At 62.6% G+C, this 57,671-nt stretch carries 46 protein-coding genes and 9 pseudogenes (1 of these 55 only partly in view); 32 read left to right on the plus strand and 23 right to left on the minus strand.

What is annotated here, in order from left to right:
* Nucleotides 1-26: 26 nt before the first annotated feature.
* The 8 genes from QTI68_RS34105 to QTI68_RS34140 are packed head-to-tail and all read left to right on the plus strand — an operon-like array spanning nt 27 to nt 8,058.
* On the plus strand, nt 27-920 hold the full coding sequence (locus tag QTI68_RS34105; RefSeq protein WP_286528282.1) for an amino acid ABC transporter permease: 894 nt from the start codon (nt 27-29) through the stop codon (nt 918-920).
* On the plus strand, nt 917-1,696 hold the full coding sequence (locus QTI68_RS34110; RefSeq protein WP_286528284.1) for an amino acid ABC transporter ATP-binding protein: 780 nt from the start codon (nt 917-919) through the stop codon (nt 1,694-1,696). The genes QTI68_RS34105 and QTI68_RS34110 overlap by 4 nt, the downstream gene beginning before the upstream one ends.
* Before the next feature lie 10 nt (nt 1,697-1,706).
* Entirely contained in the window at nt 1,707-2,621 is a 915-nt protein-coding gene (locus tag QTI68_RS34115) for an ABC transporter substrate-binding protein (protein ID WP_286528285.1), read from the plus strand.
* The gene (locus QTI68_RS34120; protein ID WP_286528287.1) at nt 2,618-3,997 is read left to right on the plus strand and encodes an MmgE/PrpD family protein; all 1,380 of its coding nucleotides are present in this window, start codon (nt 2,618-2,620) and stop codon (nt 3,995-3,997) included. The genes QTI68_RS34115 and QTI68_RS34120 overlap by 4 nt, the downstream gene beginning before the upstream one ends.
* A 33-nt stretch (nt 3,998-4,030) precedes the next feature.
* A complete protein-coding gene (locus QTI68_RS34125; protein ID WP_286528289.1) occupies nt 4,031-4,948 on the plus strand; it encodes an arginase family protein in 918 nt (305 codons plus the stop codon).
* Entirely contained in the window at nt 4,938-6,446 is a 1,509-nt protein-coding gene (gene argH, locus QTI68_RS34130) for an argininosuccinate lyase (RefSeq protein WP_286528291.1), read from the plus strand. The genes QTI68_RS34125 and argH overlap by 11 nt, the downstream gene beginning before the upstream one ends.
* A 15-nt stretch (nt 6,447-6,461) precedes the next feature.
* A complete protein-coding gene (locus QTI68_RS34135; protein ID WP_286528292.1) occupies nt 6,462-7,349 on the plus strand; it encodes a polysaccharide deacetylase family protein in 888 nt (295 codons plus the stop codon).
* Between the two features lie 13 nt (nt 7,350-7,362).
* On the plus strand, nt 7,363-8,058 hold the full coding sequence (locus QTI68_RS34140) for a helix-turn-helix domain-containing protein (protein ID WP_286528294.1): 696 nt from the start codon (nt 7,363-7,365) through the stop codon (nt 8,056-8,058).
* A 131-nt stretch (nt 8,059-8,189) separates the two neighbouring features.
* On the opposite strand, the pseudogene QTI68_RS40235 reads toward QTI68_RS34140, so the two are convergent.
* The 3 genes and pseudogenes from QTI68_RS40235 to QTI68_RS34150 form a co-directional block, all read right to left on the minus strand.
* A pseudogene (locus QTI68_RS40235) lies at nt 8,190-8,438 on the minus strand (M24 family metallopeptidase); the annotation flags it as partial.
* A gap of 10 nt (nt 8,439-8,448) precedes the next feature.
* Nucleotides 8,449-8,622 (minus strand): hypothetical protein, encoded by a 174-nt coding sequence (locus QTI68_RS34145; RefSeq protein WP_286528295.1) that lies wholly within the window; start codon nt 8,620-8,622, stop codon nt 8,449-8,451.
* 84 nt (nt 8,623-8,706) lie between these two features.
* Nucleotides 8,707-9,073, minus strand: a pseudogene (locus QTI68_RS34150) (IS66 family transposase); the annotation flags it as partial.
* Between the two features lie 150 nt (nt 9,074-9,223).
* Between QTI68_RS34150 and QTI68_RS34155 the strand changes: the two are divergent.
* Nucleotides 9,224-9,673: pseudogene (locus QTI68_RS34155) on the plus strand (IS66 family transposase); the annotation flags it as partial.
* Nucleotides 9,674-9,800: 127 nt separating this feature from the next.
* Here the strand turns inward: QTI68_RS34155 and QTI68_RS40365 are convergent.
* From QTI68_RS40365 to QTI68_RS34170, 3 genes and pseudogenes are all read right to left on the minus strand, one after another.
* Nucleotides 9,801-10,517: pseudogene (locus QTI68_RS40365) on the minus strand (Tn3 family transposase); the annotation flags it as partial.
* A gap of 424 nt (nt 10,518-10,941) precedes the next feature.
* A complete protein-coding gene (locus tag QTI68_RS40370) occupies nt 10,942-11,445 on the minus strand; it encodes a DUF4158 domain-containing protein (RefSeq protein WP_503011784.1) in 504 nt (167 codons plus the stop codon).
* 197 nt (nt 11,446-11,642) lie between these two features.
* Nucleotides 11,643-12,497 carry a LysR substrate-binding domain-containing protein gene (locus tag QTI68_RS34170; RefSeq protein WP_286528298.1) on the minus strand — a complete coding sequence of 285 codons (855 nt, stop codon included), beginning with the start codon at nt 12,495-12,497 and terminating at the stop codon, nt 11,643-11,645.
* 156 nt (nt 12,498-12,653) lie between these two features.
* On the opposite strand from QTI68_RS34170, the gene QTI68_RS34175 reads away from it, so the two are divergent.
* The 8 genes from QTI68_RS34175 to QTI68_RS34210 all read left to right on the plus strand — a co-directional run bounded on the left by QTI68_RS34175 (nt 12,654) and on the right by QTI68_RS34210 (nt 19,565).
* Nucleotides 12,654-13,838 carry an NAD(P)H-dependent flavin oxidoreductase gene (locus tag QTI68_RS34175; protein ID WP_286528300.1) on the plus strand — a complete coding sequence of 395 codons (1,185 nt, stop codon included), beginning with the start codon at nt 12,654-12,656 and terminating at the stop codon, nt 13,836-13,838.
* Between the two features lie 18 nt (nt 13,839-13,856).
* Nucleotides 13,857-14,873, plus strand: coding sequence for a GlxA family transcriptional regulator (locus tag QTI68_RS34180; RefSeq protein ID WP_286528302.1), 1,017 nt, complete (start codon nt 13,857-13,859; stop codon nt 14,871-14,873).
* Nucleotides 14,874-14,989: 116 nt separating this feature from the next.
* On the plus strand, nt 14,990-15,730 hold the full coding sequence (locus QTI68_RS34185; protein WP_286528303.1) for an SDR family oxidoreductase: 741 nt from the start codon (nt 14,990-14,992) through the stop codon (nt 15,728-15,730).
* Nucleotides 15,731-15,789: 59 nt separating this feature from the next.
* Nucleotides 15,790-16,695, plus strand: coding sequence for an SDR family oxidoreductase (locus QTI68_RS34190; RefSeq protein WP_286528305.1), 906 nt, complete (start codon nt 15,790-15,792; stop codon nt 16,693-16,695).
* Between the two features lie 82 nt (nt 16,696-16,777).
* A complete protein-coding gene (locus QTI68_RS34195; protein ID WP_286528306.1) occupies nt 16,778-17,278 on the plus strand; it encodes a DUF1097 domain-containing protein in 501 nt (166 codons plus the stop codon).
* Nucleotides 17,279-17,323: 45 nt separating this feature from the next.
* Complete coding sequence (locus QTI68_RS34200; RefSeq protein ID WP_286528308.1) at nt 17,324-17,587, plus strand: hypothetical protein; 264 nt, start codon at nt 17,324-17,326, stop codon at nt 17,585-17,587.
* Nucleotides 17,588-17,640: 53 nt separating this feature from the next.
* Nucleotides 17,641-18,849, plus strand: a complete 1,209-nt coding sequence (locus tag QTI68_RS34205; protein ID WP_286528310.1) for a trans-sulfuration enzyme family protein — start codon at nt 17,641-17,643, stop codon at nt 18,847-18,849.
* Between the two features lie 365 nt (nt 18,850-19,214).
* Complete coding sequence (locus tag QTI68_RS34210) at nt 19,215-19,565, plus strand: hypothetical protein (RefSeq protein ID WP_286528311.1); 351 nt, start codon at nt 19,215-19,217, stop codon at nt 19,563-19,565.
* A gap of 322 nt (nt 19,566-19,887) precedes the next feature.
* On the opposite strand, the gene QTI68_RS34215 is transcribed toward QTI68_RS34210, so the two are convergent.
* Nucleotides 19,888-20,040 carry a hypothetical protein gene (locus QTI68_RS34215; RefSeq protein WP_286528313.1) on the minus strand — a complete coding sequence of 51 codons (153 nt, stop codon included), beginning with the start codon at nt 20,038-20,040 and terminating at the stop codon, nt 19,888-19,890.
* Between the two features lie 2 nt (nt 20,041-20,042).
* On the minus strand, nt 20,043-20,969 hold the full coding sequence (locus tag QTI68_RS34220; RefSeq protein WP_286528314.1) for a hypothetical protein: 927 nt from the start codon (nt 20,967-20,969) through the stop codon (nt 20,043-20,045).
* A gap of 232 nt (nt 20,970-21,201) precedes the next feature.
* Here QTI68_RS34220 and QTI68_RS34225 point away from each other — a divergent pair, with 232 nt between their 5' ends.
* Nucleotides 21,202-21,366, plus strand: coding sequence for a hypothetical protein (locus tag QTI68_RS34225; RefSeq protein ID WP_286528315.1), 165 nt, complete (start codon nt 21,202-21,204; stop codon nt 21,364-21,366).
* 94 nt (nt 21,367-21,460) lie between these two features.
* Here the strand turns inward: QTI68_RS34225 and ligD are convergent.
* Nucleotides 21,461-23,931: pseudogene (ligD, locus tag QTI68_RS34230) on the minus strand (DNA ligase D).
* A gap of 78 nt (nt 23,932-24,009) precedes the next feature.
* Here ligD and QTI68_RS34235 point away from each other — a divergent pair.
* Nucleotides 24,010-24,732: a hypothetical protein gene (locus QTI68_RS34235; RefSeq protein ID WP_286528317.1), complete on the plus strand. Its 723-nt coding sequence runs from the start codon at nt 24,010-24,012 to the stop codon at nt 24,730-24,732.
* Nucleotides 24,733-24,996: 264 nt separating this feature from the next.
* Here QTI68_RS34235 and QTI68_RS34240 read toward each other — a convergent pair whose 3' ends face one another.
* Entirely contained in the window at nt 24,997-25,707 is a 711-nt protein-coding gene (locus QTI68_RS34240) for a hypothetical protein (RefSeq protein ID WP_286528319.1), read from the minus strand.
* A gap of 79 nt (nt 25,708-25,786) precedes the next feature.
* On the opposite strand from QTI68_RS34240, the gene QTI68_RS34245 reads away from it, so the two are divergent.
* Nucleotides 25,787-26,869, plus strand: a complete 1,083-nt coding sequence (locus QTI68_RS34245; protein WP_286528321.1) for an IS630 family transposase — start codon at nt 25,787-25,789, stop codon at nt 26,867-26,869.
* 376 nt (nt 26,870-27,245) lie between these two features.
* Nucleotides 27,246-28,490 carry a hypothetical protein gene (locus QTI68_RS34250; protein ID WP_286528323.1) on the plus strand — a complete coding sequence of 415 codons (1,245 nt, stop codon included), beginning with the start codon at nt 27,246-27,248 and terminating at the stop codon, nt 28,488-28,490.
* A gap of 197 nt (nt 28,491-28,687) precedes the next feature.
* On the opposite strand, the gene QTI68_RS34255 is transcribed toward QTI68_RS34250, so the two are convergent.
* Nucleotides 28,688-30,742, minus strand: coding sequence for a S41 family peptidase (locus QTI68_RS34255; protein WP_286528325.1), 2,055 nt, complete (start codon nt 30,740-30,742; stop codon nt 28,688-28,690).
* Between the two features lie 317 nt (nt 30,743-31,059).
* A pseudogene (locus QTI68_RS34260) lies at nt 31,060-31,820 on the minus strand (DUF932 domain-containing protein); the annotation flags it as partial.
* A 764-nt stretch (nt 31,821-32,584) separates the two neighbouring features.
* Here QTI68_RS34260 and QTI68_RS34265 point away from each other — a divergent pair.
* Complete coding sequence (locus QTI68_RS34265; protein WP_286528327.1) at nt 32,585-33,028, plus strand: DUF6988 family protein; 444 nt, start codon at nt 32,585-32,587, stop codon at nt 33,026-33,028.
* A gap of 142 nt (nt 33,029-33,170) precedes the next feature.
* Here the strand turns inward: QTI68_RS34265 and QTI68_RS34270 are convergent, their stop codons facing one another.
* The 4 genes from QTI68_RS34270 to QTI68_RS34285 all read right to left on the minus strand — a co-directional run bounded on the left by QTI68_RS34270 (nt 33,171) and on the right by QTI68_RS34285 (nt 36,159).
* A complete protein-coding gene (locus QTI68_RS34270) occupies nt 33,171-33,554 on the minus strand; it encodes a hypothetical protein (RefSeq protein WP_286528329.1) in 384 nt (127 codons plus the stop codon).
* Nucleotides 33,555-33,680: 126 nt separating this feature from the next.
* The gene (locus QTI68_RS34275; protein WP_286528330.1) at nt 33,681-34,196 is read right to left on the minus strand and encodes a GIY-YIG nuclease family protein; all 516 of its coding nucleotides are present in this window, start codon (nt 34,194-34,196) and stop codon (nt 33,681-33,683) included.
* Between the two features lie 18 nt (nt 34,197-34,214).
* Entirely contained in the window at nt 34,215-34,997 is a 783-nt protein-coding gene (locus tag QTI68_RS34280) for a phage exclusion protein Lit family protein (protein WP_286528332.1), read from the minus strand.
* Nucleotides 34,998-35,232: 235 nt separating this feature from the next.
* Nucleotides 35,233-36,159: a hypothetical protein gene (locus tag QTI68_RS34285; RefSeq protein WP_286528334.1), complete on the minus strand. Its 927-nt coding sequence runs from the start codon at nt 36,157-36,159 to the stop codon at nt 35,233-35,235.
* Between the two features lie 431 nt (nt 36,160-36,590).
* On the opposite strand from QTI68_RS34285, the gene QTI68_RS34290 reads away from it, so the two are divergent.
* The 4 genes from QTI68_RS34290 to QTI68_RS34305 all read left to right on the plus strand — a co-directional run bounded on the left by QTI68_RS34290 (nt 36,591) and on the right by QTI68_RS34305 (nt 42,760).
* Nucleotides 36,591-37,934 (plus strand): DNA methyltransferase, encoded by a 1,344-nt coding sequence (locus tag QTI68_RS34290; protein ID WP_286528337.1) that lies wholly within the window; start codon nt 36,591-36,593, stop codon nt 37,932-37,934.
* 20 nt (nt 37,935-37,954) lie between these two features.
* Complete coding sequence (locus QTI68_RS34295; protein WP_286528339.1) at nt 37,955-40,585, plus strand: sensor histidine kinase; 2,631 nt, start codon at nt 37,955-37,957, stop codon at nt 40,583-40,585.
* A complete protein-coding gene (locus QTI68_RS34300; RefSeq protein WP_286528341.1) occupies nt 40,582-42,396 on the plus strand; it encodes a hypothetical protein in 1,815 nt (604 codons plus the stop codon). Before QTI68_RS34295 ends, QTI68_RS34300 begins: the two co-directional genes overlap by 4 nt.
* 136 nt (nt 42,397-42,532) lie before the next feature.
* Complete coding sequence (locus tag QTI68_RS34305) at nt 42,533-42,760, plus strand: hypothetical protein (RefSeq protein WP_286528342.1); 228 nt, start codon at nt 42,533-42,535, stop codon at nt 42,758-42,760.
* An 11-nt stretch (nt 42,761-42,771) separates the two neighbouring features.
* Here QTI68_RS34305 and QTI68_RS34310 read toward each other — a convergent pair whose 3' ends face one another.
* A complete protein-coding gene (locus QTI68_RS34310; RefSeq protein WP_286528343.1) occupies nt 42,772-43,437 on the minus strand; it encodes a hypothetical protein in 666 nt (221 codons plus the stop codon).
* Nucleotides 43,438-43,562: 125 nt separating this feature from the next.
* On the opposite strand from QTI68_RS34310, the gene tnpC reads away from it, so the two are divergent.
* Together tnpC and QTI68_RS34320 are read left to right on the plus strand one after the other, a co-directional pair.
* A complete protein-coding gene (tnpC, locus tag QTI68_RS34315; protein ID WP_503011789.1) occupies nt 43,563-45,038 on the plus strand; it encodes an IS66 family transposase in 1,476 nt (491 codons plus the stop codon).
* Between the two features lie 43 nt (nt 45,039-45,081).
* Entirely contained in the window at nt 45,082-45,600 is a 519-nt protein-coding gene (locus QTI68_RS34320; RefSeq protein WP_286528345.1) for a hypothetical protein, read from the plus strand.
* Between the two features lie 249 nt (nt 45,601-45,849).
* Here QTI68_RS34320 and QTI68_RS34325 read toward each other — a convergent pair.
* Nucleotides 45,850-46,572: pseudogene (locus tag QTI68_RS34325) on the minus strand (Tn3 family transposase); the annotation flags it as partial.
* On the opposite strand from QTI68_RS34325, the gene QTI68_RS34330 reads away from it, so the two are divergent.
* Nucleotides 46,572-47,459 (plus strand): IS110 family RNA-guided transposase, encoded by an 888-nt coding sequence (locus QTI68_RS34330; RefSeq protein WP_286528346.1) that lies wholly within the window; start codon nt 46,572-46,574, stop codon nt 47,457-47,459. The pseudogene QTI68_RS34325 and the gene QTI68_RS34330 overlap by 1 nt on opposite strands.
* 550 nt (nt 47,460-48,009) lie before the next feature.
* On the opposite strand, the gene QTI68_RS34335 is transcribed toward QTI68_RS34330, so the two are convergent.
* A complete protein-coding gene (locus tag QTI68_RS34335; RefSeq protein ID WP_286528348.1) occupies nt 48,010-48,483 on the minus strand; it encodes a hypothetical protein in 474 nt (157 codons plus the stop codon).
* A 36-nt stretch (nt 48,484-48,519) separates the two neighbouring features.
* On the opposite strand from QTI68_RS34335, the gene QTI68_RS34340 reads away from it, so the two are divergent.
* Together QTI68_RS34340 and QTI68_RS34345 are read left to right on the plus strand one after the other, a co-directional pair.
* Complete coding sequence (locus QTI68_RS34340) at nt 48,520-51,663, plus strand: hypothetical protein (protein ID WP_286528350.1); 3,144 nt, start codon at nt 48,520-48,522, stop codon at nt 51,661-51,663.
* A gap of 500 nt (nt 51,664-52,163) precedes the next feature.
* On the plus strand, nt 52,164-52,460 hold the full coding sequence (locus QTI68_RS34345) for a plasmid pRiA4b ORF-3 family protein (protein ID WP_286528352.1): 297 nt from the start codon (nt 52,164-52,166) through the stop codon (nt 52,458-52,460).
* 71 nt (nt 52,461-52,531) lie between these two features.
* On the opposite strand, the gene QTI68_RS34350 is transcribed toward QTI68_RS34345, so the two are convergent.
* Nucleotides 52,532-54,304, minus strand: coding sequence for a metallophosphoesterase family protein (locus tag QTI68_RS34350; protein WP_286528355.1), 1,773 nt, complete (start codon nt 54,302-54,304; stop codon nt 52,532-52,534).
* Nucleotides 54,305-54,624: 320 nt separating this feature from the next.
* Nucleotides 54,625-55,655: pseudogene (locus QTI68_RS34355) on the minus strand (site-specific integrase).
* Nucleotides 55,656-55,931: 276 nt separating this feature from the next.
* On the opposite strand from QTI68_RS34355, the gene QTI68_RS34360 reads away from it, so the two are divergent.
* Nucleotides 55,932-57,035 (plus strand): DNA-binding protein, encoded by a 1,104-nt coding sequence (locus tag QTI68_RS34360; protein WP_286528357.1) that lies wholly within the window; start codon nt 55,932-55,934, stop codon nt 57,033-57,035.
* A 150-nt stretch (nt 57,036-57,185) separates the two neighbouring features.
* Here QTI68_RS34360 and QTI68_RS34365 read toward each other — a convergent pair.
* Nucleotides 57,186-57,345, minus strand: a pseudogene (locus tag QTI68_RS34365) (IS5/IS1182 family transposase); the annotation flags it as partial.
* A gap of 99 nt (nt 57,346-57,444) precedes the next feature.
* On the minus strand, nt 57,445-57,671 hold the 3' portion of the coding sequence (locus QTI68_RS34370; RefSeq protein ID WP_286528358.1) for a LysR family transcriptional regulator. It continues 676 nt past the right edge of the window; the window shows 227 of its 903 coding nt (coding positions 677-903); its start codon lies beyond the right edge, outside the window; the stop codon is at nt 57,445-57,447.

A 57,671-nucleotide genomic window follows, 5' to 3' on the forward strand; every position in this document is an offset into this window, starting at 1 on the left:
GTAAGAAACCTGCATCCGGAGCTCATGTGTCCACAACGCCTCCCGTTGCCGCATTCGGCATCCCGCCTGCACATGCCGTGGTGCCCCGGCGACCCGCGGCGCGGCCGGGTCGATGGGTTGCCGCCATCCTTTGCCTGGCCGTTCTGGCCTTTCTGGTGCGGGCCTTCGCGTTCGGCCGCATCGACTGGCCCTACGTCGCCACTTTCTTCGCTGCGCCGGTGATCCTGAGCGGACTCGCGAACACGTTGATCCTCACCGCCGCGGCGATGGCGTTGGGCATCGTGCTCGGCCTGATCGCGGCCTTGATGCGGCTGTCGCAGAACCCGGTGTCCCAGGCATTGGCCGCAGGGTACATCTGGCTCTTTCGCGGCACACCGGTCTATCTGCAGCTGCTCATCTGGTTCAACCTCGCGCTGGTCTTTCCGATGATCGGCGTGCCCGGCCTGTGGGAGGTCAGGACCGTGAGCGTCATGACGCCGTTCCTGGCCGCCTGGCTCGGCCTGGGCATCTGCCAGGGCGCCTACACGGCCGAGGTCATCCGCGGCGGCATCCTGTCGATCGACAGCGGTCAGTTCGAGGCTGCGCAGGCAATAGGCATGACCCGATGGCAACTCATGCGCCATGTGGTGTTGCCACAGACGCTGCGCGTGATCACGCCGCCCGTGGGCAACGAGGTGATCGGCATGCTCAAGACCACCTCGCTGGCGGCGGTGGTGAACTACGGGGAGCTGATCCATTCGGCGTCGCTCATCTACTACGTGAATAGCCGCGTGATCGAACTGTTGATCGTCTGTGCGATCTACTACCTCATCGCGGTCACGCTGCTGAGCCGGCTGCAGCGCATGCTGGAGGCGCGACTGTCCCGCTCCACGCATCGCTCGATGGCCCAGGGCCGCACCGAGGCGGAGGTGGCGCCATGATGCAGGTGGTGATCGCCCGCAATGTCTGCAAGCGCTACGGCGCCACCGAGGTGCTGAAGGACGTTTCGCTCGAGGTCGCGCAAGGCGAGGTCCTCGGCATCATCGGCCCTTCGGGCGCGGGCAAGAGCACCCTGTTGCGCTGTCTCAACCAGCTCGAAGGCATCGACAGCGGCGACCTGTATGTCAACGGCGAGTTCGCGGGCTACCGGGTCGGCTCGGATGCGTTCCACCAGTTGCCCGATGCAGAGGTCGCCCGGCAACGCGCCGCGACGGGCATGGTGTTCCAGCGCTTCAACCTGTTCGCGCACAAGACGGTCTTGGACAACGTGACGCTGGGGCCGATCGTGGTCCGAAAGGCCACGCGGCGTGCGGCCGAAGCACATGCCGTCGAGCTGCTCGCGCAGGTCGGGCTCGGAGGCTTCGAAGCTCGCTATCCCTCGCAGCTTTCGGGCGGGCAACAGCAGCGCGTGGCCATTGCCCGCGCGCTGGCGATGCAACCGACGGTCCTGCTCTTCGACGAGCCGACTTCCGCACTCGACTCGGAACTGGTGGGCGAGGTGCTGGATGTCATGCGGGACCTCGCGGCCTCGGGGCAGACCATGCTGGTCGTCACGCACGAGCTTGCGTTCGCGCGCGCCGTGTGCAGCCGCATCGCCTTCATGGAAGCTGGCCGCATTGTCGAGGTCGGCACGCCGCAGCAGATCTTCAACCAGCCGCTCATGCAGCGCACGCGCGAGTTCGTGCAGCGTGCCACCTCACCCGTATCCGTCCATTGAATCCCTCTCCATGAAACATCCGCTTCTGCCCCGTCTTCCCGTGTTGCTGGTCACACTGGCGTGCGCGGCGCTTTCGATCCATGCCGCGGCGCAAGGCAGCGTCAATCCCGCGTCGCTGGTCCCTGACGCCGTGCGCAAGAGTGGTGTGCTGCGCGTGGGTACGAGTCCGACCTACCCGCCGTTGGAGTTCAAGGACCCGATGACGCAGAAGCTGCAGGGCCTGGACATCGACCTCGCGACCGAAATCGCGAAGCGCCTCGGTCTGCAGATCGAATGGGCCGAGCAGTCCTTTGACCAACTGATCAACTCGCTGGACACGGGGCGCATCGACATGGGCGCCTCCGGCATGACGGATATTCCGGTGCGGCGCGAAAAGATCGACTTCGTGGACTATTTCTCCACGGGCACGCAACTCTTCACGATGGCGGACCAGGCCAAGGGCCTGAGCAAGGCCGAGGACGTCTGCGGCAAGGATGTGGCGGTCAACCGCAACGGCATCTTCTTCGTGCGGCTGCAGGACTTCAACAAGAACGTCTGCGTGGCGCGCAAGCTGCCCGAGATCAAGTACTCGCTGACAGACAAGACCGCCGACGCGCGGCTACAGATCCTGCAGGGGCGCGTGGTCGCTGCGGCGCAGGGCGTCGATGCGATCCGCTACCTCAATGAATCGCCCAAGTCGCCGGACAAAGGCGCCTTCGTGCTGATCGGGCAGCCGATCGCTGTGGACTTGGCGGGTTTCGGCTTCTCGAAGAGCAACGCCGCGCTGCGCGATGCGGTGGCGCACGCACTGACGCTCATGATCGCGGATGGCAGCTACGCCAGGATCTTCGACGCCTGGGCGCTGCCCTACGCCAAGGTGCAGGCGGTCACCATCAATGCGCAGGCCCTGCCCGCGGCGACTAGCAAAGGCACGGTCGCCCGATGAGCGGTCCATCGCTATCCCGGGTACTGGCCGAGTTCACCTCGCAAGTGAGCCTGGCCTCGCTTCCCCCAGAGACCGTCGGCGCCTTGCGACGCCATACGCTGGACACGCTCGGAGCCGCGCTGGCCGGCGCGCTGCAGCCTGAACCGACCGCGGCGTGGACCGCCGCGCGGACGGTATTCGGCGATGCCGGCAGGGCAGCGCTCTGGGGGCGCCTCGAGTCCGCGCCGCCGGGTGTCAGTGCGTTGGTCAACGGCACCGCCGCGCATGCGCTCGAGCTCGATGACGCGAGCGGCTGCGACCATTCCGGCGCGGTGGTTCTTCCCGCGGTCCTGGCTGCGCTGGCGCTGCCATGCCGCGACCAGACTTCGGTGGGCGAAGACGACCTGCTCTGCGCCATCCTCGTCGGTTATGAAGTCGGCCGGCGTGTGATGGAGGCCAGCGGCGGGTACGATGGGCACAACGGCGCGGGCTGGCATTCCACGGGCACCTGCGGCGTCTTCGGCGCGGCGGCAGCGGTCGCACGGCTGCTGAGATGCGACGCCGCGACGACCGCGCAGGCCCTCGGCATCGCAGGTTCGTTTGCTTCCGGCACCTGGGCCTTCCTGGGCGATGGCGCGATGACCAAGCGCATGCATCCGGGCCATGCTGCCAGCTCGGGCCTGCTGGCGGTCGAGATGGCGCGGGCCGGCCTGGTTGCACCCGCTCAGATTTTCGAGGCCGACTGGGGCGGGTTCCTGCGTACCTATGCTGGCGATGCGGCCGAACCCGGACTGCTAACCCAGGCGTTGGGGAAGGAGTGGCGGATCCATCGATCGTCGATCAAGCCCTATGCGTCATGTCGCGGCACGCACGCCGCGGTGGAGGCCGTCATCGGTCTGCGCGGGCGGTTCGCGACGAGCGAGGTTTCCAGCATCACGGTGACGGTCACGCCCACCGTCAGTCGCATGTGCGGCAACAAGGCGATCGGCAGCTTCGTCGACGCGCAGATGAGTCTTCCCTATGCCGTGGCGATCGCCGCCCTGCATGGTGCCGCGGACTTGGGCCGTTTCGACGAGGCGCATCGCCGTGACCCCGCTGTCAACGCGTTGATGCAGAAGGTCGAGGTGATCGGGGGGACGACGTTGCCGAGCAACGTGGCGGCCCGGCTTGCGGTTCATACCGATTCAGGCCTTGTCCACGAACGCGCGATCGATGTGCCATTGGGCTCCCCGGGCAATCCACTGTCCGATGGAAGCCTCCTCGCCAAGTACCACTCGCTCGCCGACCCGATGCTCGGACGCCAGCGCGCCGATGCGCTGGCGGACCGGGTCCTTCACCTCGGCGCCGGCCCCGGGATCCACGGTTTCTCGCTCATGACTCAGCCGAGTTCCGTCTGAAGACCACATCCAACACATCACCAGGAAGATTCCATGACCAAGAAACCACTACGCGGCGCCGACCTGCTCGGCGTGCCCTACGACGGACAGTCGACGCTCGGCTACCCGGGCTCGCGTTATGCGCCGGAGCGCGTGCGCATGTGTGCCGGCTGGATCAACATGCGCATCCAGGACGGCAAAATCTTTTCGCTCGGCGCCAACGAGGACCTCGAGGTCGGCGACAACCTGCTGGTCGACCGTGGCGACGTCGAAATCGCACCCCACGATGTGGCGGCCACCTTCGCGGCCACCCGGGAAGCGGTGCGAGCATCGATCGAGTCGGGCCGCGCCCCGATCGTGATCGGCGGCGACGACTGCCTCCTGTTCCCCGTGGCGCACGGGATGCACCAGGCCCTGCCGGGGCGTATCGGCATCATCCATTTCGATGCGCACCTGGACCTGATGGACAACAGCCCGCAGCAAGGGCGCTACAGCCAGTCCAGCGGAATGCGCCGGGCGCTGGAGCTCGAGCGCATCTCGCCGAGGGACAGCATCCAGGTCTGCGAGCGGCATTTCAACTTTCCGGCCTCAGGCCAGTTCAAGCGCGAGAACGACCTGATCCACCTCTCGGCCCGAGAGGTGCTGCGACTGGGGCCGCAGGAGACGGTCAAGCGGATCCTCGACCGGACCCGCAACGCCGACCACCTGTTCCTTTCCTTCGACATCGATGCGATCGATCCGGCATTCGCGCCGGGTGCGGGCGCGCACGAACCGGGCGGCATCAGTTCGGCCGAGGCGCTGGAAATGGTCGAACTGCTGGCCCCGCATTGCGAGGCGATGGCGATCACGGAGGTGAACCCGACCACCGACGTGAAGGACATGACCTCGATGCTGGCGGCCTACCTGGCCTTTACCTTCGCGGTCTACGGCCGTTATCCCACATCGAGCAAGGAGGCGCGCCATGAGCACTGAACACGCAGGCTACCGCGGCTTTCGCGGCGCTGGCGCACGGCTGACGGAAGAGCCGCTCGCACACCTGAACATGCACAAGTCCAGCCTGCTGGGCGAATCCGTGCACGCCATCCACGCCTTCGACAAGGCGCATGCCCTGATGCTGTCCGAGGAGGGCATCAACACCCGCGAGATCGGCCGGAAGATCCTGCAGGCATTCAGGGAGATCGAGCAAGGCGGTGTCGAGGAAGTGCGTGCCAAGGCCGATGGCGGCATGCACTCGGGCGAGCACTACCTGATCCAGACCCAGGGTGAGGCGGTGGGCGGGCGCCTGCACCTGGGGCGCAGTTCGGGCGACCTGATCGAAGTGGCGCGCCGCATGACATTTCGCAACCACGTCCATGCATTGCTGGACGCGCTGTGCGACGTGCGTGAGGCATTGCTCGATCTGGCAGGGCAGCATCTCGGCACGGTGATGCCGGGCTACACCCATGGCCAGCATGCGCAGCCCACGACCTTCGCCCATTGGGCCACGATGTTCGCCGAGGTCTTCGCACGCGACACGGCGCGCCTGCTGTCTTTCCATGTGCGGTTGAACCGTTCGCCGGCCGGGGCGGCGATCCTCACTGGTAGCGACTTCCCGTTGAATCGCCAGCGTGTCTCCGACCTGCTGGGCTTCGACGAGCCGCTGCCGCACACCATGGACGCGATCCTGAGTCACGACCTCGAGATGGAGTATGCGAGCGTCCTGGCCGTGGTGGCGCAGGGGTTGGGCCGGATCGCCGACGACCTGATCCTGTGGTCGACCACCGAATTCGCGATGGTCGAACTGCCGGACCGGTATTGCGGCACCAGCAGCATCATGCCGCAGAAGAAGAATCCGGACGGCCTCGAAGACATGAAATCGGTGGCCGCGCGTTCGATGGGCGTGGTCGTCACGGTCATGGCGGCCGAGAAGGGCCCCACGGGCTTCCCGATCATGGAGCGCCGCAACAGCCAGGCAATGCTGTGGGACCTGGGCCGTGACCTGGGTGTCCGGTTCGAGAGCATGGGGCCCTTGCTGCGGGACATGACCGTGAACGTGCAGCGCATGCACGCCCTGGCGGGCGCCAACTGGGCACAGGTGACGGACCTGGCCGGGGCGCTGGTGCGCGAGGCCGGCTTCGACTGGCGGACCTCGCACCAGATCGTCGCCGTGCTGGTGCGGCGATGCGCGGCGGCTGGCATCCGGCCCGATGAGGCGACATCTGCACACCTTGACGAAGCCGCAACGGAAGTCGGTGCCAACGCCCCGCACCTGTCGGCGGCCGCGTTCGCCGATGCGATGGACCCGCGTGCCTTCGTGCAACGGCGCGTGCTGTATGGCGGCCCGGCGTCCGGCTCGGTGGCGCGCGAAACGAAAGCGGCAAGAAAGCTGCTGGATGCCGACCGGAGCACGGTCGTGGCACTTCGCGCCCAGGCGGACGCTGCAGCGCAAGAGCTGGATGCCGCCATCGCGGCCTTCATCGAGCAACCTTGAGACCTCGGGCGAACCATGGCTGACGACTACACCACCAGGATTCCGGCTGCGGCCAACCGGGCGCCGCCGGCGCCTGAGTTTCCATGGCCCGAGGGCCACCGCTGCGCGCTGATGCCCGCCTTCGATGTCGATGGCGAATCGGTATGGCTCGCCTTCGACGCCTTGAGCGAACGCCGCCTGGTGAGCCGCTCGTACGGCGGCTACGAAGCGCGGGTGGGAATTCCGAAGATCCTCGAGGCGCTGGCACAGCGGCAGATCAAGGCCACCTTCTTCGTGACGGGGTGGGCGCTCGATGCGCATCCGGCGCTGTGCGAGTCCATCGTCAAGAGCGGCCACGAAGTCGCGCATCACGGGTACTGGCACCAACGACCGGAGCCGGGCCAGGTGGAGCTGATGCGCGAGGAACTCGAGAAGGGGCTGGACGCCATGAAAAGGGTGCTCGGCGTGACGCCGGTCGGCTACCGGGCGCCCTACGGCGAGAACGTGGCCGAGTTGCTGGCCATGCTCGCCGAGCGGAGCTTCCTGTATTCGAGTTCCTGGCGCGACGACATTCGTCCCTACCGGCATCTGCTGGACAACGGCGAGGCCGGGCCGATCGAGATCCCCGTCAACTTCAGCTTCGACGACTGGGGCTATGGCCTGACCCATCGGCATTCTCCCCGCACCCTGATGCCGCGCGGTCATGTGATGTCGATCTGGAAGGACGAGATGGACCAGACGCGCGAATGGGGCGGCGTGGTGTCGATGGTGATGCACCCGCAGGTGTCCGGAAGACCCAAGGGCTACATGATCATGACCGAGTTCCTCGACTATGCGCTCAGTCAGAAGGACATCTGGATCGCTACGGGCGAGCAGATCGCCAGGCATCATGCGGCCTGCGAGCAGATGGCGCGGTCGACCTGATTAAACTCGTTCCATGGCGCGCACCACCCCTCGACCAATTCCCAAGCCCACGAAGATCGTGCCCAATGCGGCGGAACTGGAGGTCGTGCCGCTGCCGCGCCGGCGGGGTGCAGCCAGGGTCGCGAAGAAGGCCGCGGTGCCATTGCAGGTGATCCGCCCGCCTCAAGACGACATCCACCTGGGCGAGCGTCTGCGGGCTGCCCGCAAGGCGCGCAGCCTGTCGATCGAGCAGGTCGCCAATGTCGCTGGCATCACCAAGTCCTTCCTGAGTCGCCTCGAGCGTGATGCCGTGGCCGCGTCGGTGGCAACGCTGCTTCGGGTCTGCAATGCGATCGGCATCCGGCCCGGCTCGCTGTTCGACCCGCCCGCGACGAATCTGGTGCGTGCGTCTGAAGGCACGCCGATCAGCCTCGGCGGGCAGGGCATGTCGGAGTTCCTGATCTCGGGTTCCAGCAATGAGCACATGATGGCGCTGCTGTCGGTCATCGAGCCCAACGGCGGCTCGGGTTCCGAGCCCTATACGCTGAATGCGGCCTCGGATCTCGTGCACATCAAGCAGGGCGAGCTCATCATCGTGGTCGACAACGTGTCGCACCATCTCCATGCGGGCGACACCTTCACCTTTCCGCCTTCGCTCTCGCACATGTGGTTGAACCCTTCGGCGAAGGAAAAGACCGTCGCCATCTGGATCATCGTGCCGCCGCCCTGAGAAAGAGGCTGCTTCACCGCTGAGCGCGGCCTGGCGACTCGGGACGGGTCCCCTGCAAGGGACGGTCCGGCGCGCATCTGCATCCTCCGCTCGACGTCGCCCAGCGCTCGGTAGCCGGTTTCGGTGATGGCCACCGTTTCGCTCACGCCCACGGTGAATTCGCCGTAGATTCGCAGCGCGGGCGGGATGTGGAAGGCCATGCCGGGCTGCAGTTCAGTCGTCACGCCGGCACGCAGGCTGAGGATCGCGCCTTCGCCCCAGTCAGGCGCGAAGGTGATGCCCACCGAGTAGCCGGCGCGCTTCTTGAAGGCATCGGTGTAGCCGGCGCGGTCGATCACGGCCTGGCAGGCGAGATGTGCGGCTTCGCAGGGCTCGCCGGGCTTGAGCGCATCAGCGCGGCGTGGTAGCGGTCATGGCTGGCTGCCATCTCGAGGAGACCGGCTCGCCCTGCGCGATCTTGCGGCGGCGCCAGGTGCCGTGCGGGATGCCGCTGCGCGGGTCGCAGGACACCAGCGGTTCCATGCCCATGTACTCCGACCCGGCCGCGATGGAAGCTTGCAGCATGGCGGCGACGAAATCGTTCGTAAGCACGCGGCAAACACATCTTGACGCTGGCCGCAGCACGCGACGGTGTTCTCGAGTGGGTGGTCAGCTGTGCTGCCAGCGATGTGGCAGCAGTTCGTCGATGCGGCTGTGCGGCTGAGTCGGCAGGCGCAAGAACACGTCCTTTAGATAAGCGCGCGGATCGTGCCCATTGAGCTTCGCTGACTATGCCGACCACCGAACTATGCCGAGCGGGCTCGCTGCTGGGCCGGATCTGGTTCTCCACCCAGTTGTTGTCCGCGGGCAAGTTGCCGTCGTCTAGGTAGCGCGTCAGCGCGGCCCAGCGTTTCAGGCTGTAGTTCAACGCTTTCGCGGTGCCTGATCCCTCCGGGACCTTGAGCCGCTGCGCGATCAACCAGGCATGCAGGGCTTCGGCGATCGGCCGACCCCGCGCTTGACGGATACGACGCCGCTCATCAGCGTCCAGGTCCTTCACCTCGCGCTCGACTCATAGAGCCGGGCGAAGTACTGGATGCCTGCCTCTGCGAGGTGACTCTTGTTGGCCGTGTGCAGTTCGACGAACTTGCGCCGGGCATGCGCCTTATGCGGAGCTCCGCATAAGGCGCACGCGCGTCGCCCGTTCATCAAGGCCGAGGAGGCCATACCGAAGGCAGCCCGCTCGCCCGATCAGATCGCGACCCGGTTCGTGCGGCTCATTGGCAAGCTGTACCGTGCGGAGTCCTTGGCCAAGGACTGGACACCCGCGCGTCGGCTGCGGCTGCGCTCGCGCTACAGCGCTGCAGTCGTGCGCGACATCGAGCGGTTGTTGCTCACGCACCTGCACGCCGTCGCGCCATCGAGCTTGCTGGGCGAAGCACTGCACTACCTGCACGGGCAGTGGCCCAAGCTCGTGCGGTTCCTGGAGAACGGCACTTGGCCACTAGACTCCAACCCGGTAGAGAACGCGATCCGTCCATTCGTCGTCGGAAGACGCAGCTGGTTGTTCGCTGACACCGTCGGCGGCGCCAACGCGAGTGCCAACCTGGGGTTGTTGTACTTTTCGTGCAAATCGGTGCGTTTTGCCCCAAAAATCCTTTGCCGACAGGCACTTACGAATCCGACATTTCGCCGAACTTTGCGCTTTTCGTGCAGAACGGTGCGCGCTTGGCCCGCGGAGATGGGGGAGGGCGCTTGCGCCGTCAGCGTGACGATGGTGCATGCCTCGTATTGGGTCGCCGCTGAACAAGCGTGTCGGCGTACTTCTCGACGTTGAACTTCATCGTGCCGCGAAAGTTGATGTGCGAGAAGTGCGCTGGTCCAATGCGGCGCAACCAGTCGTCCTCGATTCGGGTTCCCTGACGCTTCAGCCTCTCAACGACCTCGTGCATTCGGCTCGTGTTCCAGGCCAGCACGATGTTCGTCAGCAGTGCATGCGAGCCCGAAATCGCCAGCATCTCGTCGCGCCGCCGGCCGCGCTCCGGCGCAACCTTGCCGCTGTACACCGCGCGCTGGAGCTGATGCACCGATTCGCCCCGGTTCAGTAGCGTGTGAATCTCGCGCCGGAAGTCCTCGATGGCGATGTAGTCGCAGAGGAAGACGGTGCGCAGCAGCCGTCCCAGATGTTCAGCTACTCGATGCAGGGGGTCTCCTTGCGCAGCCGATCCGAAGCGCTGCAGGGCCAGCGTGGCTGACACGCGCCCGGATCGAATGGACGCCGCCAGGCGAAGGAGCTCGTCCCAGCCGCGCTCGATGGCGCCGAGCGAGACGCTCCTCACGGTGACTGCTTCGAGTCCTTCCGGGATTCTGAAGACGCGAGGCAGGTGCAGCTTTCGCTCCGCCAAATCACGCAGCCGCGGACACAGGTCAAAGCCCAGCAGCTTGGCGATGGCCATCGCCGGATTCGTATACCCATGGGTAGCTTCGCGAAACAGTTGCTGGCTACGTCGACTCGATTGAAGCAGTGCCACGTCGGTCAGTTCGAGAAGCGTGATCCGCAGAAAGCACACCAACTCGATCATCTGCCGGGATGGTTTGATCTCGCGTGTCCTTGCCGGGCATCGTGCCTGCACCTGCCTGGCGTACGCCTGCTGCTTGGCCAGCGTCACGCCACTCAGGTCCCAGGTGTCGGCTCCGAGCGCCTTGAGAAAGCGCACCTTCCCCAGCGTTTCGGCCAGGCTTGCCGGTCCATGTCGCCGCGGGGGCGTCTTCAGCCACTCCAGGTGGGTGGAATCCGTCTCGGACCGAATGCAGTAGGCGAGGGCGCTCAGTTCGCGCGCCCTCGCGACCGGAACAGCGGCGCTGACATGGGCGAGAACGCTTGCCTCGATGACGGCCAACGCGTCACGGGCCCAGTCCTTGAGGCGGCGCGGCCCGGGAATCACGATCCGGCGGGTGTACAGCCACTGGCAGGCCGACCGTACCAGTTCGTCGGGGTGAGTAGCCTCCTGGGCGTGAACGCGAAGCGCATCGGCCAGTTGGATCATCAGCCCGCTCAAGATCTCGAAGACCGAGGTATCCCTTGGCCCAAAGCTGGTGCTTGAAAAGTGTCTGGCTACGTCCGTAGATGGAGCGCAGGGTCGCAATGGATGGCGAGGAGATCCCCAACAACTCGGCAGTGCGCCGCAGCAGATTGCGCGGCAAGACGTTGAAGCCGTCGAGCGGTCTACCGGTAGCGCGCATGAACAGCACCATCAAGGCAGCGGGCAGGCGATGGCTGACTCGAAATTGCTGCGTGATCGCTTCGATGTCTGCCGACCCCAACTCGAAGAACTGCTCACGGTTAAAGTCGCTCAGCCGAGATGGTAGGGCCTCCTGGCCGACGAAACGCAGGGCAAAGGAAGGCATGGCTGGCTCCAGAACGCAGGGCCGCCAATGTACCGGCTCGGTTCCGGTCAGGGCGGGGCGCGTCTAGCACCTGCGCGATCCAATGGAGACCTGCATGCCCGCGTGGGTGCCGGGCTCGCAAAAAGCGCACCGATCTGCACGAAAAGTACGACAACCCCAGCACTGAGACGGCGTCAGCGCAACAACGAGATTGTTCGTTAATTGAGCGAAAGCTCGGCACGAAGCGCTTGAAAAGCTGCCGAACTGTATCCGCGTCGGTGCACGAGCAGAGTGTCGATCGAGGCAAGTGGCTGACTTCGCACCCCCTTCGGTGCGCGTTGCAGCTCCAACACCGACTGCGGCGCCACGCCAATGCTCGTGCCAGCTGCTACGCAGGCGAAGATGGCGTGGTACGACCCGAGCTCAAGGACCTTGAGCCCTGGTTTGTTGCTCAGCCACTGCCGCGCAAATCGCCGGTACGTGCACCCCGGCTCAAGCGCAGCCAAGCTGTCGACTTGAAGTTGACTTGGATCTTCGACATCCGGATGGCTTGTGGGCAGTAGCAGCATGAGTTCTTCTTGGTAGACAGGCTGTGCCTCCAGCTGCGTGTCCATGACTTCGCCGATCGACCCCATGTCTGCGAGAAAGGCGCAATCCAACTGATGCGCCAGAAGCTGTTCGACCAAAGTCGCCGAAGGCGCCATCCGAAGCTCGATCGCGACCTCCGGCCATCGCTTGTGATATCGCGAGAGCGGTCCCGGGAGACGGCTCGCCGCGGTACTTTCCATCGTCCCGATCCGAAGCTTTCCTTTGGGACTGCCAGGGCGAAGCGCGTCTTGAGCCTCCGACGCGAGCAACAGCAGGCGGTGAGCGTAGTCCTGAAAAACAATGCCCTCAGGCGTCAGCGACATGCGCTTTCCCTCGCGCAGAAAGAGCGCAACGCCCAACTGCTCTTCCAACTGACGCAGACGAGTGGTCACGTTTGACTGAACGCGTTGCAGCCTCTCGGCCGCACGCGTCACGCTCAACTCCGTTGCCACCGTGACAAAGATTTCAAGCGACGAAAGATCCATCTGTTATCTCCAACAGAGATTGATTGTATCATCATCAATCTCTCCTATAAAATTTGGCTGACTATGAAGCCCCGGTCGTCCATACCCAGCCACGCCCCAACTCCGACCGCGGAGCCCCATGTTGAATCTGGCTCCCTTGCTTGGAGTACTCAAGCTATGAACACGTGGCGCGATCACCGCATCCTTGATCTGTTCGGCATCGAGGTGCCGATCTTGCAGGCGCCAATGGCAGGTGCTTCCTCGCACGAAATGGCAATCGCAGTCGCCAAGGCCGGAGGCCTTGGTTCATTGCCATGCGCCCTCTTGAACGAGGCACAGGTGCGAAGCGAGCTCGCGGAGATCCGAGCGCAAGTACCAGCGGCGCCCTTGAGCATCAACTTCTTCTGCCACCGCCCACCAGAGCCTGACCTGGTGCAAGAGCTGCAATGGCGGGAGCGTCTGCGCTCCTACTATTTGGAACTCGGCTTGGACCCGACAGGGCCGCACCCGAGCTCAAGCCGCAACCCGTTCGACGCGGCCATGTGCGCTCTGGTCGAGGAGTTTCGGCCGGCGGTTGTCAGCTTCCATTTTGGGCTGCCTGCACTGGACTTGCTCTCACGCGTCAAGGCAACGGGGGCCAAGGTGATCTCATCTGCAACGACAGTGGCAGAAGCGCGCTGGCTCGAAGGGCATGGCGTCGATGCGATCGTTGCGCAAGGCTCCGAGGCCGGCGGTCACCGGGGCATCTTTCTCCAGGAAGAAATCACCACTCAGTTGGGGACCTTCGCACTGGTGCCCCAGGTTGTCGATGCGGTCAGCGTACCCGTCATCGCGAGTGGCGGGATCACCGACGCGCGAGGCATCGTCGCCGCGATCGTGCTCGGCGCTTGCGCAGTACAGATCGGCACTGCCTATCTCTACACGCCAGAGGCCAAGCTTCCCAAGCTTCCCAAGCTTCATCGTGCCGCGCTGAGAAGTCCTCTGGCAGAAACGACGGCGCTGACCAATCTCTTCACAGGTCGGCCCGCTCGCGGAATGGTCAATCGACTGATGCGCGAAGTCGGACCGATCTCCACCCTGGCACCGAGCTTCCCCCTGGCTGGCGGAGTGCTTGCACCGCTCAGGGCGGCTGCCGAGGCAGCCGGATCCGACGACTTCATGTCGTTGTGGGCCGGCCAGGCCGCCCCTCTCGCGAAAGAGATGAGCGCCGGCCCTTTGACGCGCTTGCTGGCAGAGCAAGCGCTGGAACAGTTTCGAAGCCTTGGTGAATGCATCGGTTCAGTCAGTCGGCCAAGCGCGCAGTGCGCCGTCGGCGATGCACCCCAAAGCGGCTCTCGGCACGTTCATCGCGGCGCATCCTAGCTCTTGAGAGAACATCGAATGCTTGTGGAAGCCGGGCCGACGCGCCCCATCCGAAGGGTTGTCTTCGTCGCCGTAGCGCCCATCGTCGAGATCGATCTCGTCGGCCCCCTTCATGTCTTTCAGGCGGCCAACGAAACCTCGCAGGAGAATGGCGAAGGTCCGACATATGACATCTGTGTGGTGTCCACGGAGGCCAAGGGGCGGATTCATGGCGCCTGCGGACTCGAGATTGTCGTTGGCGGGGGGCACTACGGATCGTTGCGCGCGTCGATCGACACGCTGGTCATCGTTACCGGCAAGAGCGTGTTCGACTTCAGCGATCCTGAGCTGTGCGAATGGCTGAATCAAGCAGCGCGTCGCACGCGGCGCATCGCATCGATCGGGCTCGGGTCTTTTGTTTTGGCCGCAGCGGGCTTGCTCGACCAGCAGAAGGTGGCAGCGCACTGGACCGTTGCCAGGCAACTGAGCGAGCGCTATCCGGCGATCGACGTGGATGCCGAGAGGGTGTGGGCGAAGAGCGGTTCGATCTACACCTCCGCTGGCGTGACGGCGGGCATCGACTTGGCCATGGCACTGGTCGAAGAAGATGTGGGAAGCCGCGTCGCGCTGCACATCGCACGAATGATGGTCGTCTTCCTGAAGCGACCCGGCGGCCAATTGCAGTTCAGTATCGCCCTGAAGGCCCAGATGCCCAGCACACGATCGTTCGCCGATCTGGCCGCATGGGTCGCGGAGAACTTGGACAAGCCGCTCTCCGTCGAAACGCTGGCCGAGCAGATGGCGATGAGCTCGCGCAATTTTTCGCGTGTCTTCCGGGAAGAGACCGGCGTCACGCCTGCGCGCTACGTGCGCCAAGCCCGGCTCGACGCAGCCCGCGTGATGCTGGAGCAGACACGGCGTGGCCTGGAGCAGGTGGCCTCGCTCTGCGGCTTTGGCAGTGACGAGGTGATGCGCCGCGCCTTCGTCGAGGACCTGGGCGTTTCTCCAGCCCAATACCGCGCGACGTTTGCAACGGGTCCTCTGGAACAGCGCTGAATGGCAGAGATCGTGGGGCGTTCGTCATTTCGATTTTTGCCTCCGCTCTCTAAGCTTCGTTTTGTCGAATGAGAGTTCGACGAACCACCCCCATTACTTGCTCCAGGAGAAACCGAATGAACCCGTCCAAGCAGAGGATCGCCCTCGTTACCGGCGCCTCGCGTGGCATTGGCGCTGCCATTGCACGCCGTCTCGCAAACGACGGCTTTGCCGTTGTCATCAACTATGCCAGCCGTTCCAGGGAAGCCGATGAACTGGTGCTGACGCTGGAAGCCAAGCAGCAGACATCCGTCGCCGTGAAGGCCGACGTAGCCAACGCTGCGGACGTCAGGGCAATGTTCGTCGAAGTCGAAAAGACGCTTGGCAAGGTCGATGTGCTGGTCAACAACGCTGGCATCCTGAAGACGATCCCGCTCGCGCAGACCAGCGACGACGAATACGACCGCCATTTCAACGTGAATGCCAAGGGCACTTTCAACACGATGCGAGAAGCGGCCGCGCGTCTGAACGAAGGTGGCCGAATCATCAACTTCTCGAGCACGACGCTCGCACTCAATATGCCGGGGTACGCCGTCTACAACGGCACAAAGGCAGCTGTGGAGGCCTTCACCCATGTCTTCGCCAAGGAACTGCGTGGCCGCAACATTACCGTCAACGCGGTCGCGCCCGGCCCCATCGCCACGGACCTCTTCCTCACCGGCAAGAGCGACGAGCTCATCGCGCAGTTCGCCAAGATGCCCCCGCTCGAGCGCCTGGGCCAACCGGACGACATCGCCAACGTGATCTCCTTCCTTGCAGGTCCGGATGCGGGCTGGGTCAACGGCCAGGTCCTCCGCGCGAACGGCGGCGTGGCCTGAGAGCCGCAACCGAACCGCTCCCTTCGCACAGGCACCCATCACACCTCGAGGAATCCATCATGAACAAGCAAGTCATCGTCATCACCGGCGCCTCCAGCGGCTTCGGGGCTCTCACGGCGCGGGCACTGGCCAAGGCCGGCCATATCGTCTATGCGGGCATGCGCGCCACTGAAAGCCGCAACGCGCCGGCGGTTGCAGCTGCGGCCGCGTTCGCCCAAGAGAACGATGTCGATCTGCGCTCCGTCGAGCTCGACGTTGCATCCGATGCCTCCGTCAATGCAGGCATCGCGAAGGTGATCGCGGACGCTGGTCGCCTCGACATCGTCATGCACAACGCGGGCCACATGTCATTCGGTCCCGCGGAGGCCTTCACGCCCGAACAGTTCGCGCAACTCTTCGACGTCAATGTGTTGAGCACGCAGCGCGTCAACCGTGCCGCATTGCCGCAACTGCGCAAGCAGGGCAAGGGGCTGATCGTCTGGGTCTCGTCATCGAGCACCCGTGGCGGCACGCCTCCCTACTTGTCGCCCTACTTCGCCGCCAAGGCGGCAATGGATTCGCTGGCCGTGTCGTACGCGGCAGAACTGACGCGCTGGGGCATTGAGACATCGATCGTCGTGCCGGGCGCGTTCACCAAGGGAACGAATCACTTCGCGCACTCCGGTTCGCCGGCCGATGCGGCACGCGCAGCGGAATACAACGACGGGCCGTACGCGGGCGTTCCCGAGAAAGCGCTGCAAGGCCTGGCGGCACTCGAGCCCGCAGATGCCGATGCAGCCTCGGTGGCCGACGCGATCGTGGATGTCGTGGGCCTGCCGTTCGGCAGGCGCCCTTTCCGGGTGCACGTCGATCCGTCGCAGGACGGCGCGGAGATCGTGAATGGCGTCGCCGATCGCGTGCGCGCCGAGATGTTCCGCAACATCGGACTTCAAGACCTGCTGAAGCCTGCCTTCATCGCGGCCTGACGCTATCGCAAGCATGTCGTTGCTGCCCCGAGTGCGGGCGGTAGTGACCTCCTGCCCCCTTCACTTGACGAAAGATTCGACCATGTCCAACTCGACCGCGGGCGCTATCGCGCCACTGTCCATCAAGTTCAACGCCCTCACTCTGGTTGCCGCAACGACCGCAGCGATCGCGGCCTCGACATCGGCCAGTCTCGGCTGGTCCGTCTGGGCCATGTTCGTGGGCTGGGTGGCGTTCTTCACCCGCGGACACTCCGCGAGGGATGCGCTCTTCAGCTATCTCTGCCTGGCTATCGGCATCGCGTTCGGCACTGTGGCAGCTCTCGCCGTTGGCGCGCTGCTCCCGTTGATGGGACCGCTGGCATTCGCGCCCGTCGTCTTCGTCGTGGCCATGGTCGTGGTATCGCTCCGCGCCGCCGCGCCCTTGAACAATATTCCCGCCTACTTCCTGGGGCTCATCACGTTCTTTGCGGCACACCTGCCGCCCAGCCTTCTTGCGTTCGGCGAACTTGCGGCTGTCAGTGCCCTCGGCACCCTGGCTGCCTGGCTCGCGCACCGCTGGCAGACGCGCATCCTGCAAAAGTAGGACGCCCGAACCATCGATCCACCCCACGTTGCCCAGGAGGAAATCATGCGAACCACCATTCTTCTTGCTGCCGCCGCCCTGCTGCTCGCATCTCTACACGGTGTGGTTCGACTACTCCATCTCTCGAGCGCTCTGGCCAGTGTTGTCTTTCTCTTCCTCTGGCTTGCTGCCTCCACGTTCAACATGTGGTTCGGCATGGTGGAGGCGGGCTACACGCTCGCGCAAGAGTGGCCCGTCTTCATGGTGCTCTTCGGACTGCCGGCAATCTGCGCACTTCTTCTTCAATGGCGCCTGGCGAGTTCCACCTGACGGACACCTACAGGCCCAGCGAGCTTGCAGGCGACGCAGCTTCGAGGAATCACATGCTCACCCACACGCGCCCGATCCCCGGCAATCTCGCGAGCTGCGGCATTCGGACTTTGGCGGTTCACGCCGGCCAGCATCCTGACCCCGGTTCCGGCGCGATCGCGACGCCGGTGGTCAGCACGTCTTCGTTCGCCTTCGACGACTTCGACGCGGGTGCGGCGCGCTTCGCAGGCGCGGAGCCGGGATACCTCTACAGCCGATTCGCGAATCCGACCGTGGCGGTTTTCGAGCGGAAGATGGCCGCGCTGGAAGGAGGCGACCAAGCCATCGCCTTCTCCAGCGGCATGGCGGCGATCTGCGCCACATTGCTCGCCGTTCTGAAGGCTGGCGATGAAGTCGTCTATGTCGGAACGCTCTATGGCGGGACCGACGGCGTCATGCGGCAGATGCTGCCGCGGCTCGGGATCCGTGCGGTGCATGCATCCGCCGTCGAGGACATCCCTGGCTGCGTGAACGAGCGCACGCGGGCTGTGTATGTCGAGACGCCGTCAAATCCGACCCTCGGCATCTGCGATCTCGCGAAAGTGGCAGCGTTGACAAAGCCAAGGGGCCTCATCAGCATCGCCGACAACACCTTCGCCACGCCAGTTCTCACCCGCCCCATCGGACTGGGCATCGATGTCGTGGTCCATTCAGCCACGAAGTACATCGGCGGCCACGGTGACGCGACAGGCGGCGTGGCGGTCGCCGGCCTGTCGCATGCCAACGCGATCCGCAAAACCGGAATGAAGGAGCTCGGCGGCTGCATGAGCCCTCACGATGCGGCGCTGTTCATCCGCGGGCTCAAGACCCTTCCACTGCGGATGGCCGCCAGTTGCGACAACGCGCAAATGATCGCGGAGGCTTTGCGCCGCCATCCGGCGGTGGCGAAAGTGCACTACCCCGGACTGCCCGAGCACCCGGGTCACGACATCGCGGTGCGGCAGATGCGTCGCTTTGGCGGCATTCTGTCCCTCGAGCTGGCTGGCGGCCAGCCGGCTGCCCGAGTTTTCCTGGACAAGTTGAAGCTCGTCACCCAGGCCGTTTCCGTAGGAGACACGGATTCGCTGGCCTGCCACCCTGCGTCCACGACCCACAGTGCTGTCGACCCTGCAGCGCGCCTTGCCGGCGGGGTCACACCCGGACTGGTGCGCATGAGCCTCGGGATCGAGGATGGCGACGACTTGCAGCGTGACGTGATCGCTGCTCTCGAAGATGCGTCTTAGTCGGCCCGAGCGGGCTGGCACTGGAGGCTGACATTTCGGACTCCGTATCATCCCAACGCGCCTACCAGCGAAATAGCCACAATACGGAGGAGGGCAGACGACAATTATGTTTATCGACCTGTCGAGCCCTCCTCAGAGGCCGCGGGGAAAGGGCGGCAGAGCGGGGAGGGTAGTAGGGGTTTTGATGCAGCCCCCAGGGGGGATTTGAGGTTTTACGCGCTCTTCATGGCCCGGAAAAAGCCCGCATGGCATGGGAAGAAGAGGGCGCCGCGGGGCGGCATGGGACTGCGACAAACTGTCGCGGTCTTGGCGGGGTCGGCATCGCCGGGTCTCGAACATGTGGAACCTTTTGCAGGAGCCCTGACATGCCCTTCCTTGCACCCTCGTTCGCCCGCCTGCCGCCCCTGGCCTACCTGCTCGCCGACCAGGTCGAGCCGCGCAAGAAAATTGCTCGGCATCTGGGGGTGAGCTTTCGGACGCCGCAGCGCTACCAGGCCAGCGGCAACGCGCCCCGCGCGGTGTATTTAACTCTCTGGTTCGAGAGCCGCTGGGGCATGGCCGCCCTCCACACGCAGGCCTACAACGAAGCCCAACACGCCCGCGCCTGGGTCGCCGCCCTGGAGCGTGAATGCGAGCGACTGCGCGGCGTCATCCGCGCGTACGAGAACGCGCAGGCCCACCCGGCGGCCAACGCGCCGGCCTATCACTTGGTTTGAAGCACGGTGGGTGCAATGACGGGACGTAGAGCCCTGGGTGCTTCGCACCCGCCCCTTATCACGCAGGCCACAGGGCACGTTCAGCCGGCTGAGCTTGACCGCAATCAAGGGATGAATATCGAGGGCAACGCGCCATCGAACTGACGCGATTTCCGTGATTTTGTTGTGCTCGACTCGCCCGAGGTGGCCGTTACACTAGGTTTCAACAAGCGACAACGAGATCTTGCGTTGCCTGAACTTGGCGCGTGCGGTGGAGGCGTGACCACCCTTGTGGAGGAGTTTGGGTGTCCGCCGGGGTCGCCATTCGCCCTGTGCACCAGCGTCAGGCAGCGCGATGCACGCCCGGCGCGACTGCCAGGAGTTCTACCTCGTCAGCGGGCGACTGCAGCGCCGGGCCGTGAACACCCGGCACGATGCCAGCGTGAACCCAAGCGCTCAATACGAATGCGGCGACGGCAACAAGTGTCTTCTTCATGATTATTCCTTTGGGAAATCCGAGAAATTGATGCGCCCGACGGCGCCGGTGCGGTCGCGCTGCGTGAGCGCTTCGAGCTTCTTGTAGATCTCGCGTTGGCGAATCTCATGCAGCGCACGGTCTTCCACCTCGTGGAGCAGATGCAGAACGTGGTTGGCCGGCTGCCCATTGAACTTGCCCACGAGCCGACGCAAGGCGGTGTCCAGTTCCTTCTCCATGGCTCGCTGGCCAAGCGAGACCAGCATCGCCGTGTACTCCGTCGCATCGCGGAACGCATTGATCCATGCGGGCACCTTGTCCGCCCCGTCCAGACAAGCGAGGCGGCCAGCCTCGCAGATATCTAGTAGTTCGACGCCTTTAGCCTTCTTGGCCATGACCAACTTCTGCCACCTGAACGCTTCGTGGTTTGCGCGAGCTACGACTGCCAATTGCGGCCGAATCGCCTCGCATGCATCGACTTCTCTCAGGAGCGCTTTGCTCGTCTCGATGAGATGCCAGCATTTCACGCTCCCGTCCTTCAACCGACGGAACTGCGCGACGCTCTTGCAGTAGAGCAGCCCAGCCCGGCGAGCGTGGTCGTCTTCTCGACACGCTTTGAGCAGGGCCTCAATGTGTGCCAGCGGTGCGTCAAGTCCCGTGGCATCTAGGCCGATGACAGCGGAGCGGATCATGGGTAGCTCGGTGTCGCCGGGCGCGAAGAACTTGTCATCGGGAAACGTTCCGAAGTAGGCCTCGTGCTTGAGCCTGAGCTCCACCTCCAAGGGAAGCGGCTTGCCAGCTTTGATCAATCCCCACAGGTACTTGGGATCGTAGAGATCGGCGAACCGCTCAAGTACTTTTTGAACCGATTCGCCTTCTTTCCTCAATACCTGCAGGAACGCCAACAAGGCGCTCTGCCCAGGTTCGCCAAGTGTGAGGGAATTACTCAAGGCAAACTCCTTGGAGTGGAAGTGAAGATTCGATTCTGAATTGATCGATCGGTTCCAAGGGTTGAGGATTTCACCCTTCCGAACCACCTCAGCCTCCGTCGCGGCGGCGCCACAGCTAGCCGGCGAGGGTGACGGTTTCACGGTTGATCTGCGACGGTGACTGGCGCGCTTCCTGGCTGGCCATCGCCTTCGTAAGGTGACGCCATGTCCAACAGCGTCGTGAAAGGTCGCCATGAAAAAGCCCACCGGCTACTACGAGCTCATCGAAAAGCTGATCGCCATGATTGCTACGCTGCCGCCGCGCGAGCGGGCCGTTGTCCTGATCGTCATGACCGCTGGGGTGCTAAGCCTCACTTCACCGTGGAGCGATGTGATCCTGGGCTTGGTGCAGCGCTAAAGGCGCGGGCGCCCGCGCCCTAAGGGGAGCGGCTGATCCTGCCGTGTACGGACCCAATATATCGAGCCTTCGTCGCCGCTTTCATGCGAGGTGCTTACCGAAATCCCAGCGTTCGCATCGCTCCGGTGAGTGCCCCTGCAGACTTGTTGTACCCGCTCCACGCGACATTCCCCTTGTCCAGACGCGCATAAATGTTCCGCACGTTCCAATGAGCCCCGCTGGTGACCTTCGCCAGCTCGCTCCATGCGATTGGTACCGACACGCCCAGCCCAGGCCGCGCACGTGCCGACCAGGCGCAGGCCGTCGTCGCGCCGAAGCCGTTGCGCAGGTAGTCGATGAAGATCCGGCCCACCCGGATTCTCGGGCCGCTCCTGGCCACGAACAGTTGCGGAAGCGTGCGCGCGAGGTGCACAACGATCGCCTGTGAGAAGTCCTTGACGGTGTCCCAGTCGTAGAGCCGTTTGACCGGCACTACCACGTGTAGCCCCTTACCGCCGCTGGTCTTCACGAAAGAAGCGAGGCCGAGCTGCTCGAGGAAGACGCGCACCAACTCGGCGGCCTGCTGGATCTGCGCTCATTTCACCCCTTCGCCCGGGGTCGAACGTCATGCGGTCTGGCTTGCCGATCGCGGTCTTGACGGCATTCCAGGTGTGGAACTCGACCCCGTTGAGCTGCGCGGCCGAGAGCAGCCCCTAGCCGGTCGCCACCTCGAGTAGCTGGGCGTGGCCAGGGTGGAGCGCCGGGTCGAGCTGCCGCACCCCGGGGATCTCGCCCTTGTCCAAATGCTTCTGGAAGAAAAGCTCGCCGGTGATGCCCTCCGGCGCCCGTACAAGCGACACAGGGCGGTTTTTCAGGTGTTCGAGGATCAGTGGACCCACCAGGCCGTAGAACCGCACCAGCTCGACCTTGGTGACGCCTGTGGACGGGTCGATCACGCGGTCTGGGTTGGAAACCCGGAACTTGGCCGGCAGGGTGTGCTGGACCTCGGCGCCGGCGGCCGGCCGAAGGTGAAGCGGCACCTCCCGAACGACCGCCTTGGCGGGCTTGTCCTCGCGCAGCCCATTGAAGACTGGGTGTCGGACGTGGCCGCTCTTCGTCCACTCCGCGAAGCTCACCTCGACCACGAGCTCCGACTTCACCCACTGTGCGCCACGGGCGGCAGCGTCCGTCGCACCCTTGAATGGACTGGCGGGCGCGGCCAGCGGCGCGAGCTTTTGCTGGAGCGGGCCCACCAGCTTGCCGCTCAGGCCGGACCCGACGCTGCCGGCGTAGACCAGGTCGCCGGCGTCGTCGTGCACACCCAGAAGCAGGGCACCGATCCCGGCCTTGGTGCCGCGCTGGTAGGTCCACCCACCCACCATGAACTCTTGGCGCTGACGGCACTTGAGCTTGATCCAGTCGGGGGAACGGCTCGAGGTGTACGGGCTGTCCTTTCGCTTCCCGATGATCCCCTCCAGCCCAAACTTGCAGGCCGAGGCAACGACGTCTCGCGGCGCGCCGACAAACGCCTCGCTGAAACGCAGCGAGTCTAGGGCGTCTTCGAGGAGTTGCTTCAGCCGCGCGCGCCGCTCGACCAACGCTACCTGGCGCAGATCCAGGCCGTCGTGGTGCATCAAGTCGAACAGGTGGAAGGTGATGTCCTTGGTCGCTGCCTTCTCGAATCCGGCCTGCAGGGCCCCGAAGCCGGGGAGCCCCTGCTCGTTGAGGATGACGATCTCACCGTCGAGCCAGCACGGTGCCAGCTTCATCGCGGCCAGGTCGCGCACCAAATGAGGCAGCTTTTGCGACCAGTCGTGGCCGTTCCGGGTGAAGAGCCGCGCGCCAAGGTCGTCCACCCGCGCAAGCATCCGGTACCCGTCGAATTTGATCTCCAGCACCCAGTCGTCCCCCGTGCTGGGCGGCCCGTCGACCAGAGTGGCGAGCTCGGGCGCAATCTTGGCGGGGAGGGCGCCCTTCTTCGCTCTGACCAGATCGTCAGTCGACTGGGTGGGCGCGGTCGCGCCAGTTGGCGGCGGCAGGCCGGCAACGCTGTCCGGCATCTCGTCGACCACGCTGAAGTCGCTCGCCGGGCGCACAAATTAGTCTCGCTCCTTGATTAGCAGCCACGCGTCCTGCTTTTCCTCCCGACTCTTGATCTTCACGAGAACCCATTCGGCCCCGGAGTTTGTGGCCGTAGAGATCGAATTTCAGGTCGCCCTTCTCTAGACCCTTGCGCGGGTCGCCGACCGGCACCCAGATGCCCTTGTCCCAAATCATCACCTTGCCGGCCCCGTACTGCTTCGGGGGAATCGTGGCCTCGAACGCGTTGTAGCTGATCGGGTGGTCCTCGACGTGCACCGCCATGCGTTTGTCGGCCGTTTCGTAGCTGGGGCCCTTCGGCACGGCCCAGCTGAGCATCACGCCGTCGAGTTCGAGGCGAAAGTCGTAGTGCAGCCGGCTAGCCCAGTGCTTCTGGATCACGAACTGCAGGCCGGCAGCCGCGGACTCGCCGCCCTCCGCCGGCTCGGGCGTGACCGCGAAGTTGCGCTTCGCCTTGTACTTTGCGAGGGGAGGGGGAATCGCCATCCGTGAACTGTACGATCGAAGGACCATCGCCTTGGCATCAACTTCCGGTCAACAATGTGTCTGTAGCTAGGAATGGACATGAATGATCTGGCATCGAACTCGCGAGAGGATGACGGGGCTTTGCAGCCCTGCCCCATGTGTCAAGAGCCCATCAGCCCGGCTGCAAAGCTCTGCAGGCATTGCAAGTCAGACTTCACATGGAAGAGATTCCTTCCCCTGGGAAGCACAACGATGGCGATGGCGACGGCGCTTATCGCCGTGGTTGCTGCCGTTGGCCCGCAGATCATCCGGATGTTCGAGGTCCCTAACTCGCACCTCTCTGGGAGCCTGATCTTCAACGGCCGGAGCGGTTCTTCGAAGGCAACCGCTTTGATCACCAATTCCGGGTCTCGATTGGGGGCTGTCACAGGCGGTCGGCTATCCATGCCTCTGAAGAAGGCATCAGGAAGTGGCTGGATTGGCGTTCAACTTCACGTTTCCGGCGATGACGAAGATCACATCGTTTTCGTGCCTCCCAATAGCACCATGAAGGTCGACTTTCGATTGGGTCGAGTCGGATTGGTCGATGGGCTCGTCGATTCCACGGGAATCCTAGTGCTCCGGGACCATCCTGCTCACTCCGAAGCCACCCAGGAAGAAATCGCAGCAGTCGAAAATGCGCCAAAGGGCACTAGATGTCGCCTGCGCTTGTTCGTTGCCAACGCTGACAGCACCTTCGAAAGCGAAGTCTCAACATTTGAATGTTCCGCCGGACACCCTTTCCAACAGATGATGCTCAACCTCGCCAAATTTCCTAGATAAGCGGCGCAGCGCAGCTCCGCTGGCAACCTGGCTAAGATGCCCACGCCTTATCGTTCGTGGCCTGCATTTTCTGAAGGCGATTGATCAGGGTCAGGAGCTTGGCCGGCACGTCATGGCGGCGTCCATTGGCGCGAAGTGGCTTCCTGAACTCGGTGTGGACGTAGAACAGTTCCCCCGTCCGCCTCACCGGGATGATCTCACCGCCCAAGAGGAGCCAAAGGCGGTCAGCCTTTCGCTGATCGCTCGTGTGGACGGGAGGCGGGTTCATCGAACACCCCGTTTCATGTCGCGCTTGAGCGGCTTCTCCTTCGTCGGGTTGCCGAGGATCTCGTCCCACAGCTTCTGTGCTCCCTTGTTGGCCTTTGTCCCTCTCACGTCCTGGTCCTCGAGGTAGCACGCGGCCCACGCGAAGGTGGAGGGGAGCTGTACTCTATAGAGGCCGCAGTCCCAGTTGTCCTGCACGTGAGCTCGCAGATAGTAAAAGGGATCGTCGCGTACGGCCTCGATGGCCATCAATGGACTGGTGGGCATATCCTCCAAGCCCAAGCTGCGGCCGGTTGCAGATCCCAGGTATGGCGCGACGCGTGTGGGTACGCCTAGGTGCTTCAGCAGTGAATCGGTCGAGCGCAAGAAGATCACCACTCGACAAAGGAAGGCATCGCGAACGAGGTTGTGGGCCTCGACTGCCTCGTCCAGCGCGCTGACGGTCGACGGCCTAACCCGAATGTTGACATTGGGCGCTGGCCCCGCAGTGTCTCTGCCGGTGAGCTTCTTCAGTTGGCCGGAGATGTATCGCCTCGCCTGTGCGGAGAGCACTGAGGTGCCCAGGTCAACGCGCAGTTGCGGAAGCTCTCGCGCGATGACGTAGTCGAGCAGAGGGCCTGCGTTGAGGAATAGGGAGTCGGTCTGCGACTTGAAGTTTTGCCAGAGTGGCTGTGGGACGCGAAAGCTGATCTTTTGAGTGGCCTTGTCCATGGGAAATGCTCTAATGTAGTGCGCTCGAAATAGCGGAACTTAATCGATACGGCACACTCCGACCTCGACGGAGGTCGTCATGCGCATTGCCCCAAGGATCGAACTGGATGCTGCTGTTCAACGAGAGTTGACGGCATTGGCGCGGCGAGGCCGCGTCGAGGCCCGTGTGCAGCAACGCGCCAAGATTGTGTTGCTCGCCGCTGAGGGCTGGCAGAACAAGGACATCGCAGTGGAGGTCGATCTCGATCGGCGCCAGGTGGCCTTGTGGCGCCAGCGCTTCCTGGAAGGCGGGGTGGAGGCCCTGAAGCACGATGCTCCGCGCCCCGGGCGCACCCCCAGCGTGACCACCCCCGAATTTGAGTCGAGCATCGTGGACAAGACGCTTCACGAAAAGCCCATCGCGGCCACTCACTGGAGCACGCGCACGCTGGCCGCGCAGCTTGGTGTAGGTGCGACAACCATCCGCCGGGTGTGGAAGCGCAACGGCCTGAAGCCGCATCGCCAGAGCAGCTTCAAGCTCTCGCGGGATCCGCGCTTCGAGGACAAGCTGCTGGACGTCGTCGGGCTGTACTTGAATCCACCCGAGCGCGCCCTGGTTCTGAGCTGCGACGAGAAGAGCCAGATCCAGGCGCTCAACCGCACCCAGCCGGGCTTGCCGATGAAGAAAGGCCGCGCCGGCACCGTCACGCATGACTACAAGCGCCACGGCACGACCACACTGTTTGCCGCCTTGAACACCCTGGACGGCACCGTGATCTCGATGTGCCAACAGCAACACCGGCACGCGGAGTGGTTGCAGTTCCTGCGCCTGATCCAGCGCAAGACGCCCAAGCACCTGCAGCTGCACCTGATCGTGGACAACTACGGCACCCACACCCACCCCGACGTGCAGGCCTGGCTCGCCAAGCACCCGCGCTTCGTCATGCACTTCACGCCCACGAGCGCGTCGTGGTTGAACATGGTCGAGCGCTTCTTCCGCGACATCTCGGAAAACCGCATCCGACGAGACAGCTTCACCAGCGTGCCTGAGCTGGAATTGGCCATCGATCTGTACGTGGCCCACCACAACGCCAACCCCAAACCGTTCATCTGGACCAAGAGCGCGACCGACATCCTCGCCAAGGTTACGCGAGCTAAGGCGGCGCTGGCGCTGAATAGATAAGTACATATTTAGGTGGCGCACTGCACTAAATAGTGGTTTGGTAGGCATATGCTCGCGGAGCAAACGCTCTGTGGCAATGGGCCTTTCACAGAGCATCAAGGAATAAGTTTGAGCTCGGTGACGCGTCGTGGGGCACGCAGCCGAATTGCCGCCGCCTGCGATGGAGGCTGTGCGTCACGGCAGGCCGGAACCGTGCTCCCCCGAGTTTCATGGATTGACGGAACAATCCGCCCTTCTGCGAGCCGCGCTGACAACTGGGGCTAAGATCACTGCGCTTTGTGGGACACCCCGAGGCCCGCATCGGTCCGCTCGATCAGGATTGGAAAGACTCGCTCTAACTCCCCACGGCGTACCCCAACACATGGAGCAATTCAGTATGGCAACCAATGCGACGATGCAACTAGCCGATGGCGAAGGTTTGATGTCGGTGGTGATTTTCTCGGGTCTATCGCACTCGATGATCATGCATCCAGCGATACACGGCGAACCTGCGCTCACGGCTCAAGCCTTCTACTACTTAGAGGAACTCGATGCAGTAGCTCAATTGCGCTTTGAAGCTGAGGAAGAGCATCTGTCAGATGAGGCGATCGAGTACCTCGTCGACAACTACCTCTTCGAGTACAGCAAGCGTCACCCGAACGCCAAGATCAGTTTCAAAGTAACGCGAGGAAAGTTCGTCGAGGACGATGCGAGTGAGCACTACATCGGCGTGGACCTCGGGCACACACTTGCCTTGGCCATAGATTCGCAGAATGATCAATACGTTGGGTACGTCAAGGCGGTTGATGCAAGCGACCGGATCGACCTAACAGATTGGAATATCGGGATGAACTACGTCATGGATCGTGTCGCTCCCTACGTCCACGATATGGGTGCAGTACTGGGCAAGCGAATCCAAACATTGATTGCCCCCGGCCCTGACCGCGACGGCTACGTCGGCAAGATGCGTGTCCTCAAGACGGATCACGGGTTGATCGACTATTGGCAAGCCGTCGGGTTGTCCAATATCAGATTGCACTCGATCTCCACAACTGCAACGACGGTTCCTTTGGCGCACTCCGCCTGCGCGGAGACGCTCGACGCGCTCCCGATCGAACGCATCGACGCGCATCACCAATACACGCCTGTCCTGCTATCTCACTACTTCTCTGGGCTGAAGGAGTTCCACCCGCTGAAGGCTTTTGTCGGCTTCTATAACGTCTTGGAGTACTACTTCGAGGAAGCTCCGTTGCTGCTTGGCCGTGTTGCGACCAGCGAGCTCAATCAGTTGCACTGCATCATTGAACTGTTGGTAAGCGATGCAGATGTGACAACCTACTTTGCCACTCTGCGGCCGAATGCGCGCTTGATCGTGACGGCTGACTTGCCCACGGCATTCGGTGTAAGGATTCGCGCCTTCGATCCCACTGCGTCAAGTCCACGGACGGAGTTGGCGCGTTGGTTGTACGAGATTCGCTGCGCTGTCGTTCACTCTAAGAAAACCCGTCGCGGACATCCCAGTGCAACCTTCGAGCCGTATTCCGCGCCGTCAGATCGGTTGCAGCACGTAGTACCCTTGCTGCGATGGCTAGCGATTGCGTGCATCGAGAAGGACGCTGCATTGCGCGCAGCACATCCTTAACTGACGGGCGGTCTAGCTTCGCGGAGGGTGATTTACCTCCACCTGCGCGTTTCGCCGAAGGCTCGTCCGATAGAATCAGTAGTCCTTCGCAAGCGTCCCACTAAAAATGCTGGCCGCGTCCTTCGCTGAAGCAATGTAACGCACGGTGAAGTCATATTGATGCCTTGAGTGTCCGCGCCGATCCGAATCTGAGTGGCTCAGTTTTCGGTCGGCGCCAATAAGGCACGTTGCCATTCGACTTCGGACTGTTTCAGCCCGCCACCACTCAACTCTTGGCCGGCCCGTTCGAAGAGATCCTGGTTGTGCTCCATGACATCCCGTACCGTCATCCGATAGAGGACGTCCGGCACGATGCCTACATCTTCCAGCACGCGACCCTCATTCGCCCGAACACGCAGCGCGCGGCGCATCGTCAGACTCAGGTGGACGCCGTTCGGCAAGTCGTCGAGACCGGAAGAGCCGCGGCCAAGATAGACGTTGAGATCGGAGCTCATCCACGGCTGGTCGCGCACAACATGGGACAGAGATCCATCATGGATGGTCCATGCAGTATCTCCATCATCCACCCGCCCGGGCAACAGCGTCGCCGTTGCCGACAAGGATACGCCGGCGGTATTGAAGGCATCGATGATTTCCACTGACAGGCTGCCGGCAACGAAGTCGACCTTCAGTTTTCCGTCAAGGCGGAAATCTGGATTGAAGATGCGCACGACATCCCATGTCCAGTTGTTTCCGCCGGCTGCGGCCATGTTTCCATCGGTGCAGATGACCTTGCCGATCTCGTTGTCGATGAAGCCGGCAGCGAACATGTCCGCAGTGCTGAACGCCAGCGCGTCGCTGATGAGAATGACGGGTCCGCTGTACTTGCGGCCGACCTTGTTGTAGTCAGCATCTTCGCCTTCGATCGGGATACCGCGCGTGTAGGCCTCGCCGGTCCTGTATGCCTCGACAAACGAAGGGCGCCACTTGATGAACCTATCACTCGCATCCACCATTGCGCGAGTCAAATCGGTCACGCGAAACTGAAACCGCGTTGGCACGACTGGCTGTGCGCTGAGCAGTTGGAGCACGCGTTCGCCCGCGGCGATGTAGCCTCCGGTGTTGCCTCGGATATCGAAGACTAGGCCGTTCTGCGGCAGTGTTGCAAGCACAGGGGCCAGGGCATTGACCAGGTCATCAACGTCGTTCGCACGGAAGGACCAGAAGCGCACATAGGCAAAAGTGCCGTGGCTCGTCGTGACGGAGCCGTAGTCGATCACGCCGCGCGCGATGCTGCCGAGAATGACAGGGACGCCGAGCGAGGGCGGCACAGGTGCTTTTGGGGGTGCCGCATCGAAGGAGTGTGGTGCGGTCAGCACCCGTCGCGCATTCTGCAGATCCATCAGCAGAAGGTCGCCACCGAAGCCGGTGAGATTGCGCCCCACACCGGGATAGCTCGGCGCGGCGGCGGCGTCGAAGCCGATCCACATGAAGCGCTCTTGCAACTCAACGCCATCGAACGAGAAGCGGAGGTCGACCCAATCTTCCAGTGGCGGTCCAAACTGCGTGAGCGGGCGTTTCGTGAGGAAGGCCAGACTCCGGGCAAGCGCCGCGGCCTCGTTTCCGCCGTCGAAGACATTGGCGGTGAGGCGGACATAACGATCAATCGGTATGCCGTTCCAGTGACTGACGCGCGCCCCCGGCCGGAGGGACTTGAACACTGTGTCCGCATCGGTCTTGGTCACGAGGTAGATCTCGCCTTCGCCATCCCAGCACGTTTCAATTGTGAAGGGAAGAACGGCCGCGATCCCATAGGTCGCCCGCCCGAAGAACATGACATGCCGATCCCTGACTCGCGCAAGGATCTGGACCAGGTTCTCGTGGAACTCGGCATCCGAAAGAGCCGGGGTCTGTAAGCGCAGAAGGCCCAATGCCCGGACAGGATCGAAACCATAGATCGCCTTTTTGCGCTCGAGATGCACATAGAAGCTGTCGAGGGCAACTGAGAGTTGATCAATAAGACGCAGCCGATCGGCGAGGGGATAGACGGGAGCTACCGCGACTCCTGGAGTTGGCAATGCAAACGTCTTTGCGAGAAGCTTGCCGCCTGGTGAGTGGATCAAGCCTCCACCAGCGCCTTCAGCCGCTCTTGTTCCCACTCCACGCAGGCGCTTCTTCGAAGCTTCCTTCTTCGCAGGGGCTTTTGCAGTATTTCCCGTAGCGCGGGCGAAGTCCGCTATACCGATGTCTGCAGGCGTTCGAAGCAGCGTCATGGATCCTCCTCCGGCCGCCCCTCTCGTCGACACCCCATTCATCTATGCGGCTCGTGTGCTAAATGCTAGCACTGGTGTCGTTGGCGCCCGTCTCCAGCGAACGTGTTGTGATCCTCTGAATGGAGGATGCGCAAGATCGCTGCTGGCTATATGGGGGAGCGCGGCGATTGCTCAGTGGATGGCCCGGGTCGATCGGTTTGATCGCCGCAATCCACAGCGGCCGTCGCTGTTAAATCCGGCGCCACGCGCGAGCAGTTCGCGCGACGATGCGGATATGCCCTCGAACACCAGATGTCGCGGAAGAAGCGCTCGACCATGTTCAGCCGCGACGCGCTGGTGCCTTGCACGAGGCGGGTGCGCTGGCGGCGGCCACTGCTGGCGCGGCCCATGAGTCCGCCTTGCGTCAGGCTTTCTTGCGTGCGGTTGAACACGCTCCACGGGTCGGGCCGGTCATCGTCGAAGCGGCGCGGGGCCAGCACCTGCGTTTCCGTGACGGGCGGGGACGTACTTGAGGGCCAGCGCGGCGCGCGCGAACACCTGGGCCTCGCCGCTGTCTAGCGTGATGGCCTGCATCGCATCGCGGGAAGATTGCGCGCGCTCGAAGCCGTGCAGCACTTCGTAGGAGCCTTCGATGACGTGGCCCGCCACGTCGCCCTTATGGGGCACACGCACATCTGCCACAGTCTCGCCGCAGACAAGCCCGTTCTTGCAAACGAAGCGGAACATGCCCTCCAGCATCTGGTAGCTGCTGCTGCCATCGTGCGAGTTCAGCAGGATGATTTCGTTGGCCTCCCGACCGTTGATCTGGCTGGCGTGGCGCAGTCGGATCAGGTGCTTGGTGTGCTCGCGCTTGCCCTCGTCGCGCACGCGGGTCTGGCAGACCATGAAGGGCGGAAACCCTTCCTTGCGCAGTTCGGTCAGCACGGCGGCGGTGGGGATATAGCTTTAGCGTCCGGAGCGGCTGGCGGGCTTGTCCTCTGCGAAGATGGACGGGGCCACGGCCCGGATTTGGTCGTCCGACAGTGGATGTTCGGCGCAGCACGGGGGAGTGGGATGCGAAGCGAGATGCGAGTTGCATGGGTCTTTCTCCAAATGAAGTTGGCTGTTGAAGAACCCCCCGGATTCATAGATTCGGAGCCCTCTTCAGGTCTTCCGGTGGGGTCGGCGCGAAGACCTGGGCCGGCCTCGTTGACACCGTCTTTCCTGAGTTCATCGCCCGCGACGAAAGGGAGACCGGGGCCGTGTGCCGTCAAGGAGACAAGCGCCGGGGGTGGGGCGGCCCGCAGGCGACAGCCGAGGACACGGCCCGGCGCGCCTTGACGGCTCACGGCCGCGGGCTACAGTCGCGGACAAGGTGATGAGCGAAGCGAAGACGGCGGATGCGGCAACGGCCGCTGTTGGCGCCGACACCACACAAGCGAAGCGAGCAGGCCTGGACGGGTGTCCCGTCCGAAGGCGTCAGCCGACCGGAGGGAAGGGAACGATGGAAGCCCGCATGGGGCGAGACCAGGGTCCGCCGGACCCGCCAGGCTCGATGCGCAGCACGAAAGCGCGGCCGGCCGTATCCCTTGGCCGGAGACGCTAGTACCACTAGAACGCCCCAGCGAGGGCTCTACGATATCGGCGTGCAAGAGAAGCACGACGCCCATTCCGACGGCCCGTTTGAACAAATGCTCCATCGGTCTGACGCGCTGCACGAGCGACTGAATGAGTTGCTTGCAGACGCCGAATTTGACGGCTCACCCCGTGGCGAAGCTGCGCTGGGCATGTGCATGGTGGCCATGGAGCACGCTGCGGCCTTGCGCGCCTTGATGGCCCTGGCCCTGCCGACCTCCGCCGCGGTTGCAGTTCGAGGTGCTGACGCGCGCCATGTGGCTGGTCTATGGCGCCACCGACGCGGCCATTGCCAAGCTGTCAGTACCGTTGTCGCTGGAGGCCGAGCAGGGCGCCAAGAATTTGCCTAACGCCAGCGAGATGATCGAGCAGATCGGCAAACGGGTCGGCCAGGGCGTGCCTGCAGCGGCCCATCAGATGCTGGCCCACTTCAAGCACGGGTGCTGGACCGCCATGAACTCCTTCGTCCATGGCGGCATTCACCCGCTGCGACGAAACGGGGATGGCTTTCCCGTCGACCTGGCGCTGCAGGTTCTGCGCAACTCGAACGGCCTGAGCACCATGACCGGCATGACCTTGGCTGTCCTGGCTGGCGACGAAGCCGTCACCAGGCCGATGAGCAAGATTCAGCCGGAGTTCGCCGACTGCCTGCCGGACCTGCTGCAGCCCTGATACAGCGCGGCGGGAGACGCGATGATCAGCCTATCCTTGGAGGCAAGCGCGGCGCGCAGGCCCTGAAGGGTGCGTGGATCGGCTTTCTCTCAAGATGGTGGAACGGGATATGTGTGAATCAGGTTCGGCGGATTTAGGATCCTTAGCCGAGTTGGCCATGGCGTTCGAGCATTTGCACCAAGACGCTGTTCGCTTGCATGAAATTTTCCCGCTGGTCCCGAAGCTCGTAGGCCCACTTGGCACCGTGAAAGAGGTTGTTGCGCAGCCGCCAGTCGATCATCAGCAGGCCCAGCATCCTGTCGCGCGGATCGTTATTCGTGCCTTCAACGACAGCCTGAACGAGCTCGAGGTGGTCCGAAGGGCGAAGGTTGAGATGGGGGAAATGATAGGTCAACGCGCCATCGGCGAAGTAACGGCTCCGAAAGTAGGCGAGCTCTGCGTCGTAGAGACCAGCCTCAAGCGTACCGTCCGCTGCCCAGCGATCGACACGTTGCCGAATGCGGTCGGCGCGGGCGAAGTTACCCATGATCTGCGCTTCGAAGAGACTCCAAGAAGGGCGAAGTCGAAGATGACGCGGCGATCCGGGTCGGGAAGCTCCCGAAAACCAGGCACACGTGCCTCGAGCCATTGCTCGCTTGCACTCTGTTCGTTGTCATTCATGTTCGGTTGTCTGTTCTTCTTCTTGACGGGGGTCGAGTTCGGAGAAGTCGGTCAACGTGTCGCATTGGAGGCAGTGGTACATCTGCGATGCTTCCTGGAAGTGCATGCCGCACATGCACCCGCAGAAGGGGCAGCATTCGTTGATCTCAAGGGCGCCGCATTCCCACACGCCGAGATACTCGGGGACTGCATCGCGGTCATAGCCGACGACCTGGAATGCATCAGCATTCTTGGCGACAAACCCATCGCGGCCGGCGCGCATGAGAATGGGCAGGATGTCCGCCGGCTCGATTGCGAACCATTCCCCTCGCACGTTGGTCGCTTCAAAGTGCTGGTGGAGGCGCCGCTCAAGCTGGAACGAATCGATTGTGTCGATCCAACCGAGCAACCGCAAGGCCAGGGGATTGCCGGTCTGCAGGTTGCGCTTGCGCGCCTTTATATCCCTGGCGACCCCGATCTTGATGGGGGAGCAGCCGGTGTCATCCTCGCCAATGAAGTAGACGGGCACGTCGCGCTCCTTGAGATGCTAACGGAGTCGGTCAAGCAGCATCTCGACCATTTCCCGGTTCGAGTTCGCGACGATGTCGAGTGGGCGGTTCTCCTGTCGCATGAGTGCAATTAGGAGGCAGGCCGTGACAAGCCAAAAGGGCGAGCCTTCGGGCAGACCGTACCCGCTGATCATGGCGACTAGCCGCTCCGCGATGGGCGGATACTGTCGGTTGCCCCAATGCGCGTGCGTCGGCGTCATCGCATGGATGATCACTGCGGCGAATACGATGCCCATCGCGCGCTTTTGTTGAACTTGAGCGTGGTTGTGCCCATGCTCTGTGGCGTACGCCGCGAGGCCGCTCGTCATGAAGTCGCGAGCCCAGGTATCGCACGCGATTTCCTCTTCAGGTAGCGCCGAGGGCGCGCATTTGTCAACGGCATACATGACGTGCCGGAATTCGTGCAGGAGCGCGAAGGCAAGGGCGAATGCGACCAGGTCGAAGGCGGCCTGGTGGTGTTCGTCACCAAGGCTGTCCCGGTCAGCCGTTGGCCCGGGGATGTCAGCCGGCCATTGAATGTCGGCCGTCCGCTCGGCTCTGATAAGCGATCGTGCGCTGGCGATGCGCTGGTTGTAGTCGAATTCGTACTGCCCGCGCTCATCGTCGATGTTGAGCGCCTGCTCGAGCGGAATTCCGGTCATGGTCGCGAAGAGCAGGGCAGGCGAATAGACCTCGATGGAGCGCCATGCGCTGAAGCCGAGCAGCCAGAAGAAGTCGATCGTCTTAGTGTCGAACTGGATGCGTGAGGCATCGGCGTTCATGGTAATGCCTGGGGCACTCGGCGCGACTTCGACTAGATGGCCATACTGGCGCCACAGACCGCTGATTTCGTCGGCGCGCTCGGGCACGGCTGCGCGTAGAAGATAAAGAATGATTGTGCGGTCTGATGGTTCTTCATCATCGTCGGAACTCCTGCTGTGATCGGCGGCGGTTTAAGTGGTGCGGCTTGCGCGCTGGTCGTGGCTTCTCGGTCTTGCCTGGCGCGCCGCTCGTCCCTCATTGAGCCTGTGCCTCGTCCGCTTGGGCGAGGATGTCGTTGGCTTCCCAGTCTTCGCCGCGCCGGGTGATCACGAACTCGCGATCCCAAACGCCCCAGCTCCGGGGAAGCCCAGACTGTGCCAAAGGATTGTGGACATAGGTGACGGGCCGGGCTTGGCGCGACAAGTTGCCGATGCCGATGCGCGACCAGATTACACCCGAGATGTGTGCGAAGCGCGCGTCGAGAAATGCTGTTCGCGGGATCGGATCGCGCTCACGCTGGATTGAGGGCGCGGCGTGAAAGCCCTCGTCGAGGACGATGCCGGTCTCCCGGTCGATGATGAGGTATGCGTCCCCGATCGGAAACAGCGTCGTCATGATGAGGGGCAATGGCTGCTCGGCAATGTAGACACCGAAGCGGCTGGCGCTGATCGCAATGATGCGGGTGTCTTGCGGCGCGATCACGCCTTGTTCGATGTAGCGGCCGATCTTCTGTGCCTTGGTCCAGAATGCACTGGAGGTTCGAAGTTGAGCCTGTCGGACAGGAGCAGCAGTAATCCCACCGCCCTCGTTGATCGGAACGGGCCGCACGACCTGGTCTGGGCCGGGTGTGCCTGCGTCTGGGGTGATGGCCTCGATCCAGATGCGGCGTCCGTCTTCGAGGACGCACAAGTCGGGCTGGCCGCCATCGCGTTGGCGATCGACCACGGGAAGCAAGGTGCGGCCTGCATCGAGCAGCGTGCAGCCCAGGTACATCTCCCAGAAGCGGCCATCGATGTCGCGCGCAAAGCCTTGACGGAAATCTGAATCGGCATAGGGCTCGTAGCGCGTCCACATCGCTTGCAGCAAGGCGCGAAGCTGCTGCTCGACGGGAGACTCGGCGGCCTTCAGGTTCGCGAACCCGAGATCAAGATTGGTGCCGTCAACGTCGAAAAGGTCGCTCATCGTTTGCTCGTCTGGTGCCCCGCGTCGCATCGGCGCCACGTCTCTGGGCAGCGGGGTTTGATGTCCACAGTCGTTTGAGTTGCCCGTGCTCGAGAACGATCTGGCGGGGCGACCAATGGGGTGATGCTTAAGGGCACAAGCGGTACGCACAACAGCAGCGGTTTGCCCCAAAGCCAAGGGCGCCGTGAGCCTCACTTCGACCGGTCTGACCACAGCCTAATATATACGCAAGCCGAGGGACCGAGGGTAGCCCGGCGTCTCGTGCCCCAAACAGGATCTCAGCCACTTCCAGGCGCGACTCGCGGCCTGTTCAGCATGGGCTGACCACACGTTCTGAGCACCACAAAGGGGGAGGCCGAACGATTTTGTCGATCGGGCCAGATGCCATACACTGCACCTGGTCGCGTCAACATATTTGGCCGGACCCCGGCATGCTGCAAAAAGTAAAAGAAGACCCTCTGCTCGAGAGCTTGAGGGGCACCCAACAAAAATATGGCGAAGACTATTGGTCCTTCAAGAACGCGTCGAAGCGCCGAGGCGCGCACGCGCTGATTCACTATCCGGCCATGATGGTGCCCAACCTGCAGGGCAGCATCCTTGCTGCGATTAAGGAGGTATCCCCCAATTCTCAGAAGGTGCTGGACCCTTTCGTTGGCTCAGGCACCGTCTTGGTTGAGAGCATGAACCTGGGGCTGGACTTTACTGGCGTCGACATCAATCCGCTGGCAGTGCTCTCGTGCTTGACAAAGTCCGGTCCGTACTTCATCGACGCGTTCACCGACAGGGCAGCTGAGTTGGTCTCGAAGATCCGGGCCGATAGGATCACCCGTCACGAAGCCACCTTCCTCGGCCGAGACAAATGGTTCGAGGCGGACGTGGCGATCGGCATCTCTAAGGTCGCGCGGAACATCAAGAACGTCGATGCGCTCTGGGCTAGAAGGCTGTTTTGGCTGGCACTTGCCCGCGTCATTCGGACCTGCTGCAACTCCCGCAACTCGACCTACAAGCTGCATATCAAGAAGGCGGCGGATATCAATGCCGTGGCCGATCCGGTCAAATCCTTCGTCGAAACGATCGAGACCTACAAGAAGCACCTGCAGGAGCAGGCTACCGACTGGTCCGAAAGAGGTCTTCTGAAGCAGGGGCGGTATCAGAAAAGCGTGAGCATCACAGCGGGCGATAGCACAAGTACCCTGCAAGAAGCCGGGCTGCTATTCGATGTCGTCATGACATCTCCGCCTTATGGGGATAACAAGACCACGATCCCGTACGGCCAATATGCATTCCTGCCTCTGCAGTGGATCCCGACCGTGGACATCAGCCCTTCGATCGAAGCAGGCGTACTCGCGAACACTCATGCGCTGGATACGGCCAGCCTTGGCGGCAGCGCTAGGAATGCAGCGGACCGGGCCGAAGTGCTTCGGAACGAGTTCGACTCGGTAAGGAAGTATTTGACCAAGCTCTCTTCCAAGGGCAGCGGCGTCAAGCGTTTCGGCGCCTTCTTCGGCGACCTCGACCCCTGCATCGAACAGATCTGCAAGTCGACCAACCCCGGCGGATACCACGCTTGGACAATTGGCAGTCGGCACATTGAAGGCATCCGAGTACCGATGGAAGAGATCCTTGAGGAAATGCTCGACAAGCGCGGCATGGATACCTTTGGCCGCATACACCGGTCTATCCATGCCAAAAAAATGGCGGCACGCAACAATCTTTCCAGCACGATGAACACAGAGATCATCGTGCTTGCGAAGATGAGCGCAAAGAAGAAGTAACGGGCGGGGAGAGCGCAGGATTGGACGAACAAAACAATCAACCAGACGAGATCAAGGTCTCTGCCCGGGTGCTCGTCCAGCTGGGCGAGGAGTTGGTGACGGATGCGGAGCAAGCCATCCTCGAATGCGTCAAGAACGCCTATGACGCTGATTCTCCCGGCTGCAAGGTAGTGATTCGCACCAAGGCGTCTGGGTTTATCGACCAGGATGAACGAGCAGGCCGGCTGCTCGACTTCGGGGAAGAGGCCGAGAACGTCCGTGTGACCTTCACGAAGGGAGAGGAGGAACTGGACGTCTCCGACGATTGGCGGGAGAAGAAGTTAGTCGAAGCCACCCACTTCGTGCGGCGGCGGCTCGACTGGACTGGTCATATCACCATCGAGGACACGGGCGACGGTATCCCTGCGGAAAACTTGCGCAAGTCCTGGCTTACGATTAGCGGATCATACAAGCGGTCCGCCGAAGGGAAGCAGAAAGCAAAGACCCGCCTGGGCCGCACTCCGCTCGGCGACAAAGGTGTTGGCCGGCTGGGCTCAATGAAGCTCGGCGACATTTTGAAAGTGGAGACGAGCACAGGCGAGGATCAACCATTGGCATCCGCAGTGTTCCGATGGGCAGACTGCGAGAAAGCCGAAACCATTGACCAGATTCCGGTCTTCGTCGAGACGGGCCTTCCCAATCCAGATCGATTCAAAGGGACGCGCGTTTCCGTCTATGGTCTGAAGAACGTCGGCCAGTGGGCGAACGGTGCCGCGGCCCTCAAGCTCAGCTTGGCCACCTTGGTATCTCCGTTCGAGGCCAAGGTGCAGTTTCCGGTCACGGTGGATGTTGATCGCGACAAGACCAGCCTTGTGACCGTCACCGAGACTCTGCTTGCGCGCGCGGTCGCCGATTTCCAGTTCAAGTGGCACACCGGCCCGGCCGGTGTACCCGAACTGCAGTGTGTTGCCCGGTTCCGAGAGAGATTGTTTCGGGCCGCCATCGGCAGCAGCAAGACTCAAAAGCAGAAATCCAACGACGTTTTTGGGAGCGACGAAGGCGCTGGACTTCTCAAATGGCTGAGTGATCCCGCGCGAATGAAGCGATACAAGGTCGTTCCCCGGCCTAGCCCGGAATGGTTCGTTGAAGTCACCCAGACGATTCCCTGGCTGAACATCAAGACCAGTGGTCAAGACGTCAAGGCAGAAGATCCCGGCCCTTTTAGCGGAGCGTTCTACTATTTCAATTTGCGGGACATTTCGACCGACGAGACTGCCGATTCCGCCCCGACAGACTCTGAAGCCGATACAGAAGCGGCAGCAGGCCTGGGCATCGATCGGGCAACGATCAAGAGGATGGCTGGGATATCCATCCTGCGCGATGGATTCCGAGTCCGCTCTCAAGGCGATTGGCTCAGACTCGCCGAGGCCATGACAACAGGAAGCACATATCAACTGCGTGTGCACAACACACTCGGGTACTTTGCGCTGACGGGCGAGCACAACTACAAGCTGGTCGAGAAGTCCGACCGTGAAAGCTTCGTCGAGAACGATGCCTATCGAGGTTTCAACGCCATTGCCTTGGAATGCAGGACGTTCGCGAATGAATCGCTTGAAGCCGTCCGTCGTGCGATGGACAAGTATGCTACTCAAGTCGTACCAGGGGCCATCAATCGCCCACCAACCGCGGATCGCTCCTTCGACGTGGTTGAAACCACAGTGGAAGGCGCAGCCACTGCCAAACAGGACGCTCAGTCGATTGTTGCAGCGCTGCAGCAGGGCCTGGGACTTGTTGAGCGGCAGGACGGCGTGGGCGCCACGGACGTGCTGAAAACGGCCCTACAGAAGGCGCAAACCGTTCAGCGCAAACTGGATCTAGGGGCGCACGCAAGCAGCGCGGTGCGTATGCTGAGGCAGGAGTTCACCGACAGCAAAGAGCGCATGCTGTCCCTTTACGAGAGCGCCGCCGTCGGCCTGAGCGCCCGTGGCCTGGCGCATGAGTTGCGCACCCATATTGTGGAAATTCGGCGGCGCATAGTGGCGATCGAGGAGTTGGTGAAAGAGGGCCGAGCAGACGCGAAGAGCGTTGCGCGCCACACCCGGCCCATCCGCGCCGCCTGCGCAAGCATCAGCAGCGCTGCAGCCATCATTGATCCGCTGCTTCCACGGACTCGGACGGTCAAGGAAACGATCGACCTCTTCGACTTCATCACCCAATACAAGGAAAATCGCTCCGGCGGCTTGGATCGGGAAGGTATCGACTTCGAGATCCTAGGCGAACCTGGACAGGCGATTGCCAGGATCAATCGAGGCCGATTGCTTGCCGTCTTGGACAACCTGACTAGGAACAGCGTCTATTGGCTTCGCCGTGGCACCGACGTGCTGGCGATCAAGCGGCCGAAGCGGATTCGCGTCGAGATCACTTCGTCGGGGTTTTCAGTGGCTGATAGCGGCCCAGGCGTCGATCCGGCATATGAGGACAGCATCTTCGACATGTTCATCTCGGCCAAGCCCGCGTCGGAGCGCGGCCAAGGCCTAGGCCTATTCATCTCATCGCAATTGCTCGCCGCGGACGGCTGCAACATTAGCTTGAGTACCGATAAGAACCAAGACGGTCGTAGGTACAGATTTATCGTGAATCTCGGGGCAGTGATGCACGGAGGGAATAAATGAAGCCTATCGAGGCGCTAAAGCTACTCGGTTCAACTCGAGTGATCTGGATTGACGACCGCTTCGCCACCGCGTCGGCCGCGGAACTGATTGACCTTCTCACCGAACACGCCGATGTTGTGGTAGACGTATCTCCTGAGCCGATGAAAGGCGCGCTGCACAAGATTGCCGACAGCGACGACACCGGAAATCAAGAGCTGGAGCAAGCGGTCGCAAACTTGACGGGGCAGGAACGCATCAACCTGCTGCGGCAGGTTCAGCTCAAGCTAGAAGACAACGGAACCGCGGACCTGTCCGACGAGCAGATCGAAAGTGTCTGCGCTCACCTTGCAATCTCGAACGAAGATCGCTGGCCCTTCGACAAGGCAGAAGATGCGATGCTTCAGCTCGCCAAGGATGCGGGCGATACGGCGATAAGCTACATCATCGACTTGAATGACGCTCAAGGTGCTGCCGACAACACAAGGGGCTTGGATCTCCTGAAAGCACTTCACGGCGCAGGTTCCAAGGCGACTGCCTTGTTACTGACCCACTACGCAACAAAGAGCAATGAGGCCGAGAAGGAGCTCGAGCTGCGCAGCATCCTTTCGCCGGAGGGGCCGCTGGACGGCTCCCCCGTTTGCGTCATTGCCAAGGAGCGCCTTTACGCGGTCGATGAAGCGGGCTCAACCGTCGAAGGTCGCGACGGCGTTGTTGCCCAAGCGCTGCGTATAGCCATTAAGAGGGCCGGACTCCGCCGCAACGTGCACGAGGTCCTGGTACGCGTTCAAAGCCATATTGACAAGGCGTTCAAGACCGCGAGCAATAACCTGCTTGAGGTCCCGCCCGAACAGTTGGATGAGTACGCCATTAGCCGAGCCTACGCGGAGGGGGTCTCTGAGCTCCACGTCGTTGAACGAGCGCTCACCGCGTCCATGTCGGAATCGTTCCGCCACCTGTTCTCGGTCGATGCGGCCACCCGCGAGAACGAGCGTAGGCTACGCTCGCTCCGCAGCGTACCGCTCGATATCGACGCCACGATCCACCATCAAATGCTAGAGACCTTCAGGAAGCTGGAAGTCTGGGAGTCCGACCACCTGGTCAACAAGGGCTGCTCGCCGCTGGCCTGCGGCGATGTCTTTGACATGGATTCCCAAGGCGGTGCCCCAGCTCAGCGCTTCATCTTGCTGGCACAACCTTGCGATGTAACGTTGCGCCCTAGTGGTGACCGCGATGCCGAAGCCGGCTTCCTGGTTCTCCTGAAGCCTCTCGCCACAATCGATACGCCCGCGAATCAGAAGCAAATTCGGCTTCCCTTCTTACTCGATGGCAAGCAATGGGTATGTGAACTGAGAAAGACCACATCCATTCGGCTCGACCTCTTGGACCTTGTGTCCTACCGGCCCGACGGCTGCCTTCTGTACGACTACGGGCAGGCAGTACCGGACTGGCTGCTCCCCGGGCAGCAGGCCAGTGGCAAATATGTCTTCAAAGCCCTCAAGGACGCGTTCGACGCGCGTTCCGCCGTCAAGGGCACGCCAGCCAAGGACATAAAGGACTCTAGGTGTCAGCTGACCCTCTCCGCCAAAGGGCCGTTTCAGCACATCGCGTACGGCTCGTTTGTTGAAGCCAAGGCAGCGAAGGAGGACGCACCTGGTGCGACAGGCGGCTTCAACTGGAACTTGCGGCGAGTGGGCCGAGTGCGGATGCCCTACGCATCAGCATTGCTGGGCAGTTACCTCGCTATCGTAGATAGGGATGCCTTTGATCTGGACTACTTGAAGCCGAAGACAGCCCGAGCCGCGGATGCGGCGAGCTGCGGTGCCTGCTCCTGACTTCGTCATTCTTGGAGAGCATCCAGAAGTTGGGGGTGTGCGGTGCAGCATAGAACCACTCACGGTCGGGGGGCTGCGAAGTGGCAGGGCAAGTCGTCCTACCCTGGACATTTGTTGCACCGCACACCCCCAGGAAATGGATGCTCTCCATGACAAGAGCGCGGTCCAGGTGTCCGTTGACGGGGAGGTCGTGGGCTACCTCTTCCGCGACGACGCCCGCAGCTTTCGCCGGCGGCTGGGCAGCAAGGGATTGACCGGTCAAAGCACCCTCTGCGACGCGAAGGTCGTCGGCGGCCGCACCAAGCGGGGCGGCGAGAAGCTTTCCTACGGAATCCAGTTGGACCTCAAGCCCTTCGAGAACTGAGGCCCCGCGGCTCAGGCCTGTCGCGCTTCACGACGAGCTCGAGCGTCCAGCAAGCTCGCCACCCAGGGGCTGAACATCGCGCCCTCGGCAGACAGGCGGTAGAGCTGGTCCCGCGCGGCGCCGGCGTTGAAGTCAGGCCGCTTGAAGAGCTCGTAGAAGGTCGCCATCTTCAAGAGCAGCTCGGCGCCGGGCTTGGGCGGGTTCAGTTGCTTCCAGAGGATGGCCTTTCGCAACCAGCGCGCCACCGTGATGCCCGTCGTGACGATCCAGGCCGATTGGGGCTCACCTTGCGTCAGGGCAAAGGCGAGGAAGAAGGTGGCAACGAGCTTCAACCCCTCAACGAATAGCTCCCCGAGTCCCTTCAACCATTGGCGCATCGCGCCAGGTGCGGCCTGCGCGCCCTCCAGCGGCGTCGCCAGGGGCATCCCGAGCATCGTCTTGTTGGAATGGACGATCTGGGCCAGACCCAGGCACTCGGCATGGACCAGGGCATCGATGAGCGCCCATTCGAGGGTGGGCGAGCTCACCTCAGGTCGGCTGAGCAACCGATGCGCGGCATCGACTGGCGCATGCCATTGCGCACCCACGAACCGCAGCTGGCAGCGTGATTCGGTCGCCTTGTTCGTGGGCTGACTACTGTATGAGGTTGCCTCCGGTGTAGCACCGATATTCGGCATCGCGGGGGCCCGGCACAGTGGAGACCGTGCCCACGCCAACAAACGCACCCGACACGCCCCACACCGTTGACTCGCTGCTGCGAGTGGTCGAGGAGCGCGATGCCGAAGTGGCGCTCCTCAAGCTGATGGTCGACAAGCTCAAGCTGCAGTTGCTGCGCACCGCGCGCGCCCGCTTCGGATCGTCCAGCGAACAGCTCGATGACCCTCAGATCGCCCTGATCGAGGGTGAACCACTGTATGAGTTCGCGGCGCCCAAGGCGCCTGCGGCGGCTGAGGCTGCAAACAGCGCAGGTATCGACCGGCACCTGCCTGAGCACCTCCCGCGCGAGAACCATGTACACCGCCCGGAGACCTCCAACTCGTTCATCGATGCCAAGGGCCAGCCCTGCGGTTGCAGCGCCTGCGGCGGCCGACTGCGCCAGATCGGCCAGGACGTCTCCGAGCAACTGGAGTACGTGCCTTCGCGCTTCAAGGTGATCCGTCATGTACGCCCCAAGCTGGCGTGCATGGCCTGCGAGACGATCTTCCAGGCGCCAGCACCAAGCCGACCCATTGCACGCGGCATCGCCGGTCCCGGGCTGCTTGCCAACGTGCTGGTGTCCAAGTATTGCGACCATATCCCCTTGCACCGCCTGAGCCGCATCTATGGCCGCGACGGCGTCGCCGTCGACCGCTCTACCATGGCCGGCTGGGTCGGCCAGAGCGAGAAGCTGCTCGACCCGCTGGTCGCAGCGCTTGGACGCTACACGCTGGCCAGCGCCAAGGTGCATGCTGATGACACGCCGGTGGCCGTGCTCGATCCTGGCCGCGGCCGGACCAAGACCGGACGGCTCTGGGTCTACGTGCGCGACGACCGACCGGCCGCAAGCGCAGAACCGCCAGCGGCCTGGTATCGGTACTCGCCCAGCCGCAGGGGCGAGCACCCGCAGGCGCACCTGAAGAACTACAGCGGCATCCTGCAGGCTGATGCCTACGGTGGCTACACCCGGATCTACGCGGGTGGTCAGGTCATCGAAGCTGCATGCTGGGCACACGCGCGCAGACCGTTCTGGGACCTGCACGAGAGCCAGGGCTTCGTTGCCGGTTCGATTGCTCACCAGGCGCTGCAGCGGATCGCGGCGCTGTACGCGATCGAGGCCCAGATCCGGGGCCAGCCTCCCGAAGTGCGGTGCCGTGTGCGGCAGGCCCGCGCCGGCCCCTTGCTGGACGAGCTGCGCTCCTGGCTCACGAGCGTGTTGGGAAAGGTATCGAAGAAGTCGGAGTTGGCCAAGGCGATCGGCTACTCGCTCGTGCGCTGGAGTTCGCTCACGCGCTACCGCGATGACGGGCGCATCGAGATCGACAACAGCGCTGCCGAACGCGCGCTGCGTGGCGTAGACCTTGGCAGGACCAACTATCTGTTCATGGGCTCGGACGCCGGCGGAGAGCGTGCGGCGGCGATCTACAGTCTGGTGGAAACGGCCAAGCTGAACGGGCTCGATCCGCAGGCGTACCTGCGCGAAGTCCTGGTCCGTATCGCCGACCATCCGATCAACCGCATCGACGAGTTGCTGCCGTGGAACATCGGCGGGCCGCACGTCGAGCAACGACTGGCAGCCTGAGGGCCACGCGCCCGGGCGCCTGCAACGCGAAGAGGACGACGAAGTGAACCCGCAAGGCACCGACCCGAAGCTGATCGATGCGCTCAATCGAGCGAGCAGCCTGGAGCTGTTCCAGCTGAGCGCCATCATCGAGCGCATGTTGGCTGATCCGCGACGGATCATCGCCGTGCGGACCAACATGAACCTGGGACAGACCGTGCGCTTCCTCGACTGGCGCGACGGCCAGTTGCGCAACGGCAAGGTGGTCGCCATGAAGGACACGCAGGTCACCTTGCACGAGGAAGGCACCCGGCGCGAGTGGAAACTGCCCTATACAGCCGTCGAACCGCCAGGTCCTTCGAGCGCTACCGCCACGGCGCCTGCGCGCCCCGCGCCGCCGAAGAATATGCCTGCGCGCGGAGACTTCCGATGCGGCGAGAAGGTCTCGTTCGACGACAAGTACCTCCAGCCCCAGGTTGGCATCGTCGTTCGCATCAACCAGCGAACCGCCACCGTCGATACCGGCAACGGGCACTCATGGCGCGTTCCGTTCCACATGCTGCGTCAGGTCGTGGACATCTGATCGCAGCACTTCGGTCAAGAGGGTGTCGAGCCCACGCTTACAGCCATTTCCACTCGCCGGCTCGAGGTTCAACGGCTCCTTGGGGCAATCTCGGTTTTCGTGCATTTTGTGGCGCTTGACTCGAAATTGGCCAATGAAATCAATGCGTTGCAACAGTCGCCGTTTTGAGAGCGTCGCAGTTTTACGCGCACTTTGTGGCGGTACGGTTTGGTCGGTCGAGAGCGGCGACGTGGACAGTCCGGCACGCCGTCACCCACGCGCCTGTTGAGGCACAGCAGGCGCCTGTCCGATCAATGCCTGCGCGTACCTTTGAACCCCGAAGCTGAACGTTCCGCGGAAGTTGATGTGCTCGAAATGCACTGGACCGAGCCGGCGCAGCCAGGCGTCTTCGACCACCATGCCCTGAGTTCGCCAGCGGTCCACCACCGTCTGCATGTGAGCGGTGTTCCAGGCGATGACGATGTTCGTCAGCAGGGCGTGCGAGCCCGAAATTGCGACGAGTTCGTCACGCCGGCGGCCCCGCTCGGGCGCGAGCCGACCGTAGTAGATCGCTCGCTGCAGCTGATGAACCGACTCGCCTCGGTTGAGCAGGGTGTGCAATTCCCGCCGGAAGTCCGGGTTGGTGAAGTAGTCACACAGAAACAGCGTCCTGAGCAGTCGCCCCAGTTCCTCGGCGGCGCGGCGAGTTGGATCACTGCTGGCTGCGCTACCCCACAGGCGCAGTCCCACATTGGCACTTATCCGGCCAGTGCGTACCGAGGCGGCGAAACGCAGCATGCCGTCCCATCCGGCTCGGATGGCCTTGAGCACCACGCTCGCACTGACCACCGCCTCGATTGGCTTCGCGAAGTCGCGGCCGCTGTGCCAGCCCGAAGGAACATACAGCTTGCGCTCGGCCAGCGCGCGCAGGCGAGGGCGAGGGCACAGGTCGAACCCCAAGAGCTTTGCTCCGGCCATCCCGGCATGCGTATATGGAAGCGTGCGGGAGCGCCCACTACTGGGCTCGAACAATCAGGTCTTTGGGTCATCAAGTCAAACTCCTGCCGGCACAGCACGTCAAGGCCTTCTTGTTGCGTGACAAGACCGACGCGATGGATGCCCAAGCTATCTGGGTGGCAGCCCAACAACCGCACATCTTGCCCGTGCCGGTCAAAAGCGAGCGACAGCAAACCTGCATGGCGTTGCACGGAATGCGCCGCCAACTGATGAAGATGCGCATCATGCAAACCAATGCGCTGCGCGGGATCATGTCCGAGTTCGGCATCGCACTTCCGTTGGGGCACAGCCAGCTTCTCAAGGCAATCCAGGCTGAGATGGCCAAAGCGCAGTTGGAAGATCGACTGCCGGCCGATCTGGTGGTCAGCGTACAAGAGCAGCTCAAACGTGTGGATGCGCTTGACGAGGACATCGAGCACATTGGCCATCGGCTGCATGCGACGATCCGGGACGACCGGCAAATGCAGGCCGTTCAACGAATCCCGGGCGTTGGGGATCTGACAGCCTCAGCGCTGGTTGCCTCCGTCGGAGACTTCTCCACATTCAAATCCGGGCGCCAGTTTGCGTCGTGGGTGGGACTAACACCGCGGCAAGTGGGCACGGGCGGCAAGACGCAGCAACTCGGCATCTCTAAACGTGGCGACACATACTTGCGCACGCTGCTGATTGCAGGAGGGGCCAGGGCAGTGATCGCCAAGTCGGAGAAGTCTGCTTGGATCACCCGACTTCTGGAGCGTCGACACTACAACGTCGCGGTGGTGGCGCTGGCCAACAAAATGGCTCGCACGGCCTGGGCGGTCCTGGCCAAAGGCGTCGCTTTTGATCTGGTCAGATGGAATCCCGTTGAGTTGGTGAAAGCCTGAAGACGACCTACCGCCGGGGCGCTCGCAAGAGAAAACCGTTTTGAAGGAGAGCCTGCAAAAAGCGCGATGATGGACGAAGGTCAAACCGGGCCGGGGGCATTCCGACAAACTCCCAGTACCTTGAGTACAAGGTGGAGGTAGGAACCTTGGCCGCGAATAGCCATGATGGCCAGCAGCAAAACTGCATCAACAGGCCGGATGTAAGGCTGCAACCCTTCAAACGTCAAGACGCCGAAACTTGCTCTTCTTGGGCGGACCATGTAGGGAGTTTGGGTAGCCACCGGGGCCCACCCGAGCGAGAACGCGATCGATTACACCGATACCACTGGTCATGTTGCCCAGAGTTGAGGTCGATCGAGGACGCAATCAAGCCCCTCCGACTTGGGCGTCACACAAAGTGCGGAAGAGCCGGATTTGCTCTCTTCTACGTCCACCGACAACGTTAGGGCGGGCGCAGGAATGGGTCAGAACGCAAAGGCTCAGCCTTGCGCCCTCCGTCAATGGGAGGATGCCGGCCCCGGCGGCATCGTGTACTTTTTGCGTTGTGCATCTACCGCGTGACGGGTTTCTTGGACACGAACAGCACTCCAAGTGCCGATACCACGAGACCCTGCAAGGGCCCCAGCCAGAGATTGGACGTGCGCATCAGTTCGATGGCCTTTTCGCTGTCCGCTGCGACGACAGGCTGGATGAGAATGGTCAGGAGGATCAGCACGAAATAGAGGATGGAGAGGCAGTACGCAATGCGGAAGAACGTGCGGCGCACCACCGATTTCAGACTGCTCGGGTCGAGCGCCGTATACCCAAGGACCGTCAGCATCATGCCCAGTGTCGGCATCAGGTTGGGGAGGATCCAGCTCCATGCGTCCTGCACGTGGGTGCCGTATCTTCCCAGCAGCGACTGCAGCACGAGCAGCAACATGATGATCGCGCTCGCGACCAGCCACTGGATCGCCAGTGCCGAGCGCACGCGATCGAGCCCAATAGTGGGCTCCACGGATTCCTGGCCCTGTCCGTTTGCCATTGCCTGCCCTTCCTCTTCACGTCACGGGATTGTGCTATGAAACAGTTCGGCATTGCACGCAAGCTCGCCATCCTCGTCACACTGGGCTGGTCCTGCGCCATGGGCGGCGAAACCGCGCAGTGGCTGGATCGCCTGAGGTCGGCCGACCCGCGCGTGCGCCTGGCGGCCGCCTACGACAGCCAGTTCCTGGACGTCAGTGCGCCGGACGATGTGATGCGAGCGCTCCTTGCGGGCGCGGCAGACCCTTCGGAGTACGTTCGCTTCCAGAGCTTCCTCGTAATGGGGGAGCTGGCACTGCAGCCGCAGGCGACGGCAACACGCCTTGTGCAGGCCTTGTATGCGGAAGGTGAAGGCGGAGCTGCAGGCGCGGCCGCAGTTGCCTTGGGAAAGCTGGGCCCGGCAGGGATCGAAGCACTGCTGGCCGTGTTGCGGGACGGGCCGGCGGGCATTCCCGCTTCCGTGGGGGAGCCGGCGAAATTGAGCTATGCCAATTGCGGCGGCGCGATGTTCGTTCCGAGCTTCGCCGCGGCGCTGGCGCTCGGCCGCATCGGCGCCCCGGCGGCGCTTCCGGTGTTGCGCTTGCTACGCGAGCCCGATCAGCAGAAGGCGCGGCATCCGTCCCTGCGAATCCCGAGGGGCACGACCTACTCGCTCCTGCCCTATGTCGTACTGGCCCTGTCGCAGATGGGTCCGGGCGCGCTGCCTGTCATCGTCGGCGAGATCGAGCATGCGACCGGGGAGTACCGCGCGCGGCTGGTCGGAGTGCTGAGGCGCGAGTTCAGGGAACCCGCGCGCGCGCACATCGGTGAGTACGAACGCCTGCTCGAACCCGCGGATACGAGGTTGTACGCAATCAGGCAGATCGCGGCGCTCGGCGATGAACAGGCGCTTCGCATGATCCGGCGCTTTCGCGCGCTGAACGATGACCTGGCCGTTGCCACCGCCATTGCGGCGGCACCCGCTCCCCATTCCCGGGCGATCGAAGCGGAAGCCTTGCAGTTCCTTGCGAAGCCGTCCGTGGGCTCGGCTGCCCGCAACAGTGTGATCGGCGCTCTCGGGGATGGCCATGAGAAGCTTTCGCAGTACTCCGACAGTGCGCTCAGGCTGTTGCTGGCCGCCGCCGTCGACCGGGACGCCGAAGCGCGGCGCCTGGCGAGGAACTCCCTCGTCAACGCCGGTCCGCTTCCGAGGCACCTCGTCCCGGACGCAGCACGCATCCTCGAGCCCGCGCCGGATGCAAGCCCCAAGGTGCGAGAGAGCGCCCTGGACTTGATGGACTCACTGGATACCGTGACGCCGGAAAACTCCCGTCGCATTGCGCAGCAGCTTGCAGCGCAAATTCGCACGCGATCGTCGGCCAACGCATCGCCGCGCTACACGGGCGAAGCCTTGCGTTCGCTGGTCCATCTCGTCGCCCGGCCGACGGCAGATGCGGCCTCGATCGCATTGCTGCACTCCCTGCTGAAAACACCTCCCGATTGGATCAGCAAGAAGGAGGTCGCGAATGCGATCGGCCGCATCGGCCCGCGTGCATCGGGCCTGGCGCCGGATCTCGCAGCCGGACTGGACAACCCCGATCGTTACGACGCGCGCGAGTTCGCGGTGGCACTGGCAGGGCTCGGCGACAGCGGTGTCACGGTCTTGAAGCGCAGTTGCCAAAGCGCCGGAAATCGCGCGGCCTGCCTGGAGCTCGCGAGCGTGGGCGATTCCGAGTCCATCGCGATCATGCTGCGCGACTTCGCTGCCAGGCAGAAGGACCAGGAAGCGGCGGAGATAGCGGATGCTCTGGTCGTTGCCGTCCTGGCACCGCGCGCATCGGAAGCAGAGCGTGCGAACCCGAAGCGGCGGGCACGGGACTGGAATGCTCTTCGGCCGGCCGTCGAGGCCGCCATGCCGCGGCTGCAGGCCTTGCTGGGCAGCCAGGAGGACTACGTGCGAAGAACGGCGGCATTGCTAGCAGCAGCCTTGGGAGAGCCGACCCTGGCGCCCGTCGTGGCGTCCAAGCTGGCACACGGTGAGTTAGGCCGCGCGGACGAGGCCGACATGCTTGGCGCGGTCCGGCTGTTCGGCGACGCTGCGGTCGCCGAATTGTTGCGGTTGGCCCAAGGCGGTGCCAGCAGCCGGCTGTCCCTGAAGATCCTGGCACTCTCGAATGTCCCGTCGGCGCGCCTGGCCGGCGCGCTGCAACCTGCCTTCGCGGCGAAGGATCCCGCCGTCCGGAAAGCCGCGCTCGAAGCGATGCTGGCCACCGAGCTTGCTCCCGACTTCCGTCGCGACGCGCTGCGCGGCCTGGCAGAGGATGCGGATGCGCAAGTCCGCCTGCTGGCGGCCGAATACGGTGTCGGTGTTGCCGATGTATCCGAACTCGCAAGCCGCGTGCTGGCCGATTTCCTGGTTTCGACGGACGCGGAGGCCAGGCATCGAGCTGCCGTCCGCCTGATGGCTGCCGATGCATCTCCTGCCCCGGACACGCAAGCCATTCTTACGGCCGTCGCCGTCGACGACTTCATCGCCCTCTGGTGGCACTCAACGTTCCGCCGCTTCTACGATGATTGGTTCAAAGAGTGCATGTCCGGGTCGATCTATGCGTTGCCCGACTTCCCCTGGCCGCCGCCCCGGTTCTCGGATCGCGACGTGATCCCGCGGCAACTGGTGGGGCAGGACAGCGCCTCGTTGCTGGACATCGACGCGCGATTGGCCGGCGCGCTGGAGGCAGCCGGGTTCCATCCCGGTGGCGTGTTCCGCATCCCAGGCGGGTTCGTCCGCGTGACGAAGCTGGAGCAGACCCAACCCGACGGTGTACCCCTGAAGGGAGACGACCGCTGGAGCTACGACACCGTTCCGGCGCGCGACCTCGTGGATTATCTCGGCAAGCTGTTCCTCATGAACCGCGGGCATTTCCGCTTCTTCGTCTTCGCCGTCACCGACCAGTTCGCGCCGCCGTCCACGCGCGAGTTGTCGATCGAGGATGCCCGCGTGTTCTTTTCGCGCGGATTCGTGAAGCTGCCCGAGGAGTACCGCGGCGTCCAGTTTAGGGGACGGGAGTGCTACGTCCTCATCTACAACTTTGAACGCGGCGATCGCATGGTCAAGCAGCAGGTTCCCAGCACGATCGACGCCAAGACCCAGCTACAGCGCAGCGGGCTGTGGCAGGTGCTGCAAGCTCCGGCGCGGCCGTGAGCGCGCGAATCGCACGGTCGACCCGGCGCTCGATGCAGCCTGATACCGGCGTCCTTCACGCGCATTACGCTCGGCCTAGTGCGCGAGCCGAGTTAGGCGAAGCTCGCGACACGGACGGCTGCCCATAGCCGACAACGAGAGCACCCTGCGCCTGCCGACCCAAACCATCATGATGCTTCGGGATCGCTGGGCATTGCTGGAGCCCCTGGGGTACGCCGTGTGTCCGAGCTGCTGGGCCATTCGTCCATCGCGATGACTGCCCGGTATGCCCACCTGCGGATGATGCGCTACATGCTGAAGCCCTGGACGTGCTGGAGCGGATCCAGGGGTAATCGTCCTTTCGGCTCGCTTTGATACGGTGGGGCAAGAAAATCCTCGTTGAATCAACAAGTTGTAGTTGAAGGTTCTCGCGCAGAAGCGATCAGCCCTAAGTCGTTGTCGCGCAAAGTTATTCCCGACATAACCGGACAATCCGCACCGAAAGGACGATTGCCCCGGGCATGGAATCCGGGGCGTCTTCCGGGCGGGCGGTCTTGCAGCTACGCGCAGTGCTGCGAAGCATCAGCCCGCTGATCTGGCGGCGCCTCCTGGTGCGAGGCGATACGAGCGTCGCGCGGCTTCACCAGATCCTGCAGATCGCCTTCGGCTGGCAGGACAAGCACCTGCACCGTTTCGAGATTAGTGGCCTAGAGTACGGCGTCAATCAGGACAGCGGCGTGTTCTTCGAAACCGACGCACACGAAGCCCTGATCGGCCAACTGAAGCTGCGGCTCTTCGAACGAGTCACCTACGAGTAGGAGTGCATCCATTTCTTGGGGGTGTGCGGCGCAGCATTGTTGGAGACGAGATCATCCTGAAAAACAAAAGCTCAGGCACTCCCCCAATTCCATTCTAACCAATCAAAATCGTTTAGCTTTTCCGGCTCAAACTGCTGATATATGACAAACCACGGCAGAACATAGGCGACGACCGCAGCAGCACCCATGCCAAATAATGGAATGCCGTGATATGCATATATAACGGGGCCAGTGCCATTTCTCTGCCTGATTTTGTCGACGATTGAAATTGGCACTTGCGCTTTGAAATACGCATTTTCTCCGGAAATCCTAAAGACATCTATTATATCGAATTCCTCGGAAACTACCGTGGGTCGTTTTGCTAGCGTCCTAATGCAAGTTGTGATTGCGCGTGCCGCATTAAAATTGGTGCTGTCCCCAAAATTTTGCCGGAAATATTTGATGCAGCTGGCTATATTTGTTTCGAGCCGAGCCTGATTTTTTGGAAATACGTCCGCCATCGCTTCTGCGACATCCTCCTTTCGAAGAGGGGCGGGTGGATCGTCTATCCGAAGCGCGGAATTTAGTACATTAAGCTCAATGCGCGTATCGAGGTTTTGCGCTAGTCGGCTAATAAGGATATCTAGTCCGTCGCAATCATTCACGATATAGTCTATTCGACCCCCAATCGGAAACATCAGGGAATCGATCTCACAGTCAATTATGGCCGACACCTCTGTAGAGGCCATCTTCCCAATTTCATTAAACGTCGACGCAGTCACTCGACAATCAATTTGCAGACGTCCGTTGACAGCCGATTTATAAATAGCGCCGTCATCATGCCAAAATCCTCCGGTACTCCAAGCTCGAAAGCGTATATCCACTTCGATAATTTTACCGTGGTCATCGAGGGAGAGGTCGATACACTGGAATGCATTTCTGTACTTGCTCTTGTCATCGCCCTCGAAAAGACAACCCGCCGCTAATTCAAGAAGCCTCCTATCCGGATTTTGTCTGATGGTCGCCAATGGAGAATGTTGGTGTCCATGTAAATAAATATCAAAATAATCAGAAACGAGTCTGTGAGAAACCTCGGCATCTTTGAGGATTGCCAGCGGATGGTGGCCAAGCGCAATTCTCAACCCGCTCAATGGCTTGCCGTTAATAGTGCCCAGTATTCCAATCTGGCTGTCGCTCAACCAGATTTTTCCCGCATCATGGTCATCTCCGGACAGCCACTGTGTTTCAAGCCCAATCAAATTTATTTGAAATGGAAACTTTTCGATCGTGATCTGCGCCTGATATCCGAGCACGCCATGAGGAGAATTCGAAGGAAGAAGTTCGGGCCTGCCAAAATCGCATTCAACCCACTTCCAAAAATTCTGAAATCGTTCTTTTATTGCTGTCTTCCATTCATCCTTTACGCCATACGGCGCGGCGCCTCCGGCAAGCCATTCAGATGTCTCTCGCTGTAGCGACGATGAGATCACACGTAATTGCCGAAAATCGTCTTCGCGCACTCCTCGGCAAACGTCATGATTTCCCGGAATAACAAAAACTCTTTTGCGCTCGATGCCAGTTAATCTTTCCAATTCCGAAAAAAACTCTGTTGCTCGCGTATATTCTTGGGGAAGTCCCCAATCAGCCAAATCGCCAGTAAAGACAATGATGTCTGGCCTATCGCCGCTATCGATCAGATTTTTAATATTGGATTGCCAAGAAACTCCAAGAACACGCTCGCGCTCCCACGCCTCCCGATTGACTTGATCAATTCGCTGGGCCGTCTTCGCTGCGTCTGCCAAGACTACATTGGCAGACCGAAAATGAGCGTCAGAAATGTGCAGAATTTTCAATTTGTGCGTCATTAGTTCCCTCATTACTAAATTAGCACGGCGAATGCAGCCGTTACATGCTTTGCACGTTATTGTGCCAACAATTCCTTGGGATGCACTGCCGCTGCCGGAGCTATTGTGAGGTGCTTTGCGTCAGATGATGGAGGAATCTCTGGGTCTTCCACAGCTTGTGTTTCACTTTCTTTACGATCGAAGGGTCGACGTTGGCGAGATAGATGCGCGTTTTGGGTATCGCGGTCGACGTCTCAATCAGGCCGGCGAACGAATTGGGCACACGCTGCCCCGGCAGTCTCACTGTTGGACAGCACGAGCTCGGATATCTCGAAGTCCATTCAATCTCTGGTGGCCTCCCCCGAATCCATCATCCGAGCCACCCCGCTCACTTGCGCCGCGCCTGCCCTGAAATACCCCACGACCGTATCGGTGCTCCGATGCCCCGTCATCGCCATCGTCTCTTGCAACGGCATGTTTTGTCTGCCCGCCTCTGTGACGAACCCCGAGCGCAGCGAATGCGCCGAAAAATCCTCTCCCACCCCCGCCAGCGCGCACCGCGCCTTCACGATGTCCCGCACCGCGGTCCCCGACAGCCCGTCGGTGCCCAATTTGCCGTTCTTGAGGATGCGCCGGAAGAGGGGCCCCGAGCTGATGCCGCTGGACTGGAGCCACGCGTCCAGCGCCACCGCCGCCGACCCGACCACCGGCTTCACGTCCTCCGAGCGGATCTTCCCGTTGTGGTTTGTCTTCGAACTGGCCAAGGTGTACAGATAGGCGCCTTCATCCCCGCGGTGCAGGTTCTCGAACACAGCCTCTGAGACTTCCGAGCGCCGGCGCCCGCCCGAGGCCCAGGCAAAAAGGAGGAGGGCGCGGTCGCGTTTCCCTTTCAGCGAGTCATCGCAGGTCTCCAGCACCGCCTCGAGCGGCTCCTTGGTCAGCGCACGTTGCTTGTGGGGCAGGGCGTTGCGCTTCGCATAGGCCTTTCTGGTCTTGCTCAGCAGCGCCTTCACCGCGGGATCCACACACGGATTGGGCGCTGCTTGGAGACGTGGTGCGCCATCGAGAGCACCGAGATCCGGTGCATCAGGGTGTTCAACGCCGGCGCGCCGAGCTTTCCCTTGAAACCGGCTTCCACCAGCGCCTGGTCGATCTCGGCCGGCAACTGGTGGTCGAGGCCTGCCTTGGTCGAGCGCTGCGCGTGGTCGACGATGAACTGCACGACCACGGGGACGGCCACCGGCAGCGCCATCTGCTGGCCATAGCGCGCGCCGAACCAGGCGGCCCAGTAGCGCATGGCGGCGCGGTACGCCAGGCGCGTGTTGTCCGACTCGCCCTCGGCCATCAGGTCGTGCGCGGCTTCCTCCGCCATCCCGGAGAGCTGGCCGGGATCGAGCAGCGCGTGGTCGCTTTTCAGAGGCACCAGGGCCTTGGAGACCTTGGGCACCTTGGACGGCGGCACTTTTTCAGCAGATTTCATGGGCGAGCTCCAGCAGCATGGGTTCACGGGACGACGGCGCGCGCAGTCAGTCCGCAGTCGTCTTCTTGTTATTTAACACACATACTACGTATGATGTCTTACGTATAATGTACATCACTTCCGATAATCTCTTATTATCGCAAGTAAAAGATCGCGAGGAAAGCCGACATGGATCCGAAAAGTTCGATCAACAACATCCATCCCATTCGCAGCGGCCGCGGGATCCAGGAGGCCCAGGTCTGGGAGGCCGCCGACGCGCTGCTGCAGGAAGGCCTGCGCCCGACGATTGAGCGTGTCCGGCAGAAGATCGGCAGCGGCTCGCCCAACACCGTCAGCCCGATGCTGGAGCGCTGGTTCGCCACGCTCGGCAAGCGCCTGGACGGTCATGGCGTAAGCCCGGCCGACGGCCTGGCGAACCAGCTTCCCCTGGCCGTCGTCCAGTCGGCGAAGCTGTTCTGGGAATCCGCCCGCAGTGAGGCCGACCAGGTGCAGGTTCAGAAGACCGAGGCGGCCCGGCGCGAGATCGAGCTGCAGCGCGAGGCGCTCGCGCAGAAGGAATCGGAACTGACCCAGCGCGAGGCATCCTTCGAGCAAGCCCGCGTGGCGCTCGACGAGGCCCTCGCGTCCTCGCGCCAGGCGGTCACGGCCATGGAGGCGCAGATGCACACGCAGCAACAGGAATCGGCTCGCCTGCTGAGCGACGCTGAAGCCGAAGTGCGACGCTTGCGCAAGGCCCTAGACGAGGCGGTGGCCAGCAAGGAGGCGCTGCGCGAAAAGTCAGCCATGGAACTGCGCGACAAGCAGCGCGCAACCGAGGAAGCCCAGGAGCGACACCTCGCTCAGGAACGCCGCCTCCTCTCTGAGGTCGATCGCGAGCGGATGGCGACGCGCCAGGTCACCGCCGAACTCGCGAAGGTGCAAAAGGCCCACGCTGCCGATGCCGAGACCGCTCGCGCGGCTCTCGTCGGTGCGCAGCAGGCGCTACAGCACGAGAAGAACGCGCACAGCGACGCGGCAGCGGCTTGGTCGTTACAGCACCAAGCGGCTCAGGTCGAATTGGCGACGCTGCGCGAGCGCGCCGCTGGAGCAGATCTGCGGGCAACCGACCTCGCCACACAGCTTCAGCGCCTCCAAGTGCAGTCAGAACGCGAGATCACAAAGCTACGAGAGAGCCATGCCTCGGCGACGGCCGCGTTGCGCAAACCAGAGGGACCCGTGGGGAGAGGCGCAGCGGCAACACCGCGCCGCCTGCCTAGGAAATCTCCCAAATAAGGATGCGCGGCGCGCCCCTCGTCGAGCACGGGTCGAAGCGCAGCAATCGAGGGGCAACACATGGGCGATCGGTCCGCACTCGCTCGATTTATCATCCTGATGCCAAACTGCTGAGCAGCCTGACCGATCCGCAGCATCCGGTCGGCAGGACCAGGTCAGCCCTTGGGCTTCGCCACGCTTGTGCGCGCCTTCGTAGCCGGCATCGCCGAAGGCCGCCCTGCTCTTCCCCATACAGCAGTGCACCGGCGACGCTGATGTCGCTCACGTGGGCTGCGCTGCCCACCACCGTGTGCACGAGGCCAACCTTCGCGAGCCGAAAAGCCTCGACCGACGTTTCCGGCAAGAAGTCTCCCGCCGCTGCTTCCGAGCGGCAGCCACTCTCAGCCCGACGGTAGAGGGCCCCAGGTACTCACGCGGCCCAGCCTTGCCGCGCGATGCGGGCTTCAATGAACATCTGAAAGGCCCTGACCTTCGGACTGACATGTTCACGGTGCGCATGAATCAGATACACCGGTTCGCGAAGCTTGAGGCGGAACGCCTGCAGCAGTGGAACCAGCGCGCCGGTCGCAATATCTGCGCCAATGTGAAAGTCTGCCAGGCGCACGACGCCCTCGCCGGCGAGGGCCAGATCCCGAA

It is taken from the genome of Variovorax sp. J31P207, from assembly GCF_030316965.1.
GTDB lineage: Bacteria > Pseudomonadota > Gammaproteobacteria > Burkholderiales > Burkholderiaceae_C > Variovorax > Variovorax ginsengisoli_B.

Bases quoted from the DNA above. Each gene is read 5' to 3' on its own strand.
- QTI68_RS34110 (WP_286528284.1), top strand. From the start codon at position 917: ATGATGCAGGTGGTGATCGCCCGCAATGTCTGCAAGCGCTACGGCGCC.
- QTI68_RS34115 (WP_286528285.1), top strand. From the start codon at position 1,707: ATGAAACATCCGCTTCTGCCCCGTCTTCCCGTGTTGCTGGTCACACTG.
- QTI68_RS34120 (WP_286528287.1), top strand. From the start codon at position 2,618: ATGAGCGGTCCATCGCTATCCCGGGTACTGGCCGAGTTCACCTCGCAA.
- QTI68_RS34125 (WP_286528289.1), top strand. From the start codon at position 4,031: ATGACCAAGAAACCACTACGCGGCGCCGACCTGCTCGGCGTGCCCTAC.
- argH (WP_286528291.1), top strand. From the start codon at position 4,938: ATGAGCACTGAACACGCAGGCTACCGCGGCTTTCGCGGCGCTGGCGCA.
- QTI68_RS34135 (WP_286528292.1), top strand. From the start codon at position 6,462: ATGGCTGACGACTACACCACCAGGATTCCGGCTGCGGCCAACCGGGCG.
- QTI68_RS34140 (WP_286528294.1), top strand. From the start codon at position 7,363: ATGGCGCGCACCACCCCTCGACCAATTCCCAAGCCCACGAAGATCGTG.
- QTI68_RS34145 (WP_286528295.1), bottom strand. From the start codon at position 8,622: ATGCTGCAAGCTTCCATCGCGGCCGGGTCGGAGTACATGGGCATGGAA.
- QTI68_RS40370 (WP_503011784.1), bottom strand. From the start codon at position 11,445: ATGCCTTCCTTTGCCCTGCGTTTCGTCGGCCAGGAGGCCCTACCATCT.
- QTI68_RS34170 (WP_286528298.1), bottom strand. From the start codon at position 12,497: ATGGATCTTTCGTCGCTTGAAATCTTTGTCACGGTGGCAACGGAGTTG.
- QTI68_RS34175 (WP_286528300.1), top strand. From the start codon at position 12,654: ATGAACACGTGGCGCGATCACCGCATCCTTGATCTGTTCGGCATCGAG.
- QTI68_RS34180 (WP_286528302.1), top strand. From the start codon at position 13,857: ATGCTTGTGGAAGCCGGGCCGACGCGCCCCATCCGAAGGGTTGTCTTC.
- QTI68_RS34185 (WP_286528303.1), top strand. From the start codon at position 14,990: ATGAACCCGTCCAAGCAGAGGATCGCCCTCGTTACCGGCGCCTCGCGT.
- QTI68_RS34190 (WP_286528305.1), top strand. From the start codon at position 15,790: ATGAACAAGCAAGTCATCGTCATCACCGGCGCCTCCAGCGGCTTCGGG.
- QTI68_RS34195 (WP_286528306.1), top strand. From the start codon at position 16,778: ATGTCCAACTCGACCGCGGGCGCTATCGCGCCACTGTCCATCAAGTTC.
- QTI68_RS34200 (WP_286528308.1), top strand. From the start codon at position 17,324: ATGCGAACCACCATTCTTCTTGCTGCCGCCGCCCTGCTGCTCGCATCT.
- QTI68_RS34205 (WP_286528310.1), top strand. From the start codon at position 17,641: ATGCTCACCCACACGCGCCCGATCCCCGGCAATCTCGCGAGCTGCGGC.
- QTI68_RS34210 (WP_286528311.1), top strand. From the start codon at position 19,215: ATGCCCTTCCTTGCACCCTCGTTCGCCCGCCTGCCGCCCCTGGCCTAC.
- QTI68_RS34215 (WP_286528313.1), bottom strand. From the start codon at position 20,040: ATGAAGAAGACACTTGTTGCCGTCGCCGCATTCGTATTGAGCGCTTGG.
- QTI68_RS34225 (WP_286528315.1), top strand. From the start codon at position 21,202: ATGAAAAAGCCCACCGGCTACTACGAGCTCATCGAAAAGCTGATCGCC.
- QTI68_RS34235 (WP_286528317.1), top strand. From the start codon at position 24,010: ATGAATGATCTGGCATCGAACTCGCGAGAGGATGACGGGGCTTTGCAG.
- QTI68_RS34240 (WP_286528319.1), bottom strand. From the start codon at position 25,707: ATGGACAAGGCCACTCAAAAGATCAGCTTTCGCGTCCCACAGCCACTC.
- QTI68_RS34245 (WP_286528321.1), top strand. From the start codon at position 25,787: ATGCGCATTGCCCCAAGGATCGAACTGGATGCTGCTGTTCAACGAGAG.
- QTI68_RS34250 (WP_286528323.1), top strand. From the start codon at position 27,246: ATGGCAACCAATGCGACGATGCAACTAGCCGATGGCGAAGGTTTGATG.
- QTI68_RS34255 (WP_286528325.1), bottom strand. From the start codon at position 30,742: ATGACGCTGCTTCGAACGCCTGCAGACATCGGTATAGCGGACTTCGCC.
- QTI68_RS34270 (WP_286528329.1), bottom strand. From the start codon at position 33,554: ATGGGTAACTTCGCCCGCGCCGACCGCATTCGGCAACGTGTCGATCGC.
- QTI68_RS34280 (WP_286528332.1), bottom strand. From the start codon at position 34,997: ATGAACGCCGATGCCTCACGCATCCAGTTCGACACTAAGACGATCGAC.
- QTI68_RS34285 (WP_286528334.1), bottom strand. From the start codon at position 36,159: ATGAGCGACCTTTTCGACGTTGACGGCACCAATCTTGATCTCGGGTTC.
- QTI68_RS34290 (WP_286528337.1), top strand. From the start codon at position 36,591: ATGCTGCAAAAAGTAAAAGAAGACCCTCTGCTCGAGAGCTTGAGGGGC.
- QTI68_RS34300 (WP_286528341.1), top strand. From the start codon at position 40,582: ATGAAGCCTATCGAGGCGCTAAAGCTACTCGGTTCAACTCGAGTGATC.
- QTI68_RS34305 (WP_286528342.1), top strand. From the start codon at position 42,533: ATGGATGCTCTCCATGACAAGAGCGCGGTCCAGGTGTCCGTTGACGGG.
- QTI68_RS34310 (WP_286528343.1), bottom strand. From the start codon at position 43,437: ATGCCGAATATCGGTGCTACACCGGAGGCAACCTCATACAGTAGTCAG.
- tnpC (WP_503011789.1), top strand. From the start codon at position 43,563: ATGGTCGACAAGCTCAAGCTGCAGTTGCTGCGCACCGCGCGCGCCCGC.
- QTI68_RS34330 (WP_286528346.1), top strand. From the start codon at position 46,572: ATGGAAGCGTGCGGGAGCGCCCACTACTGGGCTCGAACAATCAGGTCT.
- QTI68_RS34335 (WP_286528348.1), bottom strand. From the start codon at position 48,483: ATGGCAAACGGACAGGGCCAGGAATCCGTGGAGCCCACTATTGGGCTC.
- QTI68_RS34340 (WP_286528350.1), top strand. From the start codon at position 48,520: ATGAAACAGTTCGGCATTGCACGCAAGCTCGCCATCCTCGTCACACTG.
- QTI68_RS34345 (WP_286528352.1), top strand. From the start codon at position 52,164: ATGGAATCCGGGGCGTCTTCCGGGCGGGCGGTCTTGCAGCTACGCGCA.
- QTI68_RS34350 (WP_286528355.1), bottom strand. From the start codon at position 54,304: ATGACGCACAAATTGAAAATTCTGCACATTTCTGACGCTCATTTTCGG.
- QTI68_RS34360 (WP_286528357.1), top strand. From the start codon at position 55,932: ATGGATCCGAAAAGTTCGATCAACAACATCCATCCCATTCGCAGCGGC.